Genomic DNA, 55,342 nt, shown 5'->3' with positions numbered 1-55,342 from the left:
CCATCCGAACAACGCCAACGGGCCTACGGTGGCGATCAGCACCAACAAGTCCCCACCCATCACACGAGCGTATCGCGTTGAGATCACCCCGCCGTAGTTCAACGATGAGGCCCTAACCCACTGTCGCGGACTGCTTCTGCGGCGAAACTTTGTATGCAGCAGTGGAGTGTCGCGGACTGTCTGATTGTGGATGGGTTGTGTGCGATGCGGCCGGTTTGGTGTCGAGCCGACCGTTCGACGGGCCAGGGAAAGGTGAGCTCCCTCCCGAAGGCGCGTGGGTGAGCCGCAAAGACGAACGATCCTATGTCTATTACCTCGTTCGCGCCGATACTCGAGCAGCAACCGATTCCGGGATCCATGCCCGGTAGCGACGACCGACTGTCCTACTTCAACGCACCAGGCGCAGGCTGGTGGTGGCGAGGCCGACGCTGAGCCGTTGGCCCCAGCCGAGGCGTAGTGCGTCGTGCTCGATGCCGTCGCCGAAGGCCACCAGTCCGTCCGATTCCACGTCGATGTGCAGGCTTTCGCCGGTGATCTCGCCCTCGGTGTGCACGATCCCGGTGGCCGGTGACGGCCACGCCTCCCGGACGAACCAGACGAGTCTGCGCTCGGTGGGATGGGGCAGGGCGACAGGGCTTTTCCGTTCGCGGTGGGCCGACAGGCACCAGCCTGTCGCACCCGTCCCGCTGCCGACGAGGACGCCCGACGATGCCTGGCGCTCGTCACGGATGCGGTACCGGCTGGTCTGGTGGCTCGGATGGCCGATGTAGATCTCGTTGAGCGCGCGCAGGGTCGCGCCGTCGTCCGTTCTCGCCTCGACCATCGTGCGGTCCTCGGTGTTACCGGTGCTGTGCAGGAGTTCCGTCGCGTCGGCGGGAGAGTGCTCGGCGAGCACGCCCGGTTCGGGGCTGATGCCGATGACGGGCTGGCCGTCGAGGTACTTGGCGACATTGGCGACCAGGCCGTCCTGCCCGACGATCACCACGATGTCCTCGGGGCCGAACAGGAACCGCGACAGGTCTTCCCGCTCGACTGTGCCGCGCCGCCAGTCGAGCGGAATGGCCGCGCTGACCTCGCCGATCGCCGCGCGGGTCCGCCGGTCGCGCTCCACCACCTCGTCGAGTGACCTGCCGCGCGAGTTCAGGAAGAACTCCACCTGCCCGCGCGTGCCGTGCCGCGCCAGCAGCTCCGAGAGCTCGGTTCTCCTGTGCACCAGCACAATTCGTGGGGCCAGGCTCATCGGGTGAACCGTTGCAGGATCGGGGCGATCATGTCCGGGGTCAGGGTGAGGCTGCCGATCTCCGGCAGGTTGCCCGCGAGTTCCTTCGCCGCCAACGCGTACAGCGTTTCCTGGGGGACGTCCCGGTAGGCATCCAGGCGCGCCTTCTCACCGGCGGCCTCGGCCTCGGCGAGCTTGCGGATCCCGTCGGCCTTGGCGTCGACGGCGATCCGGTCGGCTCTGGCCTGGCACTCGGCCTTCTCCAGCGCGTTCGCGCCGCGCTGGACCACCAGGAGCTCCTCCCGCTTCGCCAGTTCGATCTGGTTCTGCAGTTCGTTCTCGCTGATCGCGCGCTCGCGTTCGACGGCGAGCGCGCGTCGCTCGTAGGTCGCCCGGTCCGCTTCCTGCTGGACCTTCTCGCGGACCGTGGTCTGGAGCGCCTTCTCCATCTCCGCGTCGGGGCGGATCGCGACCACGCGGACGTCGATGATCTCCAGCCCGATGTGGGCCACGGTCAGATTGCCCGTAGCTTCCTTGACCTTTTCGACGCCGGTGCGGATGGCGGTCTCGAGATCGAGCGTGGCCAGGACCTCGAGGGCGTGTTGCTGGGTGTTCTCGGTGAGGGTGTTGGCGATCTGGCTCAGCGGGTCCTGGCGCCAGGTGCCCGTATCGGGGTCTATCGAGAAGTCGATCCGGCTCGTCGTCGTCGCGGGATCGGTGCAGCGGTAGGTGACCGTCAGCTGGACCGTGACGTCCTGGTGGTCGTGCGTGCGGGCGTGGAAGAGCATCGGCAGCTCGCGGTCGTCCACCGGAACCTCGCTGAGCACCGCCGTGCTCGGGCGGAACCAGAAGCTCAGCCCCGTGCCGTCGTGCAGGAGTTTGCCCTTACGGACGTGTCTGACGTGCACTGTCGGGGCGCCCCTGAGGTGCCGCAGTCCGGGGTAGCTGCTGATGTCGGCCATCGCCTTCTCCTTCATTATGGTCATAGTGACCATAACAGGACTGGCGGGCAGCCGTCGAGGGCTGTGCGCAGATCCGGGAATCTGCGCACAGCCCTTTACGGTTTCGGCCGTTGTCAGGCCAGGGCGGCGGTGATCTTGGCAGCCATCGCGGTCACCGCGGGCGAGGGGTCCTTCTTGGTGTGGGTGGCGGCCTGGACGGCGACGAGGACGGTGTCGCGGAAATTCCCGGCCTCGGCGGGGTCGTGGGCGTCGAGCAGTTTCATCGCCGCGGTCAGGGCGGGCAGGACATGATCGGCGAACTCGGCGACAGTCTTACCCGGCAGGTGGATATCGCGCGACTTGGCCGAGAGCACATGCCCGACCAGCCCGGTCGCCGAGGTAAGGGCGGTGGTGCCCTGGGAGACGGACTTGTGCGGCGCGCCCGCGGCGGCGATGAGCGAGACAGCGCCGTACGCGGCGCTGCGCAGGGTGGCCTTGTCCTGGTCGGTCAGAGAAGCGGTGGTGATCATGTCGTGTCCCTCGTTTCGCTTGTGGCCCCGCCCTTTTCGGCGGGCCCGCTTTCTTCGATGGACACACTCTGTCGCCCGTCCCTGACACGAGCCTGACGCCCTCCTGACACCTCCGCTGATACGAGTCGGCCTGTCAACGAGGAGTTGTGGTTGGGGCGTCCGGTGCGGCCGGGCTGTCCGGCGCCGGTTCGTTGCCGTAGAAGACCGGCAGCATGGCTTTGGCCAGTACCAGGGCCGAACCCTCGCCCGACGGCACTGTCGCGAGGTTTGTGGCGACGACGATCGTGAGGTCCGAGGCCGGGTCGTGTCCCATGAAGGTCATGTATCCGGGGATCTGACCGTCGTGCCCGAACAGATGCATTCCGAATCGGACGATGCCGAGGCCGTAACCGGCGACATCGGGGGCAGCCGGGTCGATGGGCTGGATGCTGTCCATCCGCGTTCGCTGCAGCTGCTCGTCGAGCATGTCGCCCTCGACGAGCGCCCGCACGTACGTCGCCATATCGCCGGCCGTCGCGATCGCGGCACCGGCGGTCCACGTCCACGACGGGCTCGCGTCGGTGGCGTTGCCGGGTTGCAGCGTGCCCGCGAGGGCGGCGGCCTGCTGCTCGGGTGGCAGGGCGAAGGTGTCGATGGTGGAGACATTGGTGCCGAACGCGTACCCCTGCGGGTGCGGGTCGGGGATCGAGGTGTCCGTCGCGGCGGGCATCGAGGTGTGCTTCAGGCCGAGCGGTTCGAAGATCCGCTTCTGGAAATTCTCGGCGGCCGACATCTGCGTGACCTTCTCGATGACGAGGCCGAGCAGGATCGTATTGGTATTGCTGTACTCGAATTTCTCCCCCGGCGCGAAATTCACCGGATGGGAGAAGGCGATCGCGAGCATCTCCTCGGGCGTCCACACCTTGTCCGGGTCACTGTCGAGTGTGGCATTGAATTCCGGGTCGAAGGTGTAACTGTATAGCCCGCTGCGCATTTCGGAGAGCTGGGCGATGGTGATCTCGTCGCCGTTCGGCACGCCCGGCCAGTATTTATCGATCGGGTCCGCGAGGGCGAGCTTGCCCTCCTGTACCAGCTGCAGGATGACCGTCGAGGTCATGGTTTTGGTATTGCTGCCGATCCGGAAGTAGTCGTCCGCCGACAGGGGATCGTCGGCACCGATGACACGGGTGCCGAACGTCTCGGTCCAGTCGCCTTCCTTCGGCGATCTGACGACAACGACAGCGCCGGGAATGACATTGTCCTTCATGAGCTGGGTGATCATCGGCCGCAGGGTGGCCGCGTAGGCGGGTTCGGCCTGTGCACCGGCCGATGTGCCGGTGGTATCGCCGCCGGAATCGGACGACGTTCCGCAGGCCGTGGCGATGAACAAACTCACGGTCGCGACAAACACTGCGAAACTCGTCCGGTGACCCATGATTCTCCGATCAGCGTGTGCTCGGGAGGGGTGTTTCGCGCTGTGCAACCCAACTCTGCTCCGTGTGAACCGAGGAAGCAATCAAGACCCGGTAACAGTGGAATGGCGCGTGACCATCGCCGGACCGCGTATTCTCACCGTCGTGCCGACTGGCGGTAGCAAACAGGTTCGCGCGGCGCGTAAGCGCAAGAAACGGATGGGGCTCGTCGCCCACGACCTCACCGACGCGCAGTGGGATGCGCTCAAGGCGTCCTGGGGCGGTTGCGCCTACTGCGGCTCTGCGGCCGCGTCGCCGCAGAAGGACTGTGTGCGGGCGATTTCACGCGGTGGGCGCTACACGCTCGCCAATGTCGTACCCGCGTGTGCGTCGTGCAATGCCAGCAAATGCAATGCCGAGGTGACCGGCTGGCTGCGCCGCAAGAAGCTCGACGAACGGTCGTTCCTGGTACGCCACTACGAGATCTCGACCGATCTCACCGCCCGGTTCCCCTGAGTCGAACCGCCACGCGCTTATCGAGGGGGCCCCGGGCGGCGAACGCCTCTCGGAAAAAGACTGTCCCACAACCTCGCCGGGGTGCGTTCGGGATCCATCAGTTCGCTTTCGGCCAGCGGGCTGTCCTCGTCGGCGACCGTTTCGGGCTCGAACCGGATCAGGGTCCGGCCTTCGCCGCGCAGTGCTTCGACGGTGCGAACGAGCGAGGACGTTTCGGCGAGGGTGGCGTCGAACTTGGCGGGGTCGGCGTCGAGGTGTTCGCAGAGGAGGCGGCGGCGGATGCCGAGAATGGTTTCGCGCAGAAGCTCACCGTCGGGGGTGGCGGGCGTGACCTCGACGGCGAGGTCGCACTCGGTGTCGAAACCCATCGACCGATTGTTGAGGTTCGACGACCCGACGCGAAGCAGGCGGTCGTCCACCACCAGCACCTTCGCATGGACATAGATGGGCGCACCGTCGGCGGTGACCGGGTAGTACACACCTAGCCGCTGCTCGGTGTCGGCTTTCCACAGCAGATGCAGCAGGCGCCGACGGGCACCGTCCATGGCCAGTTGCTCGAGCCAGCCGTCGGCATGCCGGGGGAGGACCAACACGATCTCCGGACCGTTCGGTTCACGCAGGCGGGCGGCGATCGCCTCGGCGAGGGTGCGCGAAGCCAGGTACTGGCTCTCGATGTACAGCGAACGGGTCGCGCCCGCGATCGCCGCGAGATACAGCGCCTCGATCTCACGGACCTCGGCGCGGTCGGCGAGCTCGGGAAGGGTCCGGGCGATCCCCACGTCGACGGATCGCATCGTCGGCTCCAGCCCCTCCGGCCACGGGGTGTCCCCGGCGATCTCGTCGACCGGCCCGAGTTCCTGCCCGGTCGCCGCCTTCCACCTGGCTCTGGCCAGTTCGCCGATCGCCTTCGCGGCGGCGCCGTCCACGGCGGTGGTCGCGTCGTGCCACGGACCGTAGCGGCGGCCGTTCGGCGCGGTTCGGTAGGCGTTGTCGTCGCGGTGGTCGCTGGTGTCCCAGCGGTCGACGGTCATGTCGATGCCGCCGCAGAACGCGAGCTGGTCATCGATCACGATGATCTTCTGATGGTGCGCCGAGCCGATCGGGTGCGCCCCGTCCATTTCGAAGTGCAGCCGCCGGTCGGTCAACCAGTTGGCGACGAAGATCGGTGTCATCCCCCTGCCGATCGCGGCGAACGCACCGACATTCCACTTCAGCAGATAGATGTCGAGGTCCGGCCGTTGTTTCGGCAGCCACGACAGGAATTTGCCCAGCCGGTCCGGCCCGTCAAGGGTCTTCTTCTGCGGTTCGAACTTGATCCGGGTGTCGAAGTCCCAGCCGATCAGCACGATGCGTTTGCGCGCCCGCAGCATCGCGGATTTGGCATAGCGGAAGTAGTCGGCCGCGTCGATGATGCAGGCCAGGCGGTCGGCTCGGGCGATCTGCCAGCAGGTCTCGCCGGGAGTGAGGATGTGCGGCACATCGTTCATCTGTGGTCAGCCCCCTCGTCCAGCACATGTTCGGCGTAAGTGAACGATACTTGCCGGACGACGGGGGGGGGGATGACGCGTCAGGACCGCCGATCCCCGGCCAGGATTTCGTCGATCTCGTCGAGACGGGTTTGGATGAGGGCCTTCTCTTCCCGCGCCTCGACGTATTCCTCACCGTCAGCGGCACTTCCGACGTGCTGGACGCGTTCGATCGACTCGCTCAACTTCGCTCGTCTGTCGATGAGCTCCGCGCGTTCTTCGCGCAGGCGGGTCGAATCGGCGTCGGCCGATGTCATGGCAACCTCCTCAGGAGTTCGGCTTTGTCAGGTGTTCGGCGTTTGCTCGGGCTGGTCGGCCGTGGTCCGCGCCCGCTTGCGGTCCGGGTCGAGCCGGTCCGCGCGCTCCCGTTCCTTGTCCAGCTCGGCTCGTGAATCCGCGGCGTCGCTGTGGTGCACCTGGGCCTGCTGAGCAAGCTGTTCGGCCTGCGCGGCTTTGGCGTCCGCTTCGGCCTGCGCCGCGCGGCTCCTGGCGGCGAGCTCCTCCGCCCGCGCCTCCCGCTGCCCGACCTCGAGTTCCTGCCCCGCCACTCGTTCCCGGATCCCGGCCGCTTCGACCCGGTGGTGTTCACGACGCTTACGCAGGAACGCCGCGACGACGGTGGCCAGCACGGCGACTATCAGAACCGCGACGATGATTGTCACGATCCAACTGGTGGTGCTCATGGGTCTACTCCTCGCATCCCGCCCCTTTTGTCCTTACTGCACAGGACTACCCAGCCTGCGAAAGACAAACGACCGTAGGTGGCCTGGAAGGGGCGGGGCGGGCCGTTACCTCACAAAATCGCGTACCCCCTCGTACACCTGCGCCGAGGACAGCAGGGGGAGATGGCCGAGGCAGGCCGTGCGGGTGTTGGTGGCGCCGTTGAGGATAGTGCTCTCATCCGGGTTGATGATCTCGTCGCACGGTGACCACCAGGTCCCGTAGTTCACCCGCCCCGGTGTTTCGTCACCGCTGTTGAGGTCGGTGAGGAAGGTCGACCCGGCCCGCATCTCCACACAGGAGACGTCGTAACAACTGTTGCTGGTGTCCGTGCCGTGGTTGGGTCCGCCGAGGGAGACCCAGTCGTCGACGAGGTCGAGGCCGCCCAGATTCCTCAGGTACCAGCGGCTGTTGAGGCCACCCATCGAGTGCGTGACGATGTCGACCTTCGCGGCGCCGGTCCGCGCCCGCAACGCGTCGGCCTGCGCCTTCACCTGCACCGCGATGTCCTTGTTCGACGGGGTGCTGTCGTAGGTGAACCGTGCCAGCTGATCGGTGGAGTACCCGTCGTTCAGGAACCGTCCCCACATGTAGTCCCAGTTCGCGGCCGAACCCCGCCACCCGTGGACGAAGAGGATCGGATCTCGTGCGGGCGCGGCGGCGGCGGGTAGCGCTACCGCACAGAACGCGGCGGCGGTCGTGACAACAGCGATCGCGGCCACCCGGAGGCGGTGCGACAGCGACAAGGCGAACATCGATTGACTCCGATCTGCTCGTTGAGCGGCGAGCAGACAGAAGGTAGCGCCGCGAGGCATTCACCTCGAGCAGATTTCGAGAATTGGCACCAGCCCCCACAATTGGGGGCGATGCGCTGTCCGCCGGCGAGGCAGCGCTCAGATGACGCCGAGAGCCAGCATCGCGTCGGCGACCTGGATGAACCCACCGATATTGGCGCCTGCCTGATAGTTGCCCGGTACGCCGTATTCGTCGGCGGTGGCCAGGCAGCGATCGTGGATGCCGCGCATGATCTCGGCCAGGCGCTCCTCGGTGTGCTCGAAGCTCCACGAGTCGCGCGAGGCGTTCTGCTGCATCTCGAGCGCGCTGGTCGCGACGCCTCCCGCGTTGGCCGCCTTACCGGGCGCGAAGATCACCCCCGCCTCGTTGAACAACCGCACCGCCTCCGGCCTGCACGGCATATTGGCGCCCTCGGCGACGATCCGGCAGCCGTTCGCGATGAGTTTGCCCGCGGCGGTGCCGTCGAGTTCGTTCTGGGTCGCGCACGGCAGCGCGATATCGCAGGGCACCTCCCACAGCGAACCGCCCGCGACGAATTGTGCGGCACCACCACGTTTCTCGGCATAATCGGCGATCCGGCCGCGCTGGACTTCCTTGATCTCCTTGAGCAGTTCGAGATCGATGCCCTGCTCGTCGACGACGTAACCGCTGGAATCCGAGCAGGCGACCACGGTGCCGCCGAGCTGGTGGACCTTCTCGATCGCGTAGATCGCGACGTTGCCCGAACCCGACACCACGACTTTCTGGCCTTCCATGGATCGGCCTGCGGCGGAAAGGATTTCGTCGACGAAGAAGACCGCTCCGTAGCCGGTGGCTTCCCGGCGCACCTGCGAACCGCCCCAGGTCAGGCCCTTGCCGGTGAGTACCCCGGACTCGTAGCGGTTGGTGATGCGCTTGTACTGGCCGAACAGGTAGCCGATTTCCCGGCCGCCCACCCCGGTGTCGCCGGCCGGTACGTCGGTGTGTTCACCGAGATGCCGGTAGAGCTCGGTCATGAACGCCTGACAGAACCGCATCACCTCACCCTCCGAGCGGCCCTTCGGGTCGAAGTCCGAGCCGCCCTTACCGCCACCGATCGGGAGTCCGGTGAGCGAGTTCTTGAAGATCTGCTCGAACCCCAGGAACTTCACGATGCCCAGATAGACCGAGGGATGGAAGCGGAGCCCGCCCTTGTACGGGCCGAGCGCGGAATTGAACTCCACCCGGAAGCCACGATTGATCTGCACGGTGCCGGAATCGTCGACCCACGGCACCCGGAAGATGATCTGCCGTTCGGGCTCGCACAAGCGTCGGATCACCGCGGCGTCCGCGTACTGCGGGTGTTTGGCGACGACGGGACCGAGACTGTCGAGAACCTCGTGTACCGCCTGGTGGAACTCGGATTCCCCGGGATTGCGGCGCAATACCTCGTCGTAGATGCCGCTCAGCTTCGCGTCCAGGACAGCCACCCGTGGACTCCTTGTCGTCGTCGTTGCCACCATGGCCGGACGACATCCGCGTGCACCCGGCCTTGCTCACAGGCTAGCCGGGCCGGCGGTGAGGTCTGGATCGCGCGTACGCCTCGCGGCCGACGCTGGGTTCAACGGCGTCTGCGCGCACGGCTCCCGAAGAGGTTGCCCAGCGACTTCCGGCCGTCCGTGCGTGAACGCAGGGCAGCATCGGCGAGATCGGCGAGATCGTCGGCGAACGCTCGTGCCTCCGCGGTCACGTCCCGCCGGGCTCCGTCGGCGACGCGGCCGATTCCTCGCCCGCGAACGGTAGCGGCCGCCCGGGCTTCCTGGGCGAACTCGGTGACCGTGCGCAGTTCCTTGCGCACCTGTTCGCGCCACGCACTGACCGAATCTGTGTAACGAGACCCCATGGTCCGCCCTGCCTGTCATATTTGAGTGAACAGTTGTGCACCGACATGCTCAGAGTATCCGGTAACGCTGGTACCGGCAACCGGTACGCCGGGCCGGCGCGGGATGGTCTGGGCGGCCTTATGCGCTACGCATCGCGCGGTAGACCGCCGAGCCGACGAAGGCGCCGAGATCATCCGGGTTCCACTCGCCCGGATTGGTGAACAGGGTCCGGACCGCGCTTTCCGCCGCCGAGACCCACAACTCCACGAGCGCGGGGAGTTTGCGCTCGGCGTCCTCGATTCCCCAGGCGTGCAAGGTCGGGCGCAGCAGCGCCGTGCAGCGTTCGACGGCCAGCCGCCGGCCGCGCCCGAAGGAACCGGCGACCGCGGGATCGGGATTGCCGTAGATCAGCCGCCAGGCGTCGGGCCGTTCGGATGCCTTGTGCAACAGGGCGCGGAACCCCTCCACGAAGACCGTCTCGTCGGCGTTGGTGGTGCGCGGCGGCAGCAGGTCTAGCACGCCGGAGATCAGGAAGGTCTCTTCGCGCTGGATCAGTGCGTCGATCAGTTCGACCCGATCCGGGAAGCAGGCGTAGACCACCGGGCGGGTCACCTTCATGTAATCGGCGACCGCGCCCATCGTGACCGCCGCGACGCCGTGATCGGCGGCGATGGCCAGCGCCGCGTCGAGCACCTGGGGTCTGCGTCGCTCGGGGCCGAGATGCGCGGCCCGCCCTCGCCGCTGCACTGCCGTCTCGCTACCCATGCGCACACAATAGCAACCCGTCCACTGTTCCTACATCACTGTATGAAAATGCTACAGTGCTGAATGAACCGTCCGACCGCGCCGGATGCCCGCAGGAGGAGCCGTGATGCCCCAAGATCTCTTCAACCCGAACACCGCCGACTTCGCGCAGTTCGACCCGGAGACGCGCAGGTTGCTGCGCGCGACGGTCGACTGGTTCGAGTCGCGGGGCAAGACCAGGCTGCTCGACGACGATCGCACTCGCGTCTGGCCGTCGGAGTTCCTCGAGTTCGTGAAGAAGGAGCGCTTGTTCGCGACTTTCCTCACTCCCGCCGCGGAGGCGGGCGGTGACCCGAACAAGCGCTGGGACACCTCGCGCAACGCCATGCTGAGCCAGATCTTCGGCTTCTACGGCATGACCTACTGGTACATCTGGCAGGTCACCATTCTGGGTCTCGGGCCGATCTGGCAGAGCGACAACACCGTGGCCAAACGGAAGGCGGCCGCCCAACTCGAGGCCGGTGAGATCTTCGCTTTCGGCTTGTCGGAGAAGGAACACGGCGCCGACGTGTACTCCACCGACATGATCGTCGACCCCCAGCCCGACGGTGGATACACCGCGACCGGCGGCAAGTACTACATCGGCAACGGCAACCTGGCCTCGATGGTCTCGGTATTCGGCCGTCGCTCGGACAAGCCGATCATCGACAGCGCGGCGGCGATGCGGGGTAAACCGACGCAGGAGGATTACGAGGGGTACCTCTTCTTCGTCGCGGACTCCCAGCACGAGGCATACAAGCTGCGCAAGAACGTCGTCAACAACCAGATCTATGTCGCCGCGTTCGAGCTCGAGAACTATCCCGTCGCCGAGGAGGACATCCTGCACCGCGGCGAGGATGCGTTCCACGCGGCGATGAACACGGTCAATGTCGGCAAGTTCAACCTCGGCTTCGGCGCGATCGGCGCCTGCGAGCACTCCTTCTACGAGGCGATCGACCACGCGGAGAACCGGATTCTGTTCGGGCACCGAGTCACCGAGTTCCCACAGGTCCGAGCCCTGATCACCGATTCCTACGCACGAATCGCCGCGATGAAGCTCTACAGTGCTCGCGCGGTCGACTACATGCGTTCGGCCGCACCGGAGGATCGGCGCTACCTGCTGTTCAACGCCATCGAGAAGATGTCGGTGACCCGCCATGGACAGCGCGTGATCGAAGACCTCGCCGATGTGATCGCCGCGCGCGGGTTCGAGAACGACATGTACTTCCCCGTCGCGATGACGGCCATGTTCGGGCTCCCGAGGCTGGAGGGCACCGTCCACGTCAACATGGCACTGTCGCTGAAGTTCATGGCCAACTACATGTTCCACCCGGCCGATGCCGGTCTGGCCGCGATGCGATCGCTGCCCGGTGTCGCGGTGGCGCCCCAGGCGGCCACCCGCGCCGCGGCCGGTGCGCTGTCGTGGACGAGTCGCAAGCTCGCTCCGCGTCTCGGCTCGATCGTGAAACCGCTCGGCGCCGAATTGGCTTGCGCCGCTTACGAACCGGTACCGACTCGGCACGACACCGCCGACGACGAGTTCCTGTTCCGGCAGGGACCGAGCAGTGGCCTCGGCCGGATTCGCTTCGCCGATTGGCGTCCGGTCTTCGAGAGCTTCCGTGACGTGCCGAATGTCGCGGTGTTCCTCGAGCAGGTGCTCGCGCTGCAAGCACTGCTCGCCGTCGCCGCTCCGACGCCGTCACAGCAGCAGGACGTCGACTTCCTGTTCGCTTTCGGTGAGCTGTTCACCGCTGTGCCCTACGCGCAGCTGGTGCTGGAGCAGGCGGTGATCGAGGGCACCGACCCCGCGATCATCGACCAGATCTTCGACGGCTTCGTTCGCGGCTTCTCCACGAACGCCCTCGCCTTGCACAACAAACCGACCGCCACCGCCGTCCAGCAACGCCGGGCCCTCGACCTGGTTCGCCGCCCCGCCTTCGACAAGGCTCGCTTCGAGCGTGTGCTCGCCAAGGCGCGCGGGCTGGCCGGGACCTACGAGATGAAGGCCTGACCCGGCGCGGGTCGGCTCGGTCTCACCGCCGTAGCAGGACCCGGACCTGGTCCCTGATCTGCTGCACGATGTCGTCGGTCGAGGTGGTGATGTTGCCGGTCGCCGCCATGCTGAGAAACATGATCGCGGAGACGATGTGGGCGAGGGCGGCGGCGTCGGTGGGGGTGATGCGCTGTTCACGCTGGAGTATGTCGGCAACCGCTGCTTCGGTCTGCAGTGTCAGTGCGAGCGCGTCGCGATGATGGGGTTCCGCGGAGTCGCCGAAGACCATCTCGCGCAGGTAGGTTCGTCCGTTGTCGATTTGTGTACGGTTGCACTCGACGATGCTGCGGATGACCGCCATGATCGCGTCGAGGGTGTCGGGGAGGTTTTCGGCCGCCGCGACGCCGCGTGCGAGAGCCTCGGCGTAGCCGGCGTTCTGCACGAGCAGCAGGAGTTCGCCCTTGTTCTTGACGTAGAGGAACAGGGTGCCCGCGCCGATGTCGGCCTTGTCGGCGATCTCCTGGGTGGTGACCTCGTCGACACCGCGCTCGGCGAACAGCTCACGAGCGGCGGCCGTGATCCGCTGGAGCTTCTGCTGTTTGTTTCGCTCGCGCCTGCCGGCTTGGGGTGACACCTTCGGTCCTTCGTTGCTGGGTGAATCGACTCACGACGAGGCTATCGTGCCCATCCTGCGAGCGGATCCGGCGCCGCTGCATCGGGTGCCGGGGAATCTATCGGGCGAGGAATTCGGCTGCGGCGGTGGCGAATTCGTCGTGGAACTGGAAGATCCCGCCGTGCCCGGAGCCGGGGTAGATGATCAGCTCGCTGTCGGGGATGCGCCGGTGCAGGTCCTCGGACAGGACCGAGGGCACCATCCGGTCGTTGTCGCCGTTGGCGATGAGAGTCGGCTGGGTGATCGTGGTGAGGTCGTCGGGGGAGGACAGCCCCCACTTCTTGATCGCCTTCAACTGTCTGCGCAATGTCGGCACGGTGACGGGTGTATCGCGGTCGGTGGTGCGTTCCGCGAGCCGCTGGATGAACGCACGCCCGGCCGCCTTGCCGTCGGCGTCGCGGTTGAAGAACAGGAACTCTTTGGGATCGGAGCGGGTCGCGGTGGCACGCAGGATGTCGCGGTAGGTGACGCCTACGACCTTGTCGATGCCTTTGCCGCCCTTGGGTCCGGTGCCGGTGAGGACGAGTTTGCGCACCAGCGCGGGGTGTTTCATCACCAGGTCCTGGGCGACGAAACCCCCGAGCGAGAAGGCGAAGACGTCGATCTCGTCGAAGCCGAGCGCGGTGACGAAGGAGTAGGCGTCGTCGGCCATCGCCTCGACGCTGTCGGGCACCCGGCCGGAGGACGCCCCGACACCACGATTGTCGAAGGTGACGACGTGGTGCTGCCGAGCCAGCGGATCGATGATCCTGGGGTCCCAGTTGTCGAGGTTCGCCGCGAGATGGACGAAGAAGACAACGGGCACACCGCCTTTCGGTCCGAGCTCACGGTAGGCGTAGGTCACCCCGCCCGCGGTGACGGTGCGGGTCGGTGCGTCCTTGTAGGAGGTGATGACGTTCCCGTGCGTGCTCATGACGGTCCGCTTTCTGGCTCGGTGGGTCAGGGGATGGTGATGACGGACTTGCCGCGGGTGCCCCGGTCTTGCAGAGACCGCAGTGCTTGCTCGGTGTGGTCGAAGTCGAAGACCCTGGTGACGACCGGGCGCAGGACGCCGTCGTCGACCAGGGCGGCGATTCGGCGCAGCTGGGCGCCGTCGGCCCGCATGAAGAGGAACTCGTAATTCACGCCGAGTCGCTCGGCCCGTCGGCGGATTCCGCTGCTGAGTGCGGCGACGGCCAGGCGGAGTACGAGGTTCGCGCCCAGCCGGCGGGCGAACGCCGGGTCGGGTGGTCCGGCGATCCCGATCGCCGTGCCGCCGGGACGCAGCACCCGCAGCGACTTCTCCAAATTCTGGCCGCCGAGGCTGTCGAGAACCAGGTCGTATCCGTCGAGTACCTGTTCGAAGTCCTGCTCGCGGTAGTCGATCACCACGTCGGCGCCAAGCTCCCGCGCGAATTCGACATTGCCGGTGCTGACGGTGGTGGCGACCGTGGCGCCGAGGTGCTTGGCGAGCTGGATCGCGATCGACCCGACTCCACCCGCACCGGCATGGATGAGGACCCGTTGCCCCGGACCGAGATCGCCGCGTTCCACCAGCGCTTGCCATGCGGTCAAGGCCACCAGCGGCAGGGAGGCGGCTTCCTCGAAGCCGACCGAGGACGGCTTGCGCGCCAGGTCGGTTTCGGCGACCGCGATGCGTTCGGCGAACGTACCGATCCGGTCCTTGTCGGGCCGGGCGAACACCTCGTCACCAGCCTTGAACTCCCGCACTTTCGGCCCGACGCCGATCACCGTTCCGGCGAGATCGTTGCCGAGGACCAGCGGCAGCTTGTACGGAAGGATCCGCTTGAACTCGCCCGCCCGGATCTTCTCGTCGAGGCTGTTGAGGCCGGCGGCGCGGATCTGGACCAGCACATCGTGGTCGCCCATCACCGGCTCGGCGACGTCCGCCTCCCGCAGGGGCTCCTTGTACCGGTCGATCACGAATGCTCGCATGGTGCCCTTCCCTACTAATGAGTCCACTCAATAATGAGCGCACTCAGTAGCGAAGTCAAGGGACGCCGAAGTTACCCGTCCGGACGCGCTGTAATGCCAGTAGTGCCAGCCGACGAGATCCGACGACAATTCCGTCGATCTCCGTTCGCTTCGACTCGCCCGTGTCTGCGAGTTCCTCCGTCCGGTTCCGGAATTTTCGGCGGCTTCTCAACGAAACGGCCGGTCGACGATTCTGCCGAGTCGGTGGGTCGGGGCTTCGGCTTCGATCTCGGCGACGGTGCGTGGGCGGCGGGGTGTGCGTGCCGGCTTGCTGTCGGGGACCGCGGCCATTCGCATGGTCGGCGGGTCGGTGACGGGTGTCGTCCGCACCAGGTCGACCATCGCGTCCCGGTCGGGTCGGTCGTCGGCGAGGACCGGTTCGGACAGGCCGATCCTCTCCTGAATTCGCTTGGCCCACTTGGGCGCCCACCAGCAGTCGTCGCCGAGGAGCTTCATGATGGCGGGGACGAGCAGCATGCGCAGGATGGTCGCGTCGATGAACAGTGCCGCGATCATGCCGTAGGCGATGTACTGCATCATCACCAGATCGGAGAACGCGAACGCGCCGGTGACGACGAGCAGGATGAGCGCGGCCGCGGTGATGATGCGGCCCGTCTGTGCGGTGCCGGTGCGGATCGCTTCGGTGGTCGACGCGCCATGGGCGCGGGCCTCGACCATGCGGGAGAGCAGGAAGACCTCGTAATCGGTCGACAAGCCGTAGATCACCGCGATGATCAGCATGAGTACCGGTGCGCTGATCGGTTGTGGCGTGAAGTTCAGTACCCCGGCGCCATGACCGTCGATGAAGATCCAGGTCAGGATGCCGAGTGTGGAACCGAGCCCGAGGGCGTTCATCAGCGCCGCCTTGATCGGCAGTACCAGTGAACCGAAGGTGAGGAACATCAGCAGCGTGGTGACGAACAGGACCAGCGCGATCATCAGCGGCATCCGGTCGAGCAGGCTGTCGATACTGTCGGCCATGATCGCGGGCTGCCCCGCGACATACATGTCCACCCCGTCCGGTACGTCGATGGCGCGTAGGTAGTCGATCGTCGGCTCGGCGTTGCCGGTCGGATCGACCAGGGTGGCCGAGGTGCGGTACACCGCCGGGTCGTTGGAGCCGGTGTTGCTCGGCACGCCGAACTGGCCGACGAGCCCGGGTGCCTGGTTTGCCTGCTTCCAGACCGCGCCGATGGCGGTGGTGTCCTTGCCGACGAACACCAGCTGGATCGGGTCGGTCTTCTTCAGTGGGAACACCTCGTAGAAGTGCTCGAGGGCGAGCCGGGTGCTGTTGTCGGGCGGGAGGTATTTCTCGTTGATGCCGCCGAAGGCCAGGTTCCTGATCGGGATGATCAGCAACAGCAGCCCGACGACGACCGCCACGGCCACCTTCAAGGGGTGTCGCATCACCCAGCGGGGGAGCCTGCCCCAGAAGCCGTTCTCGATCTCCTCGGCGGACTTGGTCTTGCGGAAGCGTTTGATGCCGAGCATGTCCACCCGTGGCCCGAGCACGGCCAGCATCGCGGGCAGGATCGTCACCGCGGTCAGGGCGGCGAGCGACACCGTCGCGATGGTGCCGTAGGCGACCGAGCGGAGAAATCCCTGGGGGAACAGCAGGATGCCGCCGAGGCTGGCGACGATCATCGTCGCCGAGGAGATGACGGTGCGTCCGGCGGTCATCACCGTGCGCCGGACTGCCGCGCGCGTGTCGTAACCGGCCGCCAGCTCTTCCCGGAACCGGCTGACGATGAACAAGGCGAAGTCGATGGCCAGGCCCAGGCCGATCATCGACACCACGGCGGAGACGAACGAGTTGACGTCGGTGAAGTTCGTGATCGCCATCACGATGCCGTTGGCGCCGAAGATGGTGAGCCCACCGATGATCAGCGGCAGCGCGGCGGCGACGACGCCACCGAAGATGAAGAAAAGGAGCACCGCCACAGCGGGAATGGCCAGCAGTTCCATCCGGTGGACGTCGGTGGCGATGGTGTCGTTCAGGGTGCCGCCGATGGCCTGCAGTCCCGAGACCTCCACGTCCACACCGTCGATGTGGAAGGCGTCGCTCACCGCCCGGTAGCTGCGCAGCAGGTCGGTGTCGTTGTCGCCGACGAGCGCGACCGAGGCGAACGCGTGCCGCTTGTCGGCCGACCCGAACACCGACGGCACCGCGGCCGCGTCGCCCACCCGCCAATAGGCGCCGTTGATCTTGTCGATCGCGTCGGGGTGCTCGGCCAATGCCTTGCTCAGACCTGCGACAACCGTGCCGCTGAACTCCGGATCGTCGATCGTCTTACCGTCGGGAGCGTTGTAGAGCACGATGACGTCGGCGGTGTGGTCGCGGCCGAACGCCTCGTCGGCGATCCGCGAGCCCTGCGATGATTCGGACCCGGGGTCGTCCCAGCCGCTCGAGGTGAGGTGATCGGACAATCCGAGCCCGTACCCACCGAGCCCGAGCAGCGCGGCACCGACAACCGCGATGACGGCGAAACGAAATCTATGTACCAGCTCGCCCCAACGGTTGAACACGAACGACTCCTTTGTCTGGGGTGTCACCGACCTTCCCAGGCAAACCTGAGGATCCGCTGACAGCCGTGCGACTACCAGCTCGATGTACCGTCCCTGGCCGACGTGGCCACCTCGGGTGAACGATCGGCGCAGGCGGTACTGGCAAGCCTCGGTCGCTCGCGGTAGCGGAGGAGTTTGCTTATCCTCCATGATCATGACCGGCCGAGCGGATCATGGAGCCGAGCTCTTCCGCAGCGATCCTCGCCCACCGGACTTCATCGAACACCGGCGGTATGCCTCGTACCAGGCGTGGCGACAGCTCGTGATCGGTGGCCACATCGACCACGAGCGGCTGGTGGGTGACCTGCTCGGCATCAGCCGCTATGTCCACTCTCGGTATGCCTACGCATATACGATTCACGAAGTCCTGCCGGAATTTTCGCGAAGTCGGCTCACGGCTGCCCTGGGTGATGTGATTGCCCGTCTGCCGATGGAGTCGGCGGTCCGAATCCCGGTGGAAGAAGCTGTTGTCCGGCTCGTGGCGTTCTTCGGGCCGGTGCCGATGGAGTGGCTGTCGGACTCCGTCCTGCGCACCGTGTTCTCCGGTATCCGGCCTCGCGATGTCGACTTCGCCGGGTCCACCGACTCTCTCTCGGCACTGGACAAAATCTCGGTGACGGACACGCGGCGACTGTGCCTCGTCCTGCGCGACGTCCCCGATGCGCAATTGCTGTGCACGGCCCGGCTGATGCGACCGGACCTGCTCGAGGCGGTGCATGCGGCATTCGACTCCACCGACGGTGCATGGGCCGTCTTGACCTACCTGGCCCGTGATTTTCCGCCCCCCGTCGATATCCCTACCCCGGACAGCCCACGGATCCTGGCCGGTCTGATCACCCTCGCCGAAGGCAAGCCGGGCGACACCGTCTCGCACGGCCTGTTCCCCAGCACCATCACGAAACTCGCCCGCCTATGCCTGGCGTCGACAGGGCACTACCCTCCCGCCCAGGTCCTCGACGCGGCGCGAAGTGCCTACGACAGGAGGCGTCCCTACTATGCACACGACGCCGTGGCCTGCGCCCTCGCACACCCGGCAATCTCCGCTGCCGAGCGTGCCGACCTCATCCGTCACCTGTCCGGACATGACGGCCACGGGCCAGCAGCCCGTGGCCGGCGGGCTCGAAAGAAGTTCTCGCGCTTAATCCGATGGGGCAGCCGTCAACGCTGACAGCACCGCGGCCGGGTGATCTCAGCCGACAAGGGACGGCAGTACCAGCTCCCGATACCGCCGCTTCATCGTCTCGATCACCTCGTGGCCGTCGCTCGACCACACCGTGGCGTTGAAGATCTCGACTTCCACGTCGCCGCGGTACCCGGCGTCGCGGACCCAGCGTCCGATGGTCGCGAAGTCGATGACGCCGTCGCCCATCATGCCCCGGGACAGCAGCGGGTCGGCGGTCATCGGGTTCAGCCAGTCGCACACCTGATACGAGCTGATCCGGCCGTCCGCACCGGCCTGCGCGATCTGTTCCGCCAGGGTCGGGTCCCACCAGAGATGGAAGGTGTCGACCACGACACCCACCGTCTCGGCCGGATGCGGCGCTGCCATCGAGAGTGCCTGCGCCAGTGTGGAAATCACGGCTCGATCGGCACAGAACATGGGGTGCAGCGGTTCCAGCGCCAGGCGTACGCCGCGTTCGGCGGCGTAGGGGACCAGGAGCGCGAGCCGCTCCTCGACCCGTGCTCGGGCGCCCGCGAGATCCCGATCGGGGATCCCGCCCATCACCATCACCAGTTCCCGCGTGCCGAGTGTCGCCGCGTCGTCGATCGCACGGCGGTTGTCGTCGAGCGCGGCCGGTCCGTCTTCCCGCCCGGTCAGGAAGCCGCCGCGACACAGGCTGGAGACGCGCAGACCCGCGTCGGCCACGATCTTCGCCGCGGGGGTGGCCCCGAGCTCGTCGACCCGATCACGCCACAGCCCGATCGCGCCGAGCCCGGCCCTGGCCGCACCGTCCACCGCCTCGGCCAGGGTCCACCGCTTGGTCGTCGCGGTGTTCAGCGACAGCGACCGGTACGGTGCGGCCGCATCGTACGGGACCTGCTGCGCGACAACCGATGTCATGATCCGAGTCCGTTCAGTTCGAGGTACAGCCGCATGCGGTGCGCGGCCAGTTCGGGGTCCGACAGCAGCCCGGCCCGGTCGGCGAGCCGGAAGAGCTCGGCCAGGTGCGTGACGGAACGGCCCGTGGACAACCCGCCGACCATGGAGAAGCCGGGCTGACGACCGTTGAGCCACGACAGGAACGCGATCCCGGTCTTGTAGTAGTAGGTCGGCGCCGCGAAGATATGCCGTCCGAGTTCCTGTGTGCCGGCTAGTATTTCGGATGCGCGTGCGACGTTGCCGTTGTCGAGTTCCTGCAGTGCGGTGGAGGCGGCCGGATAGATCGCCGCGAAGATGCCGAGCAGTGCGTCCGAATATCCCTGCGTATCACCGACGATGAGCTCGGGGTAGTTGAAATCGTCGCCGGTGTAGAGCCGGACCCCCGCGGGCAAGGCGCGCCGCAGCGCGATCTCGTGTCCGGCATCAAGCAGCGAGACCTTGACGCCGTCGATCTTCGACCTGTTGTTCTCGATGAGCGTCCGGAAAGTCTCGGTGGCGGTGGCGATGTCGTCGTTACCCCAATAGCCGTGCAGCGCGGGATCGAACATGGTGCCGAGCCAGTGCAGGATCACCGGCCGGTCGACACCCGCCAACAGTCGCTCGTAGACGTCCACATAGTCGGCCGCCGACTCCGCGACCCGCACGAGAGCCCGCGAAGCCATCAGGATCACCTGCGCGCCCGCCTCGGTCACCACGTCGATCTGCTCGCGGTAGGCGTCGACGATCCTGGTGAGCCCGGCCGGTCCGGCGGGCAGGCCGTCGAGGTCGAGCTGATCGGTGCCCGCACCGCAGGCGAGCCTGCCACCGGTGGAGGCGGCCTCGCCGCCGGAGCGCCGGATCAATTCGGCGGTGGTCCGCCAGTCGAGGCCCATCCCGCGCTGCGCGGTGTCCATGGCATCGGCGACACCGAGTCCGTAGGACCACAGCTCGTGCCGGTAGGCCAGCGTCGCGTCCCAGTCGATCGTCACGGGCGCGCCCGGCGTGTTGTCGGCCGTGGCACGCGGAATCACATGCGCGGCGGCGAAAGCCACCCGCGAGGTGATCGGCCGGGTCGGCCGCGTCCACGCCCCCGGAGCGCCGAGGACGTACCGTTCGAGCCGGTCACCGGCGGGCAGCAGCACCGACACATCGGTCGAGGCCGCGGTCACAGCGTGACCTCCGGAATCTCGATGCGGCGGCCTTCGGCGGAGCTGCGCAGGCCGAGTTCGGCGAGCTGGACACCGCGCGCGGCGGAGAGCAGCCCGTAGCGGTGCGGCCGCTCGTGCACCACGTCGGCGAGGAACTCCTCCCATTGCAATTTGAAGCCGTTGTCCAGATCGGCGTTCGCCGGCACCTCGAGCCATTGCTCGCGGAACGGTTCGGTGACCGGGAGATCCGGGTTCCACACGGGTTTGGGCGTATGCGAGCGATGCTGTGCGACACATTTGCGCAATCCGGCCACGGCCGAACCGTGCGTACCGTCGATCTGGAACTCGACGAGCTCGTCGCGGTACACCCGCACCGCCCACGACGAATTGATCTGCGCGACAACGCCGTTGGCCATCTCGAAGATGCCGTAGGCGGCATCGTCGGCGGTGGCGTCGTACGGCTTGCCCTGCTCGTCCCACCGGGTGGGGATATGGGTCGTCGCCTTCGCGGTGACCGCCTCGACCTTGCCGAGTAGCCCCTCGAGCACGTAGTTCCAGTGGCAGAACATGTCGACGACGATGCCGCCGCCGTCCTCGGCGCGGTAGTTCCAGCTGGGCCGCTGGGCGGGCTGGCCGTCACCCTCGAAGACCCAGTAGCCGAATTCGCCACGCAGCGACAGGATCCGCCCGAAGAAGCCCTCGTCGACCAGCCTGCGCAATTTCACCAGGCCGGGCAGATAGAGCTTGTCGTGCACGACACCCGCGGTGACGCCCGCGTTCGCGGCGACCCTGGCGAGTTCTACGGCCTCGGTGAGGGTTTCGGCGGTCGGTTTCTCGGTGAACACGTGCTTGCCCGCCTTCATCGCCGCCGCGAGCGCCTCGGCGCGCCGGGACGTGACCTGTGCGTCGAAGTAGATGTCGACGGACGGGTCGGCGATGACTGCGGCGGCATCGGTGCTCCATTCGGCGATACCGTGCTGTGCCGCGAGTTCGGCCAGCTTGGTGGCATTGCGGCCCACGAGGATGGGCTCCACCTGGACGCGGCGGCCGTCCGGGAGCAGGAGGCCGCCTGCGTCGCGGATCGGCAGGATCGAGCGCATCAGGTGCTGGCGGTAACCCATGCGCCCGGTGACGCCGTTCATGGCGATGCGGAGCGTGCGCGGGGGAGTGGAATCGGGCATTGTTCTGTGCCTCTTCTGATTTGCGTGGCTGACGACCCGCAGAATGGGTCGCGGACGGTGCGGAGAAACTCCGCACACGGCGATGGACAAGTCAGCTCGGAATGCGCTTTCCAAGCTATGCTAAGTCACCGAGTCCGGTCAACCCCACCCCGAACCGAGGGAACGAGGCACGAAGTCATGGCGGCTGTGAGATTGCAAGACGTCGCGATCCGGGCGGGCGTCTCCCAGGCGACCGCCTCGCGCGTGCTCAACGGGTCGTCGCGGGTGCCCGGCGAAGGCGTGGCCGACCGGGTCCGCGCCGCCGCCGCCGAACTCGGCTATGTGCCGAATGCCCAGGCCCAGGCCCTGGCGCGGTCGTCGACCGGGCTGATCGGACTTGTCGTGCACGACATCGCCGACCCCTACTTCTCCTCGATCGTGCAGGGGGTGCAGACGGCGGCGCGCCGGGCGGGCAAGCTCGTCCTGCTGGCCAGCACGCAACGCGATTTCGACATCGAGCGCGAATCGGTGAGCACGTTCATCTCGCACCGCGCCGACGCGATCATCCTCGCGGGTTCGCGCCAGAGCGGCGATCTCGACCGCGATCTCGAGCAGGAGTGCGCGCGGTATCTGGACAACAACGGCAAGGTGGTCGTCGTCGGGCAACCGCTGTCCTTCGGCGCCGCCGTCGAGCCCGAAAACTATGTGGCATCAGCCGAATTGGCGCACGCACTCCTCGGCCAGGGGCATCGCGACTTCGCGGTGATCGGCGGGCCCGGCCACATCAGGACCGCCGTCGACCGGCGCAACGGCTTCGTCGAGGCGCTCGCGTCGCAGGGTGTGACACCGCTGGTGGAGATCGCGGGAGACTTCTCCCGCGACGGCGGTTTCAGCGCGGCGCGTCGCCTCGCCGCGGCCCTGGATCTGCGCCACGGGCAGCCGGTGCCGCCCTGCGTCTTCGCCGTGAGCGACGTGATGGCGATCGGGGCGATCGCGGCCTGGCGCGAGCTCGGCTTGGCGGTGCCCGACGATGTCTGCGTAGCCGGGTTCGACGACATTCCCACGCTGCGCGACCACGTACCAGGGCTCTCGACGGTGGCGCTGTCGCTGGTGGACATCGGCGAACGGGCCGTCGCGCTCGCGCTCGACGACACCGCAACGTCCTCGCGCGCACACGAATTCGTGCCCGGCCGAGTGATCCTGCGCGACAGCAGCGTTTTGCACCGCCCCTGACCTGGTTCGATTCGAAACCCTTGACACTGTGGGTCGGGTCACACTAGCCTCGGATCCAGCTTCGGAAAGCGCATTCCCAGCGGGTGCAGTTCGAATCCCGCTCCACTACTAGCTTTAGGACTCCAGATGGCGGTAGTCACGTCCGTCGAGGCCGGTTCCCCCGCACCGAAAGCGGCGCAACCCGTTCGCCCCCGGCGCCGAAAGCTCCCATCCCCGGCCGGTCTCTGGTCGACCATCTGGCGGCCACTCGCCCTGGTGGCGGTGCTCGTCGTCGCCTGGTGGGCCGTCACGAAATTCGAGCTCGTCGAGCCCTACATCCTGCCGTCGCCCGCCGATACCTGGCGCACCACCGTCGACAACTCGGCGTACCTGCTCGAGAACACCTGGGTCACCACCTACGAAACCGTGGTCGGCTTCATCATCGCCGCACTGATCGGCGAAGCCGTCGCCCTGGTGATGATCTATTCGCGTGGCGTCGAGCGAACGATGTACCCGCTCATCCTTTTCGCGCAGGTCATCCCGAAAATCGCGATCGCCCCGCTGTTCATCGTCTGGCTCGGCTTCGGCACCAGCCCCAAGATTCTCGTCGCCGTGTTGATGGCGTTCTTCCCGATCGTCATCTCCGGTATGGCCGGCCTGCGCTCGGTCGACCCGGAGATCCTCGAACTCACCTCCACCATGGGGGCGAGCAATTGGAAGACGTTCGTGAAAGTGCGTTTTCCGGCGTCGCTTCCGCAATTGATGTCCGGACTCAAGATCGCCGCCACCCTCGCCGTCACCGGTGCCGTCGTCGGGGAATTCGTCGGCGCCAACGAAGGTCTGGGCTATGTGATTCTGCAGGCCAACGGAAACATCGACACCGCAATGCTGTTCGCGGCCCTGATCATCATGTCGCTGCTCGGCATCATCCTGTTCGCGATCATCGAGATCGCCGAACAGTTCCTCATTCCCTGGCACGCCTCCCGTCGATCCACGGCCTCGGTCGTCGGGGCGGCTTGAGCATGCCGAACCACCGTATTCGCGCCACAGCTGGAGAACTCGCATGAAATTCCGAACACGCACACTCTCGTCCATCGGGGCCGCCGCGGTGGCATCGGTGCTGGTGTTGACCGGCTGCGGAGGCGGCGGCACCGAAGCCAAGGAGCCCGGCACCGACGGGAAGACCACCCCGGTGTCGCTGATGCTCAACTGGTACCCCTACGGCGAGCACGCCCCGTTCTATTACGGAGTGCAGGAAGGTATTTTCGCCAAGCACGGCATCGATCTGAAGATCTCGGCCGGCCAGGGGTCGACGAAGACCACCCAGGCCACCGGTTCCGAGCAGACCGATTTCGGCTGGGCCGATACGCCCGCCGTCCTGAGCAATATCGACAAGGGCGTCAAGGTCAAGAGCGTCGGCGTCTTCCTGCAGACCACGCCGTCGGCGGTGCAGGTGTTCGCCGATTCGAATATCCGGACGCCGGCCGACCTGGTGGGCAAGACCATCGCCGTCTCCGCGGGCGACGCACCGACTACCACCTTCCCGGTCTATCTCGACAAGGCGGGCGTACCCGCCGATCAGGTCACCCAGCAGAGCCTCGACTCCGCGGGCAAGATGTCGGCGATGCTCTCGGGCCGCGTCGACGGGCTGATCGGCTTCGCGCACGACCAGGGTCCCACCATCGCGAACAAGAGCGGCAAAGAGGTGCGCTACCTGCGGTATTCGGAGCAGGGACTCAACTTCTTCAGCAACGGCCTGATCGCGAACCAGGCCACGATCGAGTCCTCGCCGAAACTGGTGCAGGCCATGGTCGATGCGACCAGCGAGGCCTTCGCCGCCGCGGCCGCCGCGCCCGAAGCCGCGGTCGCGGCAATGGAAGGCAAGGACCCGCAACTGCCGCCGCAGCCGGTGCTGTTGCAGCAGTGGCAGCAGACCATCCCGCTGCTCACCACCCCGGAAACCGCAGGTAAGGCGCCGGGAACCAATGCCGAGGCGAACTGGCGCGCCACCGTCGAGGTGCTCAGCAACGCCAAGCTCCTCGAGAAGGCCGAGGATCCGGCCAAGTACTGGGACTCCAAATTCACGCCGACCAGCCGGCCGTGACGGAACAGGTGACGAAATGAGCACACCCACCGACACCCGCACCGGCACCGCGGTCGCCGTAGACGGGCTGACCGTAAGGTTCTCCTCCACCCGCGGTGAGGTCACCGCCCTGCACGATGTCGATCTCCACGTCCGTCGCGGCGAATTCGTGTCGATCGTCGGCCCGTCCGGTTGCGGCAAATCGACGCTGCTGAAAGTCGTCGCGGGCCTCACCGACCCGAGCGGAGGCAGCGTCGAACTCGGCGGAGCCTCCGTGCGGGGACCGCAGCGCGATATCGGTTACGTATTCCAGCGTGCCGCGCTGCTGGAATGGCGAACCGTGCGCAAGAACATCCTGCTGCAGGCGGAGATGCGCGGCATGGACAAGCGGGCAGCGGCCGCCGAATGCGATCGGCTCATCGAGATGACCGGCCTCGGCGGCTTCGAGAATGCCCTGCCGCACGAACTCTCCGGTGGTATGCAGCAACGAGTTTCGCTGTGCCGAGCCCTGCTGCACCGACCGGAAGTGCTGCTGATGGACGAGCCGTTCGGGGCACTCGACGCGCTCACCCGGGAACGGATGAACGTCGAACTGCACCGCATCTGGCGGGAGACGGGTACCACGGTCCTGCTGGTCACGCATTCGGTGGCCGAGGCCGTCTATCTCGCCAATCGGGTGGTCGTGATGAGTCCACGGCCGGGCAAGATCATCGAATTGCTCGATGTCGACCTGCCCGCGCACCGCGACTACGCCACGACGATGGAGACGCCGGAATTCATCACCGTCGCCAACCGGGTCCGGGAACTGCTCGGCGCGGTAGCGCAAGCGGACTGAGATCCGGACCGCAGAGAGGACGTCGACCGCGTGAGGGTTCTGGTCGCCCCGGACAAATTCAAAGGAAGCCTCACCGCGGCCGAGGTCGCCGACCGCCTGGCCGACGGCTTGGCGGAGGCGGGGATCGACAGCCTGCGGATGCCGATGGCCGACGGCGGCGACGGGAGCGTCGACGCGGCGGTCACGGCCGGTTTCACGCCGTATCCGGTGACAGTGGCCGGGGCGTCGGGAACCCCGACGTACGCGCGGATCGCCGTCGGCGACGGTACCGCCGTGGTCGAGGTTGCGAGCACCTGCGGCCTCGCCACCCTGCCGAACGGCCGGAAGCTGCCGCTGGACGCGAGCAGTCTCGGTGTGGGACAAGCGATCTCGCAGGCGCTGCGGCACCGGCCGCAACGCCTGGTTCTCGCGCTCGGCGGCAGCGCCTGCACCGACGGTGGGATGGGGATGCTCACCGCGCTCGGCTTCACCTTCGCCGACGCGAGTGGACAGCGATTGCGCGCGTGTGGGCGGAGTCTCGCCCGCGTCCACACGGTCGACTCGTCGCGGGCGGTCCGGTTGAGCGAGGTGGACATCGTGGTCGCGAGCGATGTCACCAACCCATTGCTCGGACCGGACGGTGCGGCCGCCGTGTACGGCCCGCAGAAGGGCGCCACCGAGTCCGACGTCCGGTTTCTCGACGACGGACTGCGTAACCTGGTCCGCGCTTCCGTCCGCAGCGGCTATCCGGACGCGGCGGCTGTCGCGGTCGCGCCTGGTGCGGGCAGCGCGGGCGGGATCGGCTTCGCCGCCCTGCTGCTCGGCGGCACCATGGTCTCCGGTGCCGAGTTCTTTCTCGAACTGCTCGGATTCGACCGCCACCTGCCCGATGTCGACCTGGTGATCACCGGCGAGGGCAGCATCGATGAGCAGACCGCCCACGGAAAACTCCCCGCGGTTCTGGCCGGCCGCGCCTACCCCACCCCCGTCGTCGCGGTCGCCGGCCGCAACAGCCTGCCCCGCGACCATTGGCACCGAGCCGGTTTCACGGCCGTCTACTCTCTCGGCGACTACACCGACTCGAACACCGCCGAAGACCCGGACCTGACCAGCCGACTTCTCACCCGGATCGGCCGCGAGATCGCCCGCATTCCAGCGCTTTCCGGCTGATCACCGTGGTGCGCACCGCCCTGGGCAGCGGCAATTCCCGGTTCATTCCCCGTCCGGGGTGTGGGAGTGCCCGGGCGGCCGGGTGAGGTCGTCGAGCACGACCAGGTTTCCACCGGACTGTTTCGCCTGGTACATCGCCGCGTCGGCGCACTGCAGCAAGCGGTCGGGGGTGGGGCGTGGGCAGTGTGGGCAGCCCGTCGCGTCGAAGACCGCGACGCCGATGCTGGCTGTCACGCCCACCTCGCTATCCGAGGGCGCGGCGACCACCCGGCGGAGGTGTTCGGCGACCTCGCGGGCGTCGGCCGCCGCGATCGGGGCGGCCACGACGAACTCCTCGCCGCCGGTTCGTGCCACCACCGCCGAATCCGGAGTGGCTTCGCGCAGACGCCGGGCGGTTCGCATCAGCACGATGTCGCCGATGCGGTGACCCCATGTGTCGTTGACGCTCTTGAACCGGTCCAGGTCGAAGGAGATGACGCAGACGGCGCGATGGTCCTCGACGAGTCGGGGGAGCCGGTTCTCCAGGCCCCGCCGGTTGAGCAGTTCGGTGAGGGGGTCCGAGAGCGACTCGATGCGCAGCAGCCAGTAGAGCAGCTGGAACGCGGGCACCGCGGTGATCACCGTCGCCAGCAGCAGACCCACCGCGACCGCGAGGGTGACGCCGTCCCCGCCTGTCGCGATCCGCACGGACAGCACCACCACCGACAGCATCGACCAGGCCGAATGCGCGGCCACGGCCCGTGCGCTGTGGAAGAAACTCAGATAACTGCCGGTTGCCAGCAGCAGCACCGCACCCATGGCGCCGAACAGGCGGTTGTGCACCTGGAGGAACTCGATCGTGAACAGCAGATCGGCGCAGGCGATCAGGACCAGCGACTCGGTTCTGCCGGGCCAGGGCAGCAGCCACCAGCGCGCGGCCCACAGCACGCCCGCCAGAACTCCGACAACGGACGCCGCGACGGGCGGCCCCGCGGGCGTGCCCGCGATCACCAGACCCATGACCGCGATCCCCGCACCGGCGGTGCCCATCAGCACCTTCAGCGGCAGCAGCGCCGAGCGAGCGGCGAGAGTGCGCACCAGCCAGCGGTAGTCGACCGGGTCCTTCCACCAGGACCGCAGCGTCGTACCGTCACTCATCGACTCACCCTTGGACCCGACGGCATAGCCACCTCGTTCCTGCCGATTCCGGCGATCTCCCTATGTATCGATGCGCACGAGTTGCTTGCCGATATTGGCGCCGCCGAACAGGCCGCGCAGCGCGCTCGGCGCGGATTCGAGACCGTCGACGATGTTCTCGGCGACCACGAGCGCACCGTCGGCATGCCAGGTCGTCAGCCGCTCGAACGCCTCGGGGAAACGCTGGACGTAGTCGAGGAAGATGAAGCCCTCCATGCGCGCGCGACGCATGGCCAGCTCCATGTAGTTGCGGGGCCCGGCCGCCGGAGCAGTCGCGGTATAGCCGGAGGCGATGCCGCCACACAGCACCACCCGCGCGCTCCTCGCCAGGTTGGCCAGGCCGGCCTCCAGGATGGTGCCGCCGACACCGTCGAAGAAGACATCGATACCGTTCGGCGCAGCCTCGGCCAGCCGCTCGGCCACGTTGTCGTGCTTGTAGTCGATGGCGACGTCGAGCTTCGCAGTCTCGGTCAGCCAGGCACATTTGGCCGGACCCCCGGCTATCCCGATCACCCGACAACCCAGGGCCTTGGCGATCTGCCCGGCCAGTGACCCGGTGGAACCGGCAGCCGCGGAAACCACGACGGTGTCGCCGACTTCGGGTTTGCCGATATCGACCATCCCGAAGTAGGCGGTGAGCCCGTTCACCCCGAACGCACTCAGCATCAGCTTGGGGTCGATACCGTCGGGAACCACGTTCAAGCCGAACAGTCCCTGCCCACCGGCGATGACATAGTCCTGCCACCCGACCATCCCCACCACCCAGGACCCGACGGGATAGTCGGGGTTGTTCGAGGCCACAACCTCACCGGCACCGCTGCCACGCATCACCGTGTCCAGCGGCACCGGCTCGATATACCCGGCTTCCTCGTTGAGCCAACCCCGCTGAGTAGCGTCGATTCCCAGCCACCGCACCCGCACCAGCGCCTCCATCGGACCGGGTTCGGGTACGGGCGCATGTCGCAATTCGAAGTCGTTGTCGCTCAACGTGTTTCCTGGCCTGCGCCGAAGAATCCACTGCCGATTCTCGGTGTCACCCCACTGCTTTGTCACCACCGTTCGAGTCTGCCACCGACATCGGCCACGGCAGGCATGTGGCACGGCGGCGCGCGGATCGAGCCCAACGATGCTGTGGGCGGCGGACGAGCGGTGGAGGCGCGGTCGGCGAGCCGAGACCGACGTCGGCGACGGGCTCAGCGGTCGGTCTGCGCCGGTAACTCGCTGTGGAAATCGCGCAGCGCGCCGGTGATCGCGACGAACACCCGGTGGGCCGCCTCGAGATCGGCAGCGGGCAGCTCGGCCAACGCAGCTCGGGTGCGGGTGCTGAGTGGCTCGAAGAATCCGGCCGCCACGGACATACCGTGGTCGGTGTAGCCGAGGTGCACTCGTCGGCGGTCCGTGGCGTCGGGTACTCGCTCGAGATGGCCGGATTCGATCATCCGCTCGACGAGGTAGGTGACTGCGGGCGCGGAAATACCCATCAGTGTGCTCAGCCGCCCCGCGGTCACCGGTGCGCCTTCGGCCTGTGCGGTTGCCACATGCATCAGGGCACGGAAGTCGTTGGGGCGCAGATCGTTCGACCGCGCGAAGACATGACCGATCTGTTCGGAGACCGCGGTCAGCGCGCGCAGATCGCGGGCGATCTCGGTTTCCAGCTCCGACCGGTCGCGAGCCGGATCGGTGTCCTCGATGGTCTGGTCACCCAACGCATGTCTCCTCTCGATCCGGTTGCGAGCTTAGCCGCTTCCGGGGGCCGACATTGTCAGATAGTTAAGTTTCTGAAATAGTTGTCCGCGTGATGCGACTCAGCGACGGGCAGGGATGGGATCGGTTCACCCGGATGGTGACCGGGCGGCGATCGTGGGCGCTGCTACTCGCGGTGTTCGTGGCCGCGATGGCTGTTATCGCGTCGGCGGGCAGCAACCAGAGCGCCGGGCAGGCGCCGGTGTCGTTGCCGTCCTCGTCGGAATCCGCTCGGGCCGCCGCTGCCGCCGACGACTTCCCTGGCGCGGACGAAGCCGCCGCGATCTTGGTGGCGACCCGCACCGATGACGGCGTGCTCACCCCGCCCGACCTGGCCGCACTCGAGGCCGCGCTCACTCGGGCCGAGGTCTCCGCGTCGGGCGGTCCACGCGTCGTCCCGGCGCCCGACGGCCGCGCCGCCATCGCCCAGATCCCGGTGCCTGCGGACCTCAACGGGTTCGCGCTGACCGATCGCGTCGACGAATTGCGCACTACCCTCACCACTGACCTGCCCGAACCGCTGCGCGTGCAAGTGACCGGCGGTCCCGCCTTCGGCGCCGACATCGCCGACTCCTTCTCCGGTGCCAACACCCTGTTGCTGATCGTCACAGCGCTCGTGGTGATGGTGTTGCTGATCCTCACCTACCGCTCACCGGTGCTCTGGCTCGTCCCGTTGACGGTCGTCGGCCTGGCCGACCGCGTCGCCACCAGCGTCGGCACCGCACTGGCCCAGCTCACCGGTCTCACCTTCGACGGCTCGACCTCCGGTATCACCAGCGTGCTGGTCTTCGGCGCGGGCACCAACTACGCGCTGTTGCTCGTCTCCCGGTACCGCGACGAACTGCATCGCCACGACGACCATCGCGACGCTCTGCGCGCCGCCGTGCGCCATGCCGCGCCCGCCATCCTGGCCAGCAATGTCACCGTTGTGCTCGCACTGCTGACTCTGCTGCTGGCCGCGCTGCCGAACACGCGCAGCCTCGGTGCGTTCGCGGCGGCCGGACTCGTCGTCGCGTTGATCTTCGTCCTCTTCGCCCTGCCCCCGGCCTTGGCGCTGTGCGGGCGAAAGATCTTCTGGCCCTTCGTGCCGCACGCCGACGGTCGCGACCCGGCCGAGCACGGCATCTGGGCGAACGTCGCCATGCGTGTGGTGCGCCGCCCGGCCCTCGTCGCCGGTGTCGCGTCGGCGGTCCTTGTGGTCTTCGCCGCCGGTCTCGCGACCACCGACATCGGCCTGTCACGCACCGAGCAGTTCCGGGTCGAAGCCGAATCCGTCGACGGACTACAGACCTTGGCCGAACACTTCCCCTCCGGCTCCGCCGACCCCGCCGTCGTGATCGCCCGCACGGCGGCCGCACCGTCGGTGCAGGCCGAGCTCGATACCGTGCCAGGGATTTCACGGGCGACCCGAACCGGAAACTCCGACACCGGTACGACGCGGTGGTCGGTGGTCCTCGACGCGCCGCCCGGCTCGGCCGACGCGTTCACCACCGTCGAGGCGATGCGGTCGGCACTCGGCGCGATCCCCAACGGTGCAGCGCTCGTCGGCGGCTCCGATGCCGAGGCCCTCGATATCCGCGACGCCGCGCGCCGGGACCAGGGACTGGTCATCCCGCTGATCCTGGTCGTCGTTCTGCTGGTGTTGCTGGCCCTGTTGCGCGCGATCCCGGCGGCGGTGCTGCTCGTCGGCGTCACGGTCCTGAGCGCGCTCGCCGCCCTCGGCGCGGGCAGCTGGATCAGCGGCACCGTGTTCGGCTTCCCGGCTTTGGACACCAACGTGCCACTGTTCGGTTTCCTGTTCCTGGTCGCACTCGGCGTGGACTACACGATCTTCCTGGTGACCAGAGCGCGTGAGGAGGCCGCGGCCCACGGCACCACCCAGGGCATGGTTCGCGCCGTCGCATCCACCGGCGCGGTGATCACCAGCGCGGGCGCGGTACTGGCCGCGGTGTTCTGCGTCCTGGGCGTACTTCCGTTGATCACCCTCACCCAGCTCGGCATCGTCGTCGGCATCGGCATCCTGCTCGACACTTTCGTGGTCAGAACCCTGGTGGTCCCGGCCCTGTTCGAACTCCTGGGCGACAAGGTCTGGTGGCCCTCGGTCCCCGAGAAGTAACCGGGAACCAATGCAGGTGCTCGCGGCTTCGAGGCGGCCCCTCCGCGAGGTGTCAGGCGGAGATCAGCAGGGCGATACCCGCCACGACCAGTGCGATCGTCTTCACCACTTCCAGCGCGATATAGCCGTAATGGCCGAGTGAGCGAGGTGCATCGAGCCCGGCCAGCACCGCGTCGCTGCGACGGCTCAGTCGCGGACGGACGGCGATCACCTGGACGGCGAGGGCGATCACCGCGACAGCGACAGCGGAACCGGCCGCGACGCCAGGAAGACCGATCATCAACGCGGCCACAAGAACTGCCGCCCAACAGGTTTCGACGATATTGAGCGCACGGAAAACGATCCTGCCGATACCGAGCCCGATCGCGAGGGTGACGTTCGGTGCGCGAAACTTGAGCGGCGCCTCGAGAAACGAGATGGCCAGCACCATGCCGAGCCAGACGAACACGACGGCGACAGCAACTGCCGATGCGGTACTCATGTCTTCGATTCTGGCGCACCCCCACCGCAGATGGCCGCGTGTCGCCGTTGAACCGTCGCGGGTGGATCGTCACCCAGCGACCACCGGTTGTGTTGTCTACCGGCGCAGAGCCGTTGAAAGGAAGGGGTCATGACGTCGTGGCATGGCGACTTGCCATTCGTCCGCACCACCGCCCCGCCCTACTATGCAGCAATTTTGACCACGGCCCTGTCGACCGATACCGCGGACTTGGCTGGATACGTCGAAGCAGCAGCGGAAATGGCGGACCTCGCAGCACAGGTCGACGGCTACCTGGGCATGGAGTTCGCCCGAGACGCGGGCTGTGGCATCACCGTGTCGTATTGGCGTGACCTGGATGCCCTACGGAGCTGGCGTGAGAACGTCGCACATGTCGCAGTGCAGCGCCAGGGACGCGAGCGGTTCTATCTCGGCTACCGGGCGCGGATATGCCATGTCGAACGCGAGTATGAATGGTCGCGGTCAACGGAACCCGGGTCGCGCTGATCGGCTTCACGCCGTTTCGTGCACCCGGTGACGCGCTGCTCACGACCTCCCGGCGCCGGGTCCATCGGCAACATAGAGTTGTCCCGCGCAAGTTCAAGCAGGAGGCGCTCCGCTGTGGGCGCAGGGTCGGATCGGCATTGCAGGCCGCGTTGCTCGTCGCAATACGCACGACAGGAGCGAAGGACTATGACCTCGGACTCGACAACTGGTGCGAACGGTTCACGTGATCAGACGCTGGTGATTCTCGGTGCGAGCGGCGATCTGACCGCGCGGCTACTGCTGCCGGGGCTCGGCGCGCTGTTGACCACCGGCAGTGTGGACAAGCTTCAGCTCGTCGGCAGCGCGGTGGAAAGCTGGGACGACGACCGCTGGCGGACGCAGGTCACCGAGTCCTTCGCGACGGTGGACGCGCGTGGGCCGCAGGTGGAAGCCGTCGTCGCGACCACCCGCTATGTCAGGGCCGATGCCACCAACGAGAACGATCTGCGCGCGTTGCTGGACTCGTGCTCGGGTCAGCTGATCATCTATTTCGCGCTGCCGCCCGCCGTCACCGAGAAGGTCTGCCGCGTGCTCACCGGATTGGACCTGCCCGAAGGCACCCGGCTGGCGATCGAGAAGCCGTTCGGCAGTGACGCCGAGAGCGCCGCCGCGCTCAACGAACTGGTGACACAGCTGGTTCCGGAAGACCATGTGCACCGGATCGACCACTTCGTCGCCATGTCGACCGTCCTCAATATCCTGGGCGTGCGGTTCGCCAACCGCATGATCGAACCCCTGCTCAACAACCAGCACGTGCACAGCGTGGACGTGGTCTTCGACGAGAGCCTGACGCTGGAAGGCCGGGCCGCCTTCTACGACGGCACCGGCGCGCTGGCGGACATGATCCAGAGCCACCTGCTCGAGGTGCTGTCGCTGTTCGCGATGGAGCCCGTGCCGTCGCTGCACGGAGACGCCGTGCGCGACGGGAAGGCCCAGATCTTGCGGGCCACCCGGATCTGGGACGACGACCCGATCGAATACAGCCGCCGCGCCCGCTACACCGCGGGTGAGATCGACGGCCGCCAGGTGCCCTCCTTCGTGGACGAGGACGGCATCGACGGTTCCCGCAATACCGAGACCTTCGCCGAACTGGTGCTCGCGGTCGATACCTGGCGCTGGGCGGGGGTGCCGTTCCGGGTGCGCTCGGGCAAGGCACTCGGCTCACCGCGCACCGAGGTGACGGTCACCTTCAAGCCGCCGCAACAAGTACCGGTCGGCATGACCGGCAGCCCGCAACCCAACCGGCTCCACATCGGAATACCCCTCGGCGCCAACACCTTCGGTCTCGACGTGAACATCAGCGGACCGGGCGACTCGTTCGAGATCGATCCGGTGAGCTTGGCCGGAGAGTTCGGCGCGGGCATGCTGCCGCCCTACGGCCAAGTACTCCGGGGCGTGATCGAGGGCATCCCACCGCTGTCGGTCCGTGGCGACATGGCCGTCCAGTGCTGGCGCATCATCGAGCCGGTCCGCCAGGCTTGGCGCGAAAACCGGGTGCCGATAGGGGAATACGCGGCAGGCAGCACCGGCCCCGAGGGCTGGGCTCCGACCGGGCTCCCCGGCCGGGGGGAATGAGATGACGAGTTCGGAGAATTCTCAACTCGACGTCCCCAGCGCGGGATTGCGCATGGTCGCTCGGTGGGGACTGTGGATCAACCTCGCCACCTTCATGATCGGCTACGCCACGGGCGTCATTTCCGGTGCGTTGCTCTACATCCGAGGCGACCTCGACCTCCACGACGCCCAACAGGGCCTGGTGACAAGTATTCTGCTGCTCGGCGCGCTGGTCGCGGCCATGTTCACCGGCGGGCTCGCGGACCGATTCGGCCGCAAAATGGTGCTCGGCGGCGCCGGGCTGCTGTTCGCGGTCGGCTTCATCGTGTCGGCGCTGGCGACGGGATTCCCGCTGCTCGTCCTCGGCCGGCTGGTCATGGGCTTCGGCGTCGGCATCGCCTCGGCACTGGTTCCCACCTACCTGGGCGAGATTTCGCCGCCGCAGATCCGCGGGCGAATGCTCACCCTCAATCAGCTGCTGCAGACGGTCGGCATGCTCGTGGCCTACCTCGTGAACCTCGCCTTCAGCGGTAGCGGCGACTGGCGCGAGATGTTCTGGGTCGGCGCGATTCCGGCGGTCTTGCTGGTGCTGATCGTGAAACGGCTGCCGGAAACGCCCACCTGGCTGATCGCGCAGGGGCGTATCGACGAAGCACGGACCACCATCGGCTCGGTCGTCGGTGCGGCGGGCGCTGAGAAGGTGATCGAGCACTACCGCCACCAAGAAGCCGAACGCCAGCGGCTTCGGGAACAGGACAAGAGTCCCGAGCAGAAGGGCTGGCGCGTGCTGCTGGCACCCCGCGTCCGCCCCGCGCTGGTCGTGGCACTCGGACTCGCCGTCCTGCAGCAGTTCGTCGGCATCAACACCGTGCTCTATTACGCGCCGACGATCATGGAGGAGACCGGCCTCAGCGCCTCGAACTCGATCGTCTATTCGGTCATCATCGGCATCGTCAATCTCGCGATGACATTCGTCTCGCTGCGCTTGATCGACCGGCTCGGACGCCGACCGCTGCTGCTGATATCCCTGGTCGGAATGGGAATCTCGGTGGCACTGCTCGGTGTCTCGTTCATCGTCGATCTCGGTTCGGTGATCCTGCTGGTGTGCATGCTGGTGTTCGTGTCGTCCTTCGCCATCGGGATGGGCCCGGTGTTCTGGGTGATCCTCGCAGAGGTCTTCCCACCCGACGTGCAGGCACAGGGCTCGGGCGCGGGCTCAGCGGTGAGCTGGTTGTCGAACTTCATCATGTCGACGGCCTTCCTGCCGCTCACCGGGGCGATCGGATCAGGACCCGTCTTCCTGATCTTCGCCGTGATCTGCCTGGTGGCCTTGATATTCGTCTACCGCCGGGTCCCCGAGACCAAGGACCGCGACTTCGCGCAGATCGACAAAGACCTGCAGGCCCGCGCCGGCAGGCACACCCCGGACGCCTCAGCGGCCTAATCACCGCAGGACGGGCGTCGCGCGTCGTGCGGTGGGGAGAGGTTCGTGCCTGACCGGCGATTCGAATCGCCGGTCAGGCACAGTCGCTTTGCCATTCCGCGGTGAACACCGGCGCGGACGTAGGAGCCATTCGTCGAGGGGCGTCCCACGAGGGCTGCGGAATCGGTGCCGGGCTGGATGCCGGAGTGGGGATCCATCTCACGACATTGCGGCGCGTCCCCGGAGTTCGCGGTACGTACCGAGGATGCCGCGGATGGAGGATGTCACCGGGAGGTGGCCATCGAGCGGCGTCCAGGCGTACCGCGCATGGGCGGTGAGCTGAATCGGTTCGAACGCCGCGACATCCACGGCGAAATGCAGTCGGCGGACGCGGTGTGCGTCGGGGGACAGGTAGTCGAAATCGCCGACGTGATGGCGGATCCCGGTGACGACAAGCCCTGTTTCCTCGCGCACCCCACGCGTCACCGCCGCGGCGAGGGTCTCGCCCGGCTTCACCGTGGCCCCGGGAAGCTTCAGCGGGACCTTGACCGGACCACTGTCGTGACGCTCCAGGAGTAGGACTGTTCCGTCGCGTTCGATGATCACACCGACTCTAGGAGCGGTGCCGTCGACCTCGGCTTGGCGGGCCAGTTCTTCCAACTCCGATGCGGAGACCATGGGGCTTACCGACTTCCGATTCCGGATCCGACCTCGCCGGATCCGACGACTGTATCGATTGAACAGGTTACCCCTCGACACCAGGTCGACGCGCTCGAAATGGGGCGGCCGTGGCAGCCGCGTCTCGCGTCGTGGGTCACCTTGCTGTCGGCGAGGATCGGGAGGGTCACGGATCGGTGCGGAAAGCGCGCACGATCAGGTTGGCGGCCTCGGTGCAGATGGTGTCGGCCTCGGTGCGGGGGAGCGCGATCGTGCCGTACATCGACGCGTGCAGACCCTGCTGGACGAGAAGCGAGACGAACTGACGGGCCGCGGTCGAGGGATCCTCGACGTCGAGTTCGCTGCGGGAACGCAGCAGGTCGGCGATCTGGGCCACCAGCTGTTTCGGTTCGCCGTCGGCGCAGGCGGGGCGCAGTGACGGGATCCGGGCCACCTCGCTGATGATGAGACGGCGCAGTGCGGACGCCCGCTCGTCGAGCAGCACCCGCAGGACGCGGTGGCCGATCTCGACGAGCGCGGCGGTGACATCGGTGCGATCCGGCCCGGCGATCGCGGTACCGAAGGTCGCTGCCACCTGGGCGCGTTCGTGCTCGACCGCGGCCAGGAACAGGGTCTGTTTGTCGCCGAAGTGGTTGTAGGCGGTCTGTTTTGCCACGCCGGCCCGTTCGGCGATCACGTCGAGGGTTGCCCGCTCGTAGCCGTCGCGCAGGAATGTGTCGATCGCGGCGTCGAGGATGGCTCGACGCTTACCCGGATCGCCCCCTGGGGGGCGGCCGCCGGGTCCGGTCGATCGCGTTGCCGATGTCGACATGTCCGTCGGCGCCTTTCACGGATGAGTGGCCTGGGTCACCAAGATTACGGGTGGACGAGCCAGTCTATCTACTATTTACTGGACTGGACTGACTAGTCTAAGTAACTCGAGCCGCGGAGGATTCATGACGGCGACATCAACCGATCTACTGGCGCTCGACGCGGCGGCGCAGGACATGTTGTTCCGCGCTGCCCGCACCGCCAACACGTTCACCGACGAACCGGTGACCGACGAGCAGTTCCGGGCTGTCTACGAACTCGTGAAGTTCGGGCCGACCTCGATGAACCAGCAACCGCTGCGCGGTGTCCTCGTGCGGTCGGACGAAGCGAAGTCGAAGCTGGTCGAGGCGATGACCGACCGCAACAAGGACAAGACCGCGCGGGCGCCGCTGACGGTCGTTCTCGCGGCCGACCTCGACTTCCACGACGAGCTGCCCAAACTGGTTCCGTTCATGGAGAACCCGCAGAACGTCTTCGCCGATCCGGCGGTCCGGGAGCCCTCGGCCACGTTCAACGCCGCGCTGCAGGTGGCCTACCTCATCGTCGGCATTCGCGCGGCGGGTCTGGCCGCGGGCCCGATGGTCGGCTTCGACGGCGACGCCGTGCGACGCGAGTTCTTCCCCGACGGCAGGCATGTCCCGCTGTGCGTCATCAACATCGGCAAGCCGGGCCCGGACGCCTGGATGGGACGGCTGCCACGGCTGGAGTACGACGAGGTCTTCGCCACCGCCTGAATATCGCGCCGCGGCGCAACTCTGATCAGTGGATAGGCACAATGACTGCTACATCGAATATTTCGACCATTCCTGTACCCCACGCGGTCAACGACGCCGGGTCGGTGGCTCAGATTCTCCTGCACGCCGCCCGGCACCATCCCACGAGCGGCACGACCTACTTGCAGCGCACCGGCGACGGACCGACCGTGCGGGTGCACCGTTCATATCCCCAACTGCTCGACGAGGCCTTGTCGCTCACCGGCGCGTTGCGCGACCGCGGGTTGCGCCCGCAGTCGAAAGTCGCTCTCCTGCTCGATGATCACGAAGACTTCGTCACCGTGCTGTGGGCGTGTTTCCTCGGCGGGTTCGTGCCGTGCCCGATGGTCGCCCAGCCCACCGATCCGACCCGCTGGGCGAGCGCGTTGCGTCATGTCGACGAATTGCTGGAACGCCCACTCGTGGTGACGTCACAGTCGATCGACGACACCATGCCCGCGGTTCCCGGGGTGGCGACGGTGACGGTGGAATCGTTGCGCACCGGCGAACACGAGCCCACCCCGTACCTCGCCTCCGCCGACGACCTCGCGCTGCTGGTCCTCACCTCCGGATCCACCGGAAACGCCAAAGCGGTGACACTCACCCACGGCAATCTGCTCAGCTCCATGGCAGCCAAAGCCGCCGTCCAGCAGTTGAATCCCGACGACATCACCTTCAACTGGATCTCGTTCGATCACGTCGCGGCCCTGCTCGAAACGCATCTGCTACCGCTGTATTGCGGTGCGCGACAGATCCATGCGCCGAGTGAGGTCGTGGCCGACGATCCGATGGAATTCCTGCGGATCGTCTCCCGCCACCGGGTGACCATGACTTTCACACCCAATTTCCTGCTCGGACAACTGAATACGCTGTTCGAACCCGACGTCGACGGCGCCCGTCTCGACCTGAGCTGCTTGCGGCATATCGTGAGCGGCGGCGAAGCCAATGTGGTCGCGACCGGAACACGGTTCCTCGAAACCTTTGCCGCCTATGGTCTACGCGAGACCGCGCTGTGGCCGGCGTTCGGGATGACCGAGACCTGCGCGGGAAGTATCTACAATCGCGACTTCCCCAGGGCCGACACCGGGCAGGAGTTCGCCGCCGTCGGGCATCCGGTGCCCGGATTACAGTTGCGGGTGGCCGACCAGGACGGGCGACCGCTGCCCGCGGGCGCTGCGGGGGAGGTGCAGCTGCGCGGCCCCATGGTCACCGGCGGCTACTTCAACAACGACGAGGCCACCCGCGCGGCGTTCACCGCCGACGGCTGGTTCCGCACGGGCGACCTCGGCCGGTTGACCGACGGCAGGCTCACTCTGGTCGGCCGCAGCAAGGACAGCATCATCGTCAACGGCGTGAACTACTTCAGCCACGAGATCGAAACGGCCGTCGAAGAACTCGACGGCATCGCCCGTGGCTATGTGGCCGCGTTCCCGACGCGTCGCCCCGGCAGTGACACCGAACAGCTCGTGATCGCCCTGCACGCCGAGACCGCCGACGAAGCCGACCTGCATCGCCTACTGACGGCCGTCCGTTCCACGGTGGTGTTGCTGTGCGGGTTCCGCCCCGGATTCATTCTGCCCCTGAGCAAAGCGGACTTCCCGAAGACGAGCCTGGGCAAGACCTTGCGGCCGCGCATGCGCCAACAGCTCGAATCAGGCGGCTACGACCGCGTCATCGCCGACACCGCGGCACTCACGACCCGCCAGCTCGGCGGATACTCGGCACCGCAGGGGGGTACCGAGTCGATCCTGACCGATGTCTACGCGGAGCTGTTCGATGTTCCGGCAACCGAAATCAGCGCCACGGCCAGCTTTTTCGACCTCGGTGGCACCTCGCTGGACATTCTTCGGCTGCAGCAGCAGATCGCCCGCCGCTTCGGCGTATCGGACCTGCCGATCATCGCCATCCTGACCGCACCGTCGGTGCGGGAGCTGGCAGCTGTCGTGGACGAGGGCGGTGGCGGGCCGCGACGTTACGATCCGATCGTGGGGTTGCAGACCAGTGGTACGAAGACGCCGCTGTTCTGTGTGCACCCCGGTGTCGGTGAGGTTCTGGTGTTCGTCAATCTGGCCAAGTACTTCGTCGGAGACCGTCCGTTCTACGCGCTGCGTGCCCGCGGTTTCAACAAGGGGGAGGAGCCGTTCCACACGTTCGACGAGATGGTCGACGTCTATACGAGCGCCATCCGACGGCGGCAACCGCAGGGTCCGTATGCCCTGGCCGGTTATTCCTTCGGCGCCGCGGTAGCGTTCGAGATCGCCAAACGGCTCGAAGCCGACGGGGAACGGGTCGATTTCCTCGGCAGCTTCAACCTGCCACCGCACATCAAATACCGCATGGACGAGCTCGATTTCACCGAGACCGCGACGAATCTCGCGATGTTCCTCGACCTGGTCACCAAGCGGCAGGCCGTCGAACTGCCCGCCGAACTGCGAGCGCTGTCCAAGGGGAACCAGCTCGCGCGCCTGATCGAACTCGCCCCGCCCGACCGCGTCGCCGAACTCGACCTGGATCTGACGAAGTTCACGGCGTGGGCCGAACTCGCCGACGGGCTCACCGGTCTCGGCCGCACGTACACGCCGAGCGGCGCCGTTCGCTCGATGAGTGTGTTCTGCGCGGTCCCGTTGCGCGGCACCAAACAGGACTGGATCGACAACGAACTGCGCAGGTGGGACGAATTCACCACCGAGGCGAACCGCTACATCGATGTGCCCGGTGAGCACTACACATTGATGGGACCACGGCACGTCACCGCGTTCCAGTCCATTCTGCGCAAAGAACTCGACCGCGCGCTGGCACAGGCCGACGCCGACCGATAGGGAGAAATACGTTGCAGGGCAAGAAGATTCTGATCACCGGCGGGACGGGGCAGGTCGCCAGACCGGTCGCCGAGGCGCTCGCCGCCCACAACGAGGTCTGGTGCCTCGGCCGCTTCGGAACGCCGGGTGTCGAGGACGAACTGCGCGCCTCCGGCGTGATCACCGAGCACTGGGACATGAACGACACGACGGCCGCGGGTTACGCGCAGCTGCCGACCGATTTCACCCATGTGCTGCACTCGGCGGTTCACCGTGGTGACGGCACCGATTTCGAAGACGCGCTCACCGTCAACTCCACCGCGTGCGCGCGGCTGATGACCCACTGTCGCACCGCCGAGGCGTTTCTGTTCGTGTCGACCGGCGCGCTGTACAAGCGGCAGACCCTCGACCACGCCTATCGTGAATCCGACCCGATCGACGGTGTCGCCGACTGGCTGCCCACCTACCCGGTCGGCAAGATCGCGGCCGAAGGCACCGTGCGAGCGTTGGCGAACACACTCGAACTGCCGACCACGATCGCCCGCCTCAATATCGCCTACGGCCCAGGCGGATACGGCGGGGTGCCCATGCTGTACTTCAAGCGGATGCTGGCCGGCGAGCCGATCCCGGTTCCGCTCGAGGGCCAGAATTGGTGTTCGCTGCTCTACACCGACGACCTCGTCGCCCAGGTCCCCGCGCTGTGGGACGCGGCGTCGGTACCCGCCCGGGTGGTCAACTGGGGTGGTGACGAGTCGGTCGGGATCACCGATTGCGTCCGTTACCTCGAAGAACTCAGTGGCATCGAGGCGAAACTCGTCCCGTCCGAGATCACCCGCGAGACCTACCAGTTCGACCCCGAAATGCGCCGCTCCCTCACCGGCCCGTGCACCGTCGACTGGCGCGAGGGAATCCGGCGTACCCTCGCCGCGCACTACCCCGCACACGTCCGTGAGGTGACGCCGCGATGAACCACACTCAGGTGACGACGCCGAACATCGCGGTGATCCGCACCGCGTACGAGGGTTTCGCGACCCGTGATGTCGCCAAGATCCTCTCCGCCATGCACGACGACGTCGAGTGGGTGCACCCGGACGGCATGCACAAATACGGCCTGGGCGGAACCAAGATCGGCCACGAGGGGATCAAGGAGTTCCTCGCTCGCGTCCCGTCGGTCCTCGGCGGCATGGTGCTCCACCCGGTCGAATTCATCGAACAGAACGACCGCGTCATCGTCCTGGGCACCCGCCAGGTCATCGCCCGCAGCGGAACCTCGACCACCTTGCCCTTCCTGCACTCCTGGACCATGCGCGACGGCAAAGCCACCCGAATGGAAGACATCTTCGACACCGTCGCCTTCCACGCCGCCATCGAAAGCTGACCCCGACCACGCCGCGGGCCGACCGCCAGGTCGTCGCCCGCGGTGGTGGTGGGGAGGGTAGTCGGTGTGGCGCTTACAAGCTGTCCATCGGCCCGAACGCAATCTGCTGCCGAGCGCACTGGTCGCTATACGGACTACGATTTGCGTTGCCATCCAAAGTGATCCAGGCGGATCAAGATTTGCGCGGCTTTGTGGCGGCATGGCTTGGTGAAACAAGGGGGAGTGCGGTGACGTACGCGGACCATCAAAGGAAAAACCTGCATCCGCAGCCAGCGCAGGGGCCCAGAGGAGACAGTTTCCAGGTTCAGCGGGTGCGGTCTCCGAAGCGCACCACCACGACAGCGGCGGCGATCTTCGCGATACTCGATGCGGTGGTTTCGTTCGTTCTGTTGGCCGGCCTCCTGGTCGGACTGTACGAAAGCTCCGTTGTCGTACCGCATTTCCCCGATGGAACCCTCAATCCATGGGTCGAGCTATCGGTTGTTCGTCTCTTGTGGTTCGGCGCTGTCGCCATGGGACTTGTCAGCTCGGGGCTGCTGCTCGGCGTGGTGTTGTTGCTCAAGCGTCGCCCCCTCGGTCGAGCGATTCTGCTAACGGCCTGTGCTGTGGCCCTGCTCGTCGCGTCGATCGGCTCCTACATTGTGCTGTCCGCGTTTTGGGATCTCGGCATGACATACGAGCCGTTGTCGATCGTTCTCCTAGTCGCTTTCGCCATATCAGCACTGATCTCGGCAATCACGCTGATTTCCGCGACAATGAGGTGACCTGCTCGCCGCATCGGTACGCGTACAGGGTTCTCGGCCTGGCGCCCGAACGGCAGCATCGGTCAGTGGAGGGTGAGGAGGGTTCGGCGGTCGATTTTGCCGGTGGGGGTGCGGGGGAGGTCGTCGACGAAGGTGACGTCGCGTGGGGCTTTGAAGCGGGCGAGGTGGGTTTTCACGTAGGTGCGGACGGTGTCGGCGTCGAGGTTGACGGTGGGGACGATGAAGGCGGCGAGGCGTTGGCCGAATTCTTCGTCGGGGACGCCGATGACGGCTGCTTCGGTGATGGCGGGGTGGGTGTAGAGGAGGTCTTCGATTTCTCCGGGGAAGACGTTTTCGCCGCCGGAAACGATCATGTCGTCGTCGCGGCCGTCGATGAAAAGCCTTCCGCTGGAATCGAAGTGGCCGAGGTCGCCGGTGCTCATCAGGCCGTCGCGGGTCTGTTTGGAGCCGCCGCCGGAGTATCCGGCGAAGGCGATCGAGTTGCCGACGTAGACGGTCCCGACGACGTCGGGGTCGGTGATTCGGGTGCCGTCGGAGTCGTAGAGCGCGACGGTGATGCCCACCGGGGCCTTGCCGACGGTCCCCGGTGCGGCTGTCCAGTCCTGCGGGGTCGCGATGGCGGCGGTGCCGGTTTCGGTGCAGCCGTAGAAGTTGTAGAGCACGGGTCCGAACGTCTGGATCGCCCTGGTGCCGAGCGCCGAGGGTAGCGCCGCGCCTGCGGTGAACACGATGCGCAGCGAGGTGGTGTCGGTGTGTGCCAATACTTCTGGGCTCAGATCGAGGATGCGCCGCAGCATGGTCGGAACCAGCACGACCATCTCGACACGGTGTTCGGCGATCTGGGCCAGCGCGCGGGCGGCGTCGAATTTTCCGTGCAGCACGATCGTGGAACCGAGATTGAGCGCCAGGATGAACTGTGACAGCGCCGTTCCGTGGAACAACGGTGCGCACAACAGCACGGTCTGCTCGCGTCGCAGCGGTACTCGAGCGACGAATTGAGCTGCCGCCAAGGGTGATTCGACCCGGCGTGGCGCGCCTTTAGGAGTGCCCGTCGTGCCACCGGTGAGCAGGACGAAACCGCCCTGCCTGGCCGGTGCCGGTGGCCGCTGGGAACCGCTGCCATCGAGGGTGAGCACGGTGATGGTGTCGGGTAGGGGAGTGGCCGCCACGGGCAGGCTTGGATCGAGGACGAGTGCGTCGACCTGCTCACGGGCGATCACATCGGTGAGCTGAGTGGCGCCGAAACCTGTGTTGAGCAGAACCAGCCGCGCACCGAGTTTGCCTGCGGCGACCATGGTTTCGACCAGTGGTGCGCCGTCCGGGTAGAGGACGCCGATGGTGTGGTCGGTACCGAACCCGTCCCGATACCAGCGGGCGGCGATGGCGTCGGTGCGCTCGTCGAGTTCGCGGTAGGTGATTCGCCGGTCGCCGTCGACGAGTGCGATCCGGTCCGGCGTCCGTTGCGCGGAACTCCGTACGCCACCGGCGATCGGGCCGTAGGTGCGCATCGTGCGTGCGATGCGCGCGACCTGGAGTGGTCGCCGAAGATCGATGACCCCGGATCGTTGGAGCGCACCGATCTGACGTGCGGTGGTGGCAACGGAATGCATGCGGCACTGCATGGCTGCTCCTTCGGTAGGTGCAGCCGATTACAACATGAGCTCTTGTTTTGAACAAGGGCTCTTGTTTTTAGTTGCTCGGGTCAGGTGCCCGCGCGGCCGCGCCCAGGCCGAGGTGGACGATCTGGGTGAATGCCGTGAGGTCGCGGATGAGGGTGTCGATGTCACCCGAAGTGCCGCGGGTGGTGTGGTGCAGCCAGTCCGAGACCGTGTCGAACAGCCCACCGATGGTGGCGACAGCCAGGGCGTGCAGGTCGACCCGCGAACCGGTGGCGGGCACGAATCCGTAATCACGCCACAGTGTTTCGAGGAATTCGGCCGCCCACCGTCGGTTGGTGCGGCGCTGCTGTTCGACCGTGGCCGAGATGGCGCTCGCCTCGCCGAAGGTGACGATGGCGACGCGGGGGTCGTCGACCAGTGCGTGCGCGAAGGCGCTGAGGGTCTCGACGACGACGGCATCGCGATCGCCCTGTGCGCGCGCCAGCGCGGCGGCGACGTCGGCTTGCAATCGCTCGCTGACCTGCTGCAACAGGGCGAGATAGCAGGCCTCCTTGCTGTCGAACAACTCGTAGAACGCCTTGTTGCCGACCAGTGCGGTCTGGCAGATCTGCTCGATGGAGGTGTTCGGGTATCCGTTGGCGGCGATCAGCTCGAACGCGGCGTGCAGGATCTGCTCCCGCCGACGGGCTCGGCGCTGCTCGGCGTCGAGCCCCTGGATTCGCCGTGGGCGCTTTTCGATCGATGTCACGCAGATCAGCGTAGCTAATACGAAATAGCAACAAGAGCTCTTGTTAACAACAAGGTGGCGTGCTGTAATCGGCGTCACCTACCGAAGTGAGGATTCGATGAAGAACCCGAGAGTTGCGCGGAGATGGGCGGTCGCCCCGCTGGCAGCGATGTGTCTGGCGGTATCGGGCACCACGGTCGCCGCGGCAGATCCGTATCCGAGCTTTCCGCCGGATCAGAATCAGCTGCCGCAATTGCCCACCGAGCCTCAGCTCTACGATCTGTTGCCGATTCCGGTTCCCGCTGAGGACCCGTGGTACGACGACCCGGCCGACCTGGGTTCCTACGCCCCCGGGCAGATCATCCGTTCCCGCACGGTGCAGACCCGGCTGCTCGGGCTACCCTTCCCTGTTCACACCGAACAGCTGCTGTACCGCAGCAACGATGTGTACGACAATCCGATCGCCACGGCGACCTCGGTGATCATTCCCGGCATCCCCTGGTCGGGCAGCCCGCGGCCGGTGGTGTCGTTCCAGGAGGCGATCGACTCGACCGACTCGTCGTGCAATCCGTCCTACACCCTGCGGACCGGAACGATGAAAGAGGCCGCGCTCGCGGTCTATTGGCTGGCCCAGGGTTTCGCGATCAATGTCGCGGACTTCGACGGCAAGTTCAACACCTTCAACACCTACGACGAAGGCAAGATGGTGCTCGACAGCCTGCGCGCCATGAAGAATTCGGCGCTGGGCCTGGCCGATTCCGGCATCGCGCTCTACGGCTACTCCGGCGGTGGCTCGGGCTCGATCCGCGCCGCCGAACTGCGTCAGACCTATGCGCCCGACGTGCGATTGCTCGGCACCGCGGTCGGCGGCTTCCCTGCTGATCTGCAGGCCCAGGCCCGCTTCGCCGTGGCCGCGCAGCCGGGGCTCACCGGAATCAGCAACTTCACCATGTGGCTCGGGTTCGCCGCGTTGTCACGAGAATTCCCCGACGAGTTCGACGCCGAGGAACTGTTGACCCCGGAAGGCCAGGCGATTGTCGCGGACATGGGCAAACGCTGTGTCTACACGATCGCGGCGGCCGGCGCGTACCGGCCGATCAGTGCCTACTTCAAGCCGGGCAAATCGCTCGACACCACCCCCGAGGTCATGCGGATTCTCGCGGAACAGAGTCTCGGCCACCACATCCCGGACAGCCCGATCTTCTGGTGGCACGGCATCTGGGACGAACTGATCCCCGCCGACGTCGTTCTACCGACGGTCCAGGACTACTGGAACCGCGGCGCCGACCTGCGGTTCTACACCATGCCCCTCCCCGAACACCTCGTCAACGCCACGGCCGGCTGGCCACCGGCGGTGGCCTGGACCAGCGCCGTACTACGCGGACTGCCGCCCGGCGACCGCTTCAAGGCCGACATCCCGCTGCCCAGATGAGAGGCTTGTACGAGTAACTGCTCGATGTGCCGATCACGCCGCGGGACGGACGTCGTGGGCGAAGGTGAGTTCGGCGTGGATGGTTTTGTGTCCGTTGTGCCGGCTACAAGACCAGGTGTTGGCGAGGTTGTCGACCACGAGCAGCCCGAGACCGCCGGTGTGGTCGGGGGCGCGTGGGTGTGGTTCACCGGGGCCGGTGTCGTCTACTTCGATGCGTACCCGGTCGCGGACGTGGTTCAGCGATATGCGGGCACTTCGCGGTGGGAGCCCGTGGCGGCGGGCGTTGCTCGCGAGCTCGTCGAACACCTGGATCGTGTCCGCGACCGCGGTTTCGGGCAATGGGGCGAGGAAATCGCGCACCATGACCCGCGTGCTCGCGGGCGTGAGGGAGTCCAAGTCGACCTCCAGGCCCTCGTTGTGGACCGTGTTGCGGCTCCGGGCTTCCAGTATCGGTCTCGTCATGACCCTTCCCTCCTGCCTCGTGGCTTGCTACAGCACGGCTACCCGGCTGAGCCGTTGCGAAACGGTGGCCGACCGAAACGAATTCCGCCACAGGGATTTTGAATCGAGATAGATCCGGACGTTCGATGACCAGCGAATGTCGGGGTTCTCACTTCTATGTGCGACCGGTCGAGCCCAACTCCTAGCGTCGAGGGCATGACAGAAAAGACGATTCCCAGACTGATGGCACGGTCGATCGAGTCGGTGGGTGAGTTCTATACCGCAATCGGATTCGAGATCACGTTCGAACAGACGGCGCCCTACCAGTTTCTGAGTGTGAAACGTGGGGGGATCGAGCTGAACTTCTACGGAGACAAGGATTTCGATCCGACTTCCTCGACGCACGGTTGCCTGGTCGACACCGACGACGTCGATTACCTGTACGAGATTTTCACAGAGGGGCTGCGCGAGGCGTACGGGTCGGTGCCCGTACACGGTGTGCCGCGGGTCGGTGCGTTGACGGACAGGAGCTACGGGGTGCGCGAGTTCCTGGTGACCGATCCGGGTGGGAACACGATCCAGGTCGCGCAGCCGATCAGCCCGGATCAGCGGCACCGGCCGTTGCCGAAGGAGACATTCGATCGGGCTGTCCACATGGGGTCGCTCTTCGCCGATTCCAAGCAGGATCTGGAGCTGGCGGTCGAGGTCCTGGATCGAGCCCTCAGCCGCACCGATGAGGAGCCGACGGCGGTCCAGTTGATCAAGCTGTTGGTGGTTCGGGCGGATGTAGCTGTGCGCCAAGACGATCCGGCTCTGGCACGGGAACTGCTGGCTCGCGCCAGAGGAGTCGGGATCGAGGGGGCGGAGCTCGGTGATGCGCGTCGACGGATCGCGGAGCTCGAAGCCGGACTGTGAGCGGGACTGGCCATTCGCTCTCGACACTCCGGGCTCCGGTGACACCGTCGACACGGCAACGGACACTACTCTTGCTCGCTATGGCGATGACCAGCACGAAGATCGGGGGAGCGGCGGTCGTTGCCCTCCACCCGTCGACCATGGTGGGGTGCACCTATCGCTGCGACGACCGGTATGTCGTGGGGCGAGAGGAGATCCGTCAGTTCGCGCGGGCGGTCCAGGACAGTCATCCGGTGCACCGGTCGGAATCTGCCGGTGTGGAGTTCGGCTACGGAGGGCTGATCGCGCCGCTCACCTTCTTCGCGATTCCCGCGTTTCGGGCGCAAAGGGCGATGTTCGACACCGTGGCCGGTGGATACGATTTGAGTCGGATCATGCAAACCGATCAGGTTGTCAACTACCACAAGCCGATTCGTCCTGGTGACGCACTGACCTGCGATGTCGGCTTCGAGTCGTTTCGCGGTGCTTTCGGGAGCGAACTCTTCGAATTCAAAACAGAGATCACAGACCAGCACGATTGCCCGCTGATCACTTCGCGGACTAGTTTCGTCGGTCGAGCGGAGGGCGGCGCCACCAGGTCTCACTCGGCCGATCACCTTGTGATGCGCGGTTTTCACGACTGGCCGTCGGGTGCTGGACTCCGCCCACGGGCTCGCAATGGATCAGATCCACGTCCGAGATCGGAGCCGGGCGCACACGGTGGCCATACGCGTCGCTTCGAGTCCGTCACGGAGGGCGAGCAGCTACCCCCACGGGTCTTCTCTCTCACCCTCGGGGACCTGGTCAACTATGCCGGTGTGGCCGGTGACCCGAATCCGATCCACTGGCACCCGCAAGCCGCGCAAGCGGTGAACCTGGACGCTCCGGTTGCTCACGGCATGCTGACCGTGGGCCTGGGCGCGGGTTATCTCACCTCGTGGCTGGGCGATCCCGGCGCTGTCCTCGAGTATGCGGTCCGGTTCACCAGCCCGGTCTATGTCACCAGCGCCGGCGCGAGTGTCGAGTTCTCGGGGACCGTGAGGTCGGTCGATCCGCAGCAGCGGACAGCGGTCGTGGCAATCGTCGCCACCTGTCGGGGTCGGAAGATCTTCGGCCGAGCAACGGCGAAGGTCCGACTCTCGCCGACCTGACAACCGGATCGACTACCCGGTCTGCTGCGGCGGAGGAGCGAGGTCGCTCGGCGGAGTGGATGGTCGAATTGCCATGCCCGGCCAGGAAATTCCGCGAACCCCACCCGGGCCGCGAGCGACGCGGACTCCTTCGGTGGTGATCCGAGGGCGATAGATGGTTGTCCGGTGACCGAATGCCGGGTCGAGATCGACGGAGTCGAACAGTCCCATCCTCGTCAACCACTGCGACGCACGGACTACTTCGTTCTCGGTGAGGGATTCGCCCGGCCAACCGACCGACGCCCCGACGGCGAAGGCGCCGAGGACACGTGTCCGGGCGTGACGATCTGCTGGCCGGGGTGGTCGATCACCTCGTCGACCAGCTCTACGAGCAGAACCTGATGGAGCCCGACGGTGCGGGCGGCAGCTGGCAGGGTTATCTGCAGCGCCTCGCGCACGGCGTGCGCCGTGTCGCCATCGAGCACCCCGAGGTGTTCCCGTTGATGGCATCCAGCCCGCCGCAGGCGCCCTGGCTGTGCCCGCCGTTGCGCAGCCTGAACTGGATGGAGTCCTTCCTCGGCACCATGCTCCGCTATGGGTTCGACGACCGTCAGGCGGTTCAGGCCTACCGTTCCTTCGCCACATTCCTGCTGGGCCACCTCCTGCTAGAGGTGGCGACCAGGGGAGTCGAGCTGAGCCCGGTCACCACCGCCGAGCCCGGGCAGCACGAATCCTCGGATCTGGCCGACTACCCGAACGTGCATCGCCTACAGAGTCACCTGGCGGCCGACCGCGCGGCCGATGAGTTCGAAGAAGCTCTCGAGGCGCTACTCGATCGCCTCGAAGCGATGCGCCGCGCTCGACCACGCCCCTGACCGCCGGGCTCGACCCGGCCGGTTGCCACCACCGACGGCGATCAGAGCAACCCGTCGTGGCTGGGTGGTTGGCCCAATTCGAATTCCTCGGCACCGAGCCGACGGGCCCAGCTGTGTGACCATGCCTTCAGTGGGGCGAGCGCGTAGAGCAGTTCCACGCCGATCGGGGTGAGAGCGTATTTGCCCGCTTCGGTGGTGTACACGACTTCGACGGTGACGAGTTCGCGCAGCCTTGTGCTCAGCACGCTCGAGGAAATGTCGGGCAGCGCGCGGCGGAGGTCGCGAAATCCGAGCGGCTCGGTTCGCAGTTGCCACAGCACCAGGATCGCCCAGCGGCGGCCGAGAAGATCGAACGCGGCCATGAGGGGCTGGCCCGTAGCAGAACCCCGAACCGCGACTCCGGGGCGGGGGACTCTTGCGTCACTCATCCACAAGACCCTAGTGTGGTTTGAAAATCGAACCACCATGACCGGGGTGATTCGCCGGAGTCGCCACGAAGGAGTAAGAGATGGCCCGAACTGTCCCGGTAGTCGCGCTGGATTCGATGCAGCGAAACCGAGGTGTCCTGTCGGCAGTGGCCGCGGCCGCGGGCGGCCGACGGATCACCTTGGCCCGCGCCGACCCGAGGCGTCTGACGCTCTCGCCGTCACGCTCGTGGCGAGCGGCGTGCGTGCACTACGGGGTGATGATCCCGGATCTCCCTGCGCCGCACCGTTTCCTGGCCACCATGATCGTCATCGGCAAGTCCGGAACTCGGGCGTGGGACGACGACAATGCCGTGGTTCATACCGCCCGCGACACCGTCACCGTCGCCCATGGCACCGCCGCCGCCGGGCACGATCCGTTCCGGATCTATTCGGCGCGCGACGACTGCGATCTCCGCGACGACGGCGGACACCTGCGATTCGGCGACGAGTTGACGCTGTCGGGAACCTTCCCGAACTTTCGTCTGCGGTCCCGGTTCGATGACCTGGCCGTGGATCTGGAGCTGACGGCCACCGGCGAGACGCTCTGGTTCATCGACAATCCGCTCTACCGGCATGTGGCCCTGTTCGCCCACTACTCGGGCACAATCACGCACGCCGGGCAAACCACGCGAGTCTCCGGACTCTGCACCTACGAGTACGCGGTGATCCGCTCACCCCAGATGCTGCGCGCCCAGCCGCTTCCGCCGTCCCGCAAGATTCCCCTCGACTTCTTCACCTACCACATCATTCCTGTAGACGAAGACACTCGGCTGATCCTGGTTGCCACCGGCGTAGCCGGTCGACCGGGGTGGCTGGCCGCCTATTGGCGCAGCGAAGCGGGCGGGGTCTGCGCACTGGGCAACCAAGTGACATTCGAAGTCTTGTCGACGCAACCAGTTCCGCAGGTCGCCAACGCCACCCCGGCCATGACCATGCCCGACACGTTCCGCTGGACCGCCACCGACGGCAAAGGGAACACCGCCGTCGAGATCACCGGCACCGTCGACACCGAATGGCTCTACGCGGGCATGGGCTATATCGGCGGATTCCGCTACCACGGCCACATCGCCGAGCACCGCGTGGACGGCCTCGCCTACCTCGAATACTCCGACCGACGCCGTTGACCGAGCCCGCTGATCGACACACGTCCCGCCGCGATGAAGGATCGAACCTGATGAGCCACCCAACCGACCTGTCCACCATGACCGGCCTCGAGGTCGTGCGTGCCTTGGCTGCCGTCACCGACGAACGCCCCTCGATCGCCCGGTTGATGGGCATCACGATCCATACCGTCGACAGCGGCGAAGTCACCGGATCGGTCACTCCCCAACCGGATTTCGCCAACGCCCTCGGAACCGTGCACGGCGGGATCTGCGCGACACTTCTCGACGCTGTCATGGGATGCGCGGTGCACACCATGCTGGCTCCCGGAGTCGGCTACACAACCCTCGAACTCAAGGTCAACTACCTGCGGACCGTGTCCACCGACGCGGGTCCCCTCACCGCCACCGGTTCGGTGATCCACGCGGGCCGCACGACCGCAACCGCCGAAGGACGCGTCCACGACGACAAGGGGCATCTGGTCGCGCACGCCACCACGACCTGCCTCATCCTCAGCTGAATCAGCTCTCCGCTCCACATTCCGCACCAGCCGGATACGGGCCGACGCTTCCCGAAGGACGATCATGAACGCAAACCGACCACCGCTGGTTTTGCTGCACGGCCTCACGATGTCGGAACGCGCCTGGGCCGACGTTGTTCCGCTGTTGGCGCCGCACCACCACGTCATCGCCCCTACGCTGCTGGGCCATCGCGACGGACCGAAGCCGACACAGCGGCCGACCCGGGTGAGTCATCTGGTGGATGACATCGAAGCGCTGCTGGATACCCTCGGCCTTCACCAGGTGCATCTGGCCGGGAACTCCCTCGGCGGATGGATCGCGATCGAACTGGCACGCCGAGGCCGGGCCCGCAGCGTATGTGCCCTGTCTCCGGCCGGGTTCTGGGAACCGCGCCGCGCCAGTCGAACTCACGGGACCTCGATCATCGCTCGCGAGGCGGCAACCGCTCGTCTCGGCAGGCCCTTGGCGCCGCTCGGCTTGCGATCACCCCTGATCCGGCGGCTCGCACTGCGCAACATCGCGACTCGTGGCGACCGAATCAGCAGTGCGCAAGCTCTCGATATCGTCCATGACCTGACCGAATGCCCGGTCACCACCGACCTGCTCAGCACCGACGAGTACATCGCACCTCTGCCGGATCTCCCGTGCCCCATGACGGTGGCCTGGGCCGAGGACGATCGCCTCCTGCCGCTCGTGGTGAACATCCCCATCGCCCGGCTACGCCTCCCCGAACAAACTCACTTCCGGGTCCTCCGAGGCGTCGGTCACGTCCCGATGATCGACGATCCCGAACTGGTCGCGGGAACCATCCTCGCCACCACGGCCGGCCATCCGCAGCCCGAGGACCCACACCGCCCTGACTGAGGGTTTCGGCCACTAACTGGGCGCGGATCCTTCGTTCCGGGTGCGTTCTGCGACCAGGTCAGTCTGCTCCTGGTGGACGCGCAGGGCCGTGGCGAGGAAGTCGAGAATCAGCCGCAGTTGGTCGCTGTCGTAGCGTTCGAGCGCGGTCGCTCCGGCCCGACCCACGGGTTCGAAGAGGAGCTCCGCCATACGCCGCGCGTCCGCGGTCGGCTCGATGAGCACGCGCCGCCGATTGTCCGGATCCTGTGCGCGCGAGACGTATCCGACCCGTTCGAGCCGGTCGATGACCGTGGTGGTGGCGGCCGGGCTGAGCCGCAGCGCGGTACTCAGCTCACCCGCGGAGAGGGGGCCGCGTCCCAACACGATGTCGAGACACCGCATGTCGGTGCGATTGAGCCGCAAGTGCGCGGCGACCGCCTCGTCGAAGGTGTCGAAGCTGCGCTGTAGCAGCCGCAGCTGCTGTCCGATCTCGGCGATGAATTCAGCATCTTTCGACATTCGAAACTTCCTGTTATCGTTTATTTCGACGATCGAAACGATAACACCGAGGGGCTCGATCCATGAACCAGACCCGACACACCACCGACGACATCGCCATCGGGGAGGTGTTCCAGCAACTCCAGCGGACCTGGACAGCCAATGACGCCGAAGCCTTCGGCGCGCTCTTCACCGAGGACTCCGATTACGTCTCCTACGACGGCACGCGTGCCATCGGTCGCGAACAGCATCAGCGCAACCACGACCGACTGTTCCGGGGAGTCCTGGCCGGATCAGCCCTGACCGGTGAACTGGAGTCCATGCGCTACATCACCCCGGATGTGGCGATCGTGTACGGCACCGCCTCGGTACTGATGCCGTGGCGCTCACGCCTGCCGAAGCGGCGGCTCTCCCGGCAGACCATCGTGCTGCTGCGCACCGAAAACGGCTGGAAAATAACAGCAATTCACAATGCCCGGGTCCGCCCGGTCACGGTGCCGGAACCGAATTCGTTCCCGTCCAAGATGTCTCAGCTCATGGCACGGATCGCCCGCACACTCGGGCTGGGCCGTCGAACCGTATAGCAGCGTTTCCCCGACCGCGCTGGCGATGATGATCGGTGCTGACGCCCCCGACCCATCCTTCGAAGCTCCCGGCAACCGGAAGGTCACGGCGGGCGGGTGCCATCGTCGGCGTGGTTGACCAGCCCGGTCTGGTGGGCTATGACGACGAGTTGTGCACGATCGCGAGCGTGCAGTTTGTTCATGGCGCGCTGTACGTGGGCGCGGACGGTGAACGGGCTGACGAACAGTTGTTCGGCGATCTCTTTGTTGGAAAGTCCTTGTGCGACAAGCATCGTCATTTCGCGTTCGCGCGGGGTGAGTACGTCGAGTTTCTCGGAGGCGTGCGTAGCACCGTCGCCGGATGGGGTTGCGAGGAAACGGGCGATCAAGGTTCGCGTCGCGGCGGGGGAGAGGAGGGTTTCGCCGTCTGCGACGGTGCGCACGGCAGCGAGCAGTTCCGCTGCGCCGATACCCTTTCCGATGAAACCGCTCGCGCCCGCGCGTAGTGCCTGCGCGACATATTCGTCGGTCTCGTAGGTGGTGAGGACGAGGACTCGGCTGTCGCGCAAGTGCGGGTCCGCGCAGATCTGTGTGGTGGCGGTGATGCCGTCGGTCTCGGGCATCCGGATGTCCATGATGATCACATCGGGATGCAGTTCACGGGTGAGCCGCACCGCTTGTGCGCCGTCGGCGGCCTCGCCGACCACGCTGATGTCGTCGGCGGTGTCGAGCAGCGTACGGAACGCTTGGCGGAGCAGGGCCTGGTCGTCGGCGAGGAGCACTCGAATTGTCATGGGGTACCACCGTTCTCCGTGTCGCCGGTCGTGTTCGCCGACGTGATTGGCAAGTGGGCGGCGACGATGAAGCCACCCGCCGGGCTG

57 protein-coding genes (2 of these 57 only partly in view) are annotated in these 55,342 nt (G+C 66.5%); 25 read left to right on the top strand and 32 right to left on the bottom strand.

The window, feature by feature from the left end; genetic code table 11:
* The 5 genes from AB0F86_RS11180 to AB0F86_RS11160 form a co-directional block, all read right to left on the bottom strand.
* Positions 1-60: the 5' portion of a hypothetical protein gene (locus tag AB0F86_RS11180; RefSeq protein WP_356983605.1), read on the bottom strand. Its footprint begins 231 nt before the window's first position; the window shows 60 of its 291 coding nt (coding positions 1-60); it begins with the start codon at positions 58-60; the stop codon falls past the left edge of the window.
* 328 nt (positions 61-388) lie between these two features.
* Positions 389-1,240, bottom strand: coding sequence for a hypothetical protein (locus tag AB0F86_RS11175; RefSeq protein ID WP_356983604.1), 852 nt, complete (start codon positions 1,238-1,240; stop codon positions 389-391).
* The gene (locus AB0F86_RS11170) at positions 1,237-2,181 is read right to left on the bottom strand and encodes an SPFH domain-containing protein (protein WP_356983603.1); all 945 of its coding nucleotides are present in this window, start codon (positions 2,179-2,181) and stop codon (positions 1,237-1,239) included. Before AB0F86_RS11170 ends, AB0F86_RS11175 begins: the two co-directional genes overlap by 4 nt.
* Positions 2,182-2,294: 113 nt before the next feature.
* Positions 2,295-2,690 carry a hypothetical protein gene (locus AB0F86_RS11165; protein WP_356983602.1) on the bottom strand — a complete coding sequence of 132 codons (396 nt, stop codon included), beginning with the start codon at positions 2,688-2,690 and terminating at the stop codon, positions 2,295-2,297.
* Positions 2,691-2,823: 133 nt separating this feature from the next.
* A complete protein-coding gene (locus AB0F86_RS11160) occupies positions 2,824-4,065 on the bottom strand; it encodes a serine hydrolase domain-containing protein (RefSeq protein WP_356983600.1) in 1,242 nt (413 codons plus the stop codon).
* Positions 4,066-4,246: 181 nt separating this feature from the next.
* Between AB0F86_RS11160 and AB0F86_RS11155 the strand changes: the two genes are divergently transcribed.
* A complete protein-coding gene (locus AB0F86_RS11155; protein ID WP_356983598.1) occupies positions 4,247-4,597 on the top strand; it encodes an HNH endonuclease signature motif containing protein in 351 nt (116 codons plus the stop codon).
* A gap of 17 nt (positions 4,598-4,614) precedes the next feature.
* Here AB0F86_RS11155 and AB0F86_RS11150 read toward each other — a convergent pair whose 3' ends face one another.
* From AB0F86_RS11150 to AB0F86_RS11120, 7 genes are all read right to left on the bottom strand, one after another.
* Positions 4,615-6,084, bottom strand: a complete 1,470-nt coding sequence (locus AB0F86_RS11150; RefSeq protein ID WP_225279334.1) for a phospholipase D-like domain-containing protein — start codon at positions 6,082-6,084, stop codon at positions 4,615-4,617.
* Between the two features lie 80 nt (positions 6,085-6,164).
* Positions 6,165-6,380: a hypothetical protein gene (locus AB0F86_RS11145; RefSeq protein ID WP_181698245.1), complete on the bottom strand. Its 216-nt coding sequence runs from the start codon at positions 6,378-6,380 to the stop codon at positions 6,165-6,167.
* A gap of 27 nt (positions 6,381-6,407) precedes the next feature.
* Positions 6,408-6,806, bottom strand: coding sequence for a hypothetical protein (locus tag AB0F86_RS11140; protein WP_225279335.1), 399 nt, complete (start codon positions 6,804-6,806; stop codon positions 6,408-6,410).
* Positions 6,807-6,911: 105 nt separating this feature from the next.
* The gene (locus AB0F86_RS11135) at positions 6,912-7,598 is read right to left on the bottom strand and encodes a triacylglycerol lipase (RefSeq protein ID WP_356983596.1); all 687 of its coding nucleotides are present in this window, start codon (positions 7,596-7,598) and stop codon (positions 6,912-6,914) included.
* A gap of 138 nt (positions 7,599-7,736) precedes the next feature.
* Positions 7,737-9,086, bottom strand: coding sequence for an NADP-specific glutamate dehydrogenase (gene gdhA / locus AB0F86_RS11130; RefSeq protein WP_181698248.1), 1,350 nt, complete (start codon positions 9,084-9,086; stop codon positions 7,737-7,739).
* Positions 9,087-9,217: 131 nt separating this feature from the next.
* Entirely contained in the window at positions 9,218-9,499 is a 282-nt protein-coding gene (locus tag AB0F86_RS11125) for a hypothetical protein (protein WP_181698249.1), read from the bottom strand.
* Positions 9,500-9,617: 118 nt separating this feature from the next.
* Positions 9,618-10,244: a TetR/AcrR family transcriptional regulator gene (locus AB0F86_RS11120; RefSeq protein WP_356983594.1), complete on the bottom strand. Its 627-nt coding sequence runs from the start codon at positions 10,242-10,244 to the stop codon at positions 9,618-9,620.
* A 106-nt stretch (positions 10,245-10,350) separates the two neighbouring features.
* Between AB0F86_RS11120 and AB0F86_RS11115 the strand changes: the two genes are divergently transcribed.
* Entirely contained in the window at positions 10,351-12,273 is a 1,923-nt protein-coding gene (locus AB0F86_RS11115) for an acyl-CoA dehydrogenase family protein (protein WP_356983593.1), read from the top strand.
* A 22-nt stretch (positions 12,274-12,295) separates the two neighbouring features.
* Here the strand turns inward: AB0F86_RS11115 and AB0F86_RS11110 are convergent, their stop codons facing one another.
* The 4 genes from AB0F86_RS11110 to AB0F86_RS11095 all read right to left on the bottom strand — a co-directional run bounded on the left by AB0F86_RS11110 (position 12,296) and on the right by AB0F86_RS11095 (position 17,428).
* Entirely contained in the window at positions 12,296-12,889 is a 594-nt protein-coding gene (locus tag AB0F86_RS11110; RefSeq protein WP_356983591.1) for a helix-turn-helix domain-containing protein, read from the bottom strand.
* Positions 12,890-12,986: 97 nt separating this feature from the next.
* The gene (locus tag AB0F86_RS11105) at positions 12,987-13,841 is read right to left on the bottom strand and encodes an alpha/beta hydrolase (protein WP_356983589.1); all 855 of its coding nucleotides are present in this window, start codon (positions 13,839-13,841) and stop codon (positions 12,987-12,989) included.
* Between the two features lie 26 nt (positions 13,842-13,867).
* Complete coding sequence (locus AB0F86_RS11100; RefSeq protein ID WP_356983587.1) at positions 13,868-14,863, bottom strand: NADP-dependent oxidoreductase; 996 nt, start codon at positions 14,861-14,863, stop codon at positions 13,868-13,870.
* A gap of 207 nt (positions 14,864-15,070) precedes the next feature.
* Positions 15,071-17,428, bottom strand: coding sequence for an MMPL family transporter (locus tag AB0F86_RS11095; protein ID WP_356983585.1), 2,358 nt, complete (start codon positions 17,426-17,428; stop codon positions 15,071-15,073).
* 193 nt (positions 17,429-17,621) lie between these two features.
* Between AB0F86_RS11095 and AB0F86_RS11090 the strand changes: the two genes are divergently transcribed.
* Positions 17,622-18,635 carry a hypothetical protein gene (locus tag AB0F86_RS11090; protein ID WP_356983583.1) on the top strand — a complete coding sequence of 338 codons (1,014 nt, stop codon included), beginning with the start codon at positions 17,622-17,624 and terminating at the stop codon, positions 18,633-18,635.
* A gap of 21 nt (positions 18,636-18,656) precedes the next feature.
* On the opposite strand, the gene AB0F86_RS11085 is transcribed toward AB0F86_RS11090, so the two are convergent.
* From AB0F86_RS11085 to AB0F86_RS11075, 3 genes are read right to left on the bottom strand one after another with little or no spacing between them, the layout of a single operon-like run.
* Positions 18,657-19,529 carry a sugar phosphate isomerase/epimerase family protein gene (locus tag AB0F86_RS11085; RefSeq protein WP_356983581.1) on the bottom strand — a complete coding sequence of 291 codons (873 nt, stop codon included), beginning with the start codon at positions 19,527-19,529 and terminating at the stop codon, positions 18,657-18,659.
* Positions 19,526-20,716, bottom strand: a complete 1,191-nt coding sequence (locus AB0F86_RS11080) for a dihydrodipicolinate synthase family protein (protein ID WP_356983579.1) — start codon at positions 20,714-20,716, stop codon at positions 19,526-19,528. The genes AB0F86_RS11085 and AB0F86_RS11080 overlap by 4 nt, the downstream gene beginning before the upstream one ends.
* Entirely contained in the window at positions 20,713-21,876 is a 1,164-nt protein-coding gene (locus tag AB0F86_RS11075) for a Gfo/Idh/MocA family oxidoreductase (RefSeq protein ID WP_356983577.1), read from the bottom strand. The genes AB0F86_RS11080 and AB0F86_RS11075 overlap by 4 nt, the downstream gene beginning before the upstream one ends.
* A gap of 177 nt (positions 21,877-22,053) precedes the next feature.
* Between AB0F86_RS11075 and AB0F86_RS11070 the strand changes: the two genes are divergently transcribed.
* The 5 genes from AB0F86_RS11070 to AB0F86_RS11050 all read left to right on the top strand — a co-directional run bounded on the left by AB0F86_RS11070 (position 22,054) and on the right by AB0F86_RS11050 (position 27,134).
* Entirely contained in the window at positions 22,054-23,088 is a 1,035-nt protein-coding gene (locus AB0F86_RS11070) for a LacI family DNA-binding transcriptional regulator (RefSeq protein ID WP_225279347.1), read from the top strand.
* Positions 23,089-23,214: 126 nt separating this feature from the next.
* Positions 23,215-24,087: an ABC transporter permease gene (locus AB0F86_RS11065; RefSeq protein WP_356983574.1), complete on the top strand. Its 873-nt coding sequence runs from the start codon at positions 23,215-23,217 to the stop codon at positions 24,085-24,087.
* 43 nt (positions 24,088-24,130) lie between these two features.
* Entirely contained in the window at positions 24,131-25,171 is a 1,041-nt protein-coding gene (locus AB0F86_RS11060) for an ABC transporter substrate-binding protein (RefSeq protein ID WP_356983572.1), read from the top strand.
* Positions 25,172-25,187: 16 nt separating this feature from the next.
* Positions 25,188-25,985 (top strand): ABC transporter ATP-binding protein, encoded by a 798-nt coding sequence (locus AB0F86_RS11055; RefSeq protein ID WP_356983570.1) that lies wholly within the window; start codon positions 25,188-25,190, stop codon positions 25,983-25,985.
* A gap of 30 nt (positions 25,986-26,015) precedes the next feature.
* Positions 26,016-27,134: a glycerate kinase gene (locus tag AB0F86_RS11050; RefSeq protein ID WP_356983568.1), complete on the top strand. Its 1,119-nt coding sequence runs from the start codon at positions 26,016-26,018 to the stop codon at positions 27,132-27,134.
* Between the two features lie 42 nt (positions 27,135-27,176).
* Here AB0F86_RS11050 and AB0F86_RS11045 read toward each other — a convergent pair whose 3' ends face one another.
* The 3 genes from AB0F86_RS11045 to AB0F86_RS11035 all read right to left on the bottom strand — a co-directional run bounded on the left by AB0F86_RS11045 (position 27,177) and on the right by AB0F86_RS11035 (position 30,016).
* Positions 27,177-28,271 carry a GGDEF domain-containing protein gene (locus tag AB0F86_RS11045; RefSeq protein WP_356983567.1) on the bottom strand — a complete coding sequence of 365 codons (1,095 nt, stop codon included), beginning with the start codon at positions 28,269-28,271 and terminating at the stop codon, positions 27,177-27,179.
* Between the two features lie 60 nt (positions 28,272-28,331).
* The gene (locus tag AB0F86_RS11040; protein WP_356983784.1) at positions 28,332-29,363 is read right to left on the bottom strand and encodes an NADP-dependent oxidoreductase; all 1,032 of its coding nucleotides are present in this window, start codon (positions 29,361-29,363) and stop codon (positions 28,332-28,334) included.
* 140 nt (positions 29,364-29,503) lie between these two features.
* Positions 29,504-30,016 (bottom strand): MarR family winged helix-turn-helix transcriptional regulator, encoded by a 513-nt coding sequence (locus AB0F86_RS11035; RefSeq protein WP_356983566.1) that lies wholly within the window; start codon positions 30,014-30,016, stop codon positions 29,504-29,506.
* 92 nt (positions 30,017-30,108) lie between these two features.
* Between AB0F86_RS11035 and AB0F86_RS11030 the strand changes: the two genes are divergently transcribed.
* Positions 30,109-32,169 carry an MMPL family transporter gene (locus AB0F86_RS11030; RefSeq protein WP_356983782.1) on the top strand — a complete coding sequence of 687 codons (2,061 nt, stop codon included), beginning with the start codon at positions 30,109-30,111 and terminating at the stop codon, positions 32,167-32,169.
* Between the two features lie 52 nt (positions 32,170-32,221).
* Here AB0F86_RS11030 and AB0F86_RS11025 read toward each other — a convergent pair whose 3' ends face one another.
* A complete protein-coding gene (locus tag AB0F86_RS11025) occupies positions 32,222-32,650 on the bottom strand; it encodes a hypothetical protein (protein ID WP_356983565.1) in 429 nt (142 codons plus the stop codon).
* 129 nt (positions 32,651-32,779) lie between these two features.
* Between AB0F86_RS11025 and AB0F86_RS11020 the strand changes: the two genes are divergently transcribed.
* From AB0F86_RS11020 to AB0F86_RS11010, 3 genes are all read left to right on the top strand, one after another.
* The gene (locus tag AB0F86_RS11020; RefSeq protein ID WP_225279355.1) at positions 32,780-33,154 is read left to right on the top strand and encodes an antibiotic biosynthesis monooxygenase; all 375 of its coding nucleotides are present in this window, start codon (positions 32,780-32,782) and stop codon (positions 33,152-33,154) included.
* A gap of 186 nt (positions 33,155-33,340) precedes the next feature.
* Complete coding sequence (locus AB0F86_RS11015; RefSeq protein WP_356983563.1) at positions 33,341-34,768, top strand: glucose-6-phosphate dehydrogenase; 1,428 nt, start codon at positions 33,341-33,343, stop codon at positions 34,766-34,768.
* 1 nt (position 34,769) lies between these two features.
* Entirely contained in the window at positions 34,770-36,191 is a 1,422-nt protein-coding gene (locus AB0F86_RS11010) for a sugar porter family MFS transporter (RefSeq protein WP_356983561.1), read from the top strand.
* A 198-nt stretch (positions 36,192-36,389) separates the two neighbouring features.
* Here the strand turns inward: AB0F86_RS11010 and AB0F86_RS11005 are convergent, their stop codons facing one another.
* Both AB0F86_RS11005 and AB0F86_RS11000 read right to left on the bottom strand, forming a co-directional pair.
* On the bottom strand, positions 36,390-36,848 hold the full coding sequence (locus tag AB0F86_RS11005; protein ID WP_181698270.1) for an NUDIX hydrolase: 459 nt from the start codon (positions 36,846-36,848) through the stop codon (positions 36,390-36,392).
* 166 nt (positions 36,849-37,014) lie between these two features.
* The gene (locus AB0F86_RS11000; RefSeq protein ID WP_356983560.1) at positions 37,015-37,659 is read right to left on the bottom strand and encodes a TetR/AcrR family transcriptional regulator; all 645 of its coding nucleotides are present in this window, start codon (positions 37,657-37,659) and stop codon (positions 37,015-37,017) included.
* A gap of 124 nt (positions 37,660-37,783) precedes the next feature.
* On the opposite strand from AB0F86_RS11000, the gene AB0F86_RS10995 reads away from it, so the two are divergent.
* The 5 genes from AB0F86_RS10995 to AB0F86_RS10975 all read left to right on the top strand — a co-directional run bounded on the left by AB0F86_RS10995 (position 37,784) and on the right by AB0F86_RS10975 (position 43,350).
* On the top strand, positions 37,784-38,392 hold the full coding sequence (locus tag AB0F86_RS10995) for a malonic semialdehyde reductase (RefSeq protein ID WP_356983558.1): 609 nt from the start codon (positions 37,784-37,786) through the stop codon (positions 38,390-38,392).
* Positions 38,393-38,433: 41 nt separating this feature from the next.
* A complete protein-coding gene (locus AB0F86_RS10990) occupies positions 38,434-41,229 on the top strand; it encodes a non-ribosomal peptide synthetase (RefSeq protein WP_356983556.1) in 2,796 nt (931 codons plus the stop codon).
* A gap of 11 nt (positions 41,230-41,240) precedes the next feature.
* Positions 41,241-42,176, top strand: a complete 936-nt coding sequence (locus AB0F86_RS10985) for an NAD(P)-dependent oxidoreductase (RefSeq protein WP_356983554.1) — start codon at positions 41,241-41,243, stop codon at positions 42,174-42,176.
* Positions 42,173-42,586, top strand: coding sequence for a nuclear transport factor 2 family protein (locus tag AB0F86_RS10980; RefSeq protein ID WP_220139399.1), 414 nt, complete (start codon positions 42,173-42,175; stop codon positions 42,584-42,586). Before AB0F86_RS10985 ends, AB0F86_RS10980 begins: the two co-directional genes overlap by 4 nt.
* Before the next feature lie 146 nt (positions 42,587-42,732).
* A complete protein-coding gene (locus tag AB0F86_RS10975) occupies positions 42,733-43,350 on the top strand; it encodes a hypothetical protein (RefSeq protein WP_356983552.1) in 618 nt (205 codons plus the stop codon).
* Positions 43,351-43,412: 62 nt separating this feature from the next.
* Here the strand turns inward: AB0F86_RS10975 and AB0F86_RS10970 are convergent, their stop codons facing one another.
* Complete coding sequence (locus tag AB0F86_RS10970) at positions 43,413-44,972, bottom strand: AMP-binding protein (RefSeq protein ID WP_356983550.1); 1,560 nt, start codon at positions 44,970-44,972, stop codon at positions 43,413-43,415.
* Positions 44,973-45,039: 67 nt separating this feature from the next.
* On the bottom strand, positions 45,040-45,717 hold the full coding sequence (locus AB0F86_RS10965; protein ID WP_356983548.1) for a TetR/AcrR family transcriptional regulator: 678 nt from the start codon (positions 45,715-45,717) through the stop codon (positions 45,040-45,042).
* A gap of 97 nt (positions 45,718-45,814) precedes the next feature.
* Between AB0F86_RS10965 and AB0F86_RS10960 the strand changes: the two genes are divergently transcribed.
* Positions 45,815-47,128: a lipase family protein gene (locus AB0F86_RS10960; protein WP_356983546.1), complete on the top strand. Its 1,314-nt coding sequence runs from the start codon at positions 45,815-45,817 to the stop codon at positions 47,126-47,128.
* Positions 47,129-47,161: 33 nt separating this feature from the next.
* Here AB0F86_RS10960 and AB0F86_RS10955 read toward each other — a convergent pair whose 3' ends face one another.
* Complete coding sequence (locus AB0F86_RS10955) at positions 47,162-47,590, bottom strand: ATP-binding protein (RefSeq protein WP_356983545.1); 429 nt, start codon at positions 47,588-47,590, stop codon at positions 47,162-47,164.
* A gap of 156 nt (positions 47,591-47,746) precedes the next feature.
* On the opposite strand from AB0F86_RS10955, the gene AB0F86_RS10950 reads away from it, so the two are divergent.
* The 3 genes from AB0F86_RS10950 (at position 47,747) to AB0F86_RS10940 (ending at position 50,468) form a co-directional block, all read left to right on the top strand.
* Entirely contained in the window at positions 47,747-48,484 is a 738-nt protein-coding gene (locus AB0F86_RS10950) for a VOC family protein (RefSeq protein WP_356983543.1), read from the top strand.
* An 80-nt stretch (positions 48,485-48,564) separates the two neighbouring features.
* Positions 48,565-49,614, top strand: a complete 1,050-nt coding sequence (locus AB0F86_RS10945; RefSeq protein ID WP_255495294.1) for a fused (3R)-hydroxyacyl-ACP dehydratase subunits HadA/HadB — start codon at positions 48,565-48,567, stop codon at positions 49,612-49,614.
* A gap of 308 nt (positions 49,615-49,922) precedes the next feature.
* Positions 49,923-50,468: a TetR/AcrR family transcriptional regulator C-terminal domain-containing protein gene (locus AB0F86_RS10940; protein WP_356983541.1), complete on the top strand. Its 546-nt coding sequence runs from the start codon at positions 49,923-49,925 to the stop codon at positions 50,466-50,468.
* A 41-nt stretch (positions 50,469-50,509) separates the two neighbouring features.
* Here AB0F86_RS10940 and AB0F86_RS10935 read toward each other — a convergent pair whose 3' ends face one another.
* A complete protein-coding gene (locus AB0F86_RS10935) occupies positions 50,510-50,896 on the bottom strand; it encodes a helix-turn-helix domain-containing protein (RefSeq protein WP_225279371.1) in 387 nt (128 codons plus the stop codon).
* Positions 50,897-50,976: 80 nt separating this feature from the next.
* On the opposite strand from AB0F86_RS10935, the gene AB0F86_RS10930 reads away from it, so the two are divergent.
* From AB0F86_RS10930 to AB0F86_RS10920, 3 genes are all read left to right on the top strand, one after another.
* Complete coding sequence (locus AB0F86_RS10930; RefSeq protein WP_356983539.1) at positions 50,977-52,059, top strand: DUF6670 family protein; 1,083 nt, start codon at positions 50,977-50,979, stop codon at positions 52,057-52,059.
* Between the two features lie 50 nt (positions 52,060-52,109).
* Positions 52,110-52,556: a PaaI family thioesterase gene (locus AB0F86_RS10925; RefSeq protein WP_181698282.1), complete on the top strand. Its 447-nt coding sequence runs from the start codon at positions 52,110-52,112 to the stop codon at positions 52,554-52,556.
* A 64-nt stretch (positions 52,557-52,620) separates the two neighbouring features.
* Positions 52,621-53,421 (top strand): alpha/beta hydrolase, encoded by an 801-nt coding sequence (locus tag AB0F86_RS10920; protein WP_356983535.1) that lies wholly within the window; start codon positions 52,621-52,623, stop codon positions 53,419-53,421.
* Between the two features lie 12 nt (positions 53,422-53,433).
* On the opposite strand, the gene AB0F86_RS10915 is transcribed toward AB0F86_RS10920, so the two are convergent.
* Entirely contained in the window at positions 53,434-53,919 is a 486-nt protein-coding gene (locus tag AB0F86_RS10915) for a MarR family transcriptional regulator (RefSeq protein ID WP_356983534.1), read from the bottom strand.
* Between the two features lie 62 nt (positions 53,920-53,981).
* On the opposite strand from AB0F86_RS10915, the gene AB0F86_RS10910 reads away from it, so the two are divergent.
* Positions 53,982-54,482, top strand: coding sequence for an SgcJ/EcaC family oxidoreductase (locus tag AB0F86_RS10910; protein WP_356983532.1), 501 nt, complete (start codon positions 53,982-53,984; stop codon positions 54,480-54,482).
* Positions 54,483-54,565: 83 nt separating this feature from the next.
* Here AB0F86_RS10910 and AB0F86_RS10905 read toward each other — a convergent pair whose 3' ends face one another.
* Together AB0F86_RS10905 and AB0F86_RS10900 are read right to left on the bottom strand one after the other, a co-directional pair.
* A complete protein-coding gene (locus AB0F86_RS10905) occupies positions 54,566-55,255 on the bottom strand; it encodes a response regulator transcription factor (protein WP_356983530.1) in 690 nt (229 codons plus the stop codon).
* Positions 55,252-55,342: the end of a sensor histidine kinase gene (locus tag AB0F86_RS10900; RefSeq protein WP_356983528.1), read on the bottom strand. Its footprint extends 1,136 nt past the window's final position; 91 of the gene's 1,227 nt are visible here — the last part of the coding sequence; the start codon falls outside the window, past its right edge; it ends in the stop codon at positions 55,252-55,254. The genes AB0F86_RS10905 and AB0F86_RS10900 overlap by 4 nt, the downstream gene beginning before the upstream one ends.

Origin of the sequence: Nocardia sp. NPDC023733 (assembly GCF_040639775.1) — a bacterium.
GTDB classification, from domain to species: domain Bacteria; phylum Actinomycetota; class Actinomycetes; order Mycobacteriales; family Mycobacteriaceae; genus Nocardia; species Nocardia rosealba.
This window is presented reverse-complemented; position numbering and strand designations above follow the sequence as displayed.

What these genes read in the sequence shown, in the direction of transcription:
- AB0F86_RS10990 (WP_356983556.1), top strand. Translation starts at nt 38,434, where the DNA reads ATGACTGCTACATCGAATATTTCGACCATTCCTGTACCCCACGCGGTC.
- AB0F86_RS10925 (WP_181698282.1), top strand. Translation starts at nt 52,110, where the DNA reads ATGAGCCACCCAACCGACCTGTCCACCATGACCGGCCTCGAGGTCGTG.
- AB0F86_RS11100 (WP_356983587.1), bottom strand. Translation starts at nt 14,863, where the DNA reads ATGCGAGCATTCGTGATCGACCGGTACAAGGAGCCCCTGCGGGAGGCG.
- AB0F86_RS11030 (WP_356983782.1), top strand. Translation starts at nt 30,109, where the DNA reads ATGCGACTCAGCGACGGGCAGGGATGGGATCGGTTCACCCGGATGGTG.
- AB0F86_RS11070 (WP_225279347.1), top strand. Translation starts at nt 22,054, where the DNA reads ATGGCGGCTGTGAGATTGCAAGACGTCGCGATCCGGGCGGGCGTCTCC.
- AB0F86_RS11060 (WP_356983572.1), top strand. Translation starts at nt 24,131, where the DNA reads ATGAAATTCCGAACACGCACACTCTCGTCCATCGGGGCCGCCGCGGTG.
- AB0F86_RS11115 (WP_356983593.1), top strand. Translation starts at nt 10,351, where the DNA reads ATGCCCCAAGATCTCTTCAACCCGAACACCGCCGACTTCGCGCAGTTC.
- AB0F86_RS11120 (WP_356983594.1), bottom strand. Translation starts at nt 10,244, where the DNA reads ATGGGTAGCGAGACGGCAGTGCAGCGGCGAGGGCGGGCCGCGCATCTC.
- AB0F86_RS11165 (WP_356983602.1), bottom strand. Translation starts at nt 2,690, where the DNA reads ATGATCACCACCGCTTCTCTGACCGACCAGGACAAGGCCACCCTGCGC.
- AB0F86_RS10905 (WP_356983530.1), bottom strand. Translation starts at nt 55,255, where the DNA reads ATGACAATTCGAGTGCTCCTCGCCGACGACCAGGCCCTGCTCCGCCAA.
- AB0F86_RS10945 (WP_255495294.1), top strand. Translation starts at nt 48,565, where the DNA reads ATGGCGATGACCAGCACGAAGATCGGGGGAGCGGCGGTCGTTGCCCTC.
- AB0F86_RS11125 (WP_181698249.1), bottom strand. Translation starts at nt 9,499, where the DNA reads ATGGGGTCTCGTTACACAGATTCGGTCAGTGCGTGGCGCGAACAGGTG.
- AB0F86_RS10915 (WP_356983534.1), bottom strand. Translation starts at nt 53,919, where the DNA reads ATGTCGAAAGATGCTGAATTCATCGCCGAGATCGGACAGCAGCTGCGG.
- AB0F86_RS10935 (WP_225279371.1), bottom strand. Translation starts at nt 50,896, where the DNA reads ATGAGTGACGCAAGAGTCCCCCGCCCCGGAGTCGCGGTTCGGGGTTCT.
- AB0F86_RS10910 (WP_356983532.1), top strand. Translation starts at nt 53,982, where the DNA reads ATGAACCAGACCCGACACACCACCGACGACATCGCCATCGGGGAGGTG.
- AB0F86_RS10930 (WP_356983539.1), top strand. Translation starts at nt 50,977, where the DNA reads ATGGCCCGAACTGTCCCGGTAGTCGCGCTGGATTCGATGCAGCGAAAC.
- AB0F86_RS10950 (WP_356983543.1), top strand. Translation starts at nt 47,747, where the DNA reads ATGTGCGACCGGTCGAGCCCAACTCCTAGCGTCGAGGGCATGACAGAA.
- AB0F86_RS10995 (WP_356983558.1), top strand. Translation starts at nt 37,784, where the DNA reads ATGACGGCGACATCAACCGATCTACTGGCGCTCGACGCGGCGGCGCAG.
- AB0F86_RS11020 (WP_225279355.1), top strand. Translation starts at nt 32,780, where the DNA reads ATGACGTCGTGGCATGGCGACTTGCCATTCGTCCGCACCACCGCCCCG.
- AB0F86_RS10960 (WP_356983546.1), top strand. Translation starts at nt 45,815, where the DNA reads ATGAAGAACCCGAGAGTTGCGCGGAGATGGGCGGTCGCCCCGCTGGCA.
- AB0F86_RS11065 (WP_356983574.1), top strand. Translation starts at nt 23,215, where the DNA reads ATGGCGGTAGTCACGTCCGTCGAGGCCGGTTCCCCCGCACCGAAAGCG.
- AB0F86_RS11170 (WP_356983603.1), bottom strand. Translation starts at nt 2,181, where the DNA reads ATGGCCGACATCAGCAGCTACCCCGGACTGCGGCACCTCAGGGGCGCC.
- AB0F86_RS11145 (WP_181698245.1), bottom strand. Translation starts at nt 6,380, where the DNA reads ATGACATCGGCCGACGCCGATTCGACCCGCCTGCGCGAAGAACGCGCG.
- AB0F86_RS11140 (WP_225279335.1), bottom strand. Translation starts at nt 6,806, where the DNA reads ATGAGCACCACCAGTTGGATCGTGACAATCATCGTCGCGGTTCTGATA.
- AB0F86_RS11175 (WP_356983604.1), bottom strand. Translation starts at nt 1,240, where the DNA reads ATGAGCCTGGCCCCACGAATTGTGCTGGTGCACAGGAGAACCGAGCTC.
- AB0F86_RS11090 (WP_356983583.1), top strand. Translation starts at nt 17,622, where the DNA reads ATGACCGGCCGAGCGGATCATGGAGCCGAGCTCTTCCGCAGCGATCCT.
- AB0F86_RS11045 (WP_356983567.1), bottom strand. Translation starts at nt 28,271, where the DNA reads ATGAGTGACGGTACGACGCTGCGGTCCTGGTGGAAGGACCCGGTCGAC.
- AB0F86_RS11085 (WP_356983581.1), bottom strand. Translation starts at nt 19,529, where the DNA reads ATGACATCGGTTGTCGCGCAGCAGGTCCCGTACGATGCGGCCGCACCG.
- AB0F86_RS11005 (WP_181698270.1), bottom strand. Translation starts at nt 36,848, where the DNA reads ATGGTCTCCGCATCGGAGTTGGAAGAACTGGCCCGCCAAGCCGAGGTC.
- AB0F86_RS11105 (WP_356983589.1), bottom strand. Translation starts at nt 13,841, where the DNA reads ATGAGCACGCACGGGAACGTCATCACCTCCTACAAGGACGCACCGACC.
- AB0F86_RS11055 (WP_356983570.1), top strand. Translation starts at nt 25,188, where the DNA reads ATGAGCACACCCACCGACACCCGCACCGGCACCGCGGTCGCCGTAGAC.
- AB0F86_RS11025 (WP_356983565.1), bottom strand. Translation starts at nt 32,650, where the DNA reads ATGAGTACCGCATCGGCAGTTGCTGTCGCCGTCGTGTTCGTCTGGCTC.
- AB0F86_RS11000 (WP_356983560.1), bottom strand. Translation starts at nt 37,659, where the DNA reads ATGTCGACATCGGCAACGCGATCGACCGGACCCGGCGGCCGCCCCCCA.
- AB0F86_RS10970 (WP_356983550.1), bottom strand. Translation starts at nt 44,972, where the DNA reads ATGCAGTGCCGCATGCATTCCGTTGCCACCACCGCACGTCAGATCGGT.
- AB0F86_RS11150 (WP_225279334.1), bottom strand. Translation starts at nt 6,084, where the DNA reads ATGAACGATGTGCCGCACATCCTCACTCCCGGCGAGACCTGCTGGCAG.
- AB0F86_RS10955 (WP_356983545.1), bottom strand. Translation starts at nt 47,590, where the DNA reads ATGACGAGACCGATACTGGAAGCCCGGAGCCGCAACACGGTCCACAAC.
- AB0F86_RS10980 (WP_220139399.1), top strand. Translation starts at nt 42,173, where the DNA reads ATGAACCACACTCAGGTGACGACGCCGAACATCGCGGTGATCCGCACC.
- AB0F86_RS11075 (WP_356983577.1), bottom strand. Translation starts at nt 21,876, where the DNA reads ATGCCCGATTCCACTCCCCCGCGCACGCTCCGCATCGCCATGAACGGC.
- AB0F86_RS11015 (WP_356983563.1), top strand. Translation starts at nt 33,341, where the DNA reads ATGACCTCGGACTCGACAACTGGTGCGAACGGTTCACGTGATCAGACG.
- AB0F86_RS10920 (WP_356983535.1), top strand. Translation starts at nt 52,621, where the DNA reads ATGAACGCAAACCGACCACCGCTGGTTTTGCTGCACGGCCTCACGATG.
- AB0F86_RS11010 (WP_356983561.1), top strand. Translation starts at nt 34,770, where the DNA reads ATGACGAGTTCGGAGAATTCTCAACTCGACGTCCCCAGCGCGGGATTG.
- AB0F86_RS11135 (WP_356983596.1), bottom strand. Translation starts at nt 7,598, where the DNA reads ATGTTCGCCTTGTCGCTGTCGCACCGCCTCCGGGTGGCCGCGATCGCT.